The sequence below is a fragment of the Streptomyces sp. A012304 genome (assembly GCF_026008495.1).
Taxonomy (GTDB): Bacteria; Actinomycetota; Actinomycetes; order Streptomycetales; family Streptomycetaceae; genus Streptomyces.
The window spans coordinates 44,538-102,208 of sequence record NZ_BQUN01000041.1; the positions used below are offsets into that span (position 1 = coordinate 44,538).

Consider the following 57,671-nt stretch of genomic DNA (forward strand, 5'->3'; position numbering starts at 1 on the left):
CGGACGGCCTGCGGCTGGTGGGCCGACCCGCGATGGACGACCCACAGCTCGCGAACCGACCGTGGGGGACGGCCCGCAGCGCGCGAACCGTCCCTACCGGGCAGTGCTCAGCGGACCTCGGTGATCTCCGGTCCGCGCTGCAACTGCCCCATGCCGCCGGAGAAACGGGATCCGGCCTCCTCCTGCTGGACCCCCTCGGGGACCATCTGGGCGTCGTTCGGCAGCTTGAGGACGATCGGGTCGCGCGGGGCCATCGGGCCGTCGCCGCGCACCACGACCGTGTCCCGGAAGATCTGCTCCAGCAGACCGGCCGCCTGCGGCTGTACCGCGCCCTGGCCCGAGATCACACCCCGCAGGAACCAGCGCGGACCGTCCACACCGACGAACCGCACGACGTGGAACCCGCCCGTGCCGTCCGGCAACTGCACCGGCACCTGGGCCCGCAGCTCCCAGCCCAGCGGGCCCTCGACCTCGTCGACGATGCCACCCTGCTGGGTGATGCCGGAGCCGATCTCCTCGCGCACCTCGCCCCAGATGCCCTCGCGCTTGGGCGCGGCGAAGGCCTGCAGCTGGATGGCGCTGTCGCGCAGCACCACGGTGGCGGCGACGATCGCGTCGCCCGCGACCTCGACCCGCAGCTCCATGCCGTCGACGCCGGGCACGAAGAGCCCGCCCAGGTCCACGCGGCCCTCACCGGGCTCGCGCACCTCCGAGCTGTCCCAGGGCCCGTCGGGCCGCGGCTCGGGCTCGAGCCTCACACGCTCGCGCGTGCCCTCTTCCTCGTCCGCCTCAGTGTCGACACTGTCGACGACCTGCTCGGCCTCGCCGGCCGCGTCCTCGGCGGCACCCTTCTTCTTGCGACGTCCGAACACGTCACTGTCCTTCCCGGTCGGATACGACCGAAGCGTATCGATTCCCACCCGTCGCGCCGCCTACGGCGGCCTGACCGCTTGTGCCGCCCCCGCCGTCCACCGCCGCGTGGCCACCGGTGGACCCGAAGCCCCCTTCGGCCCGCGCCGAGCCGGGAAGCTCCGCGACCTCCTGGAAGCGGACCCTCTCGACCTGCTGGACGACCAGTTGGGCAATCCGGTCGAAGCGCTCGAACCGCACGGACTCGCGCGGGTCGAGATTCACCACGATCACCTTGATCTCCCCACGGTACCCGGCATCAACCGTCCCCGGGGCATTCACGAGGGCCACACCGCACCGGGCGGCGAGCCCCGAACGAGGGTGCACGAAGGCCGCGTACCCCTCGGGCAGCGCGATGGACACGCCCGTGGGCAGTACGGCCCGCTCCCCCGGCGCCAGTTCGCACGCCTCGGTGGTCCGCAGATCGGCCCCCGCGTCACCGGGGTGCGCGTACACCGGAAGCGGTACGTCCGGGTCGACGCGGCGAATCAGGACGTCCACGGGAAGACGGCTCACGGGTTCACCTCGAAGGCACGGACGCGCCGGACCTGGTCCGGGTCGTCCATGGCGGCCTTGATCTCGTCCTCACGGCCGTGGTGAACGAAGTGCTGGACCTCGACCTCGATGAAGAGGGCGTCCGCGCGGATCGCGACGGGCCCGTCGGGGCCGTCGATCCGCCCGGTGGCGGTCGAGTAGATCTTCCGTCCGGCCACCGCCGTCACCTCGGCCTCCAGATGCAGCGTGGCGCCGACGGGCACCGGCCGCACGAAGTCGGTCTCGAGCCGTCCGGTGACGGCGATCGTCCGCAGCAGCCAGTTCAGTGAGCCGAGCGTCTCGTCGAGCGCGCTGGTCAGGACCCCGCCGTGAGCCAGCCCGGGCGCCCCCTGGTGGGCGGGCTGTACCGTGAACTCGGCGGTGACGCGGACCCCTTCGCCGGCCCGCGCCTCCAGGTGCAGCCCGTGCGGCTGCGCGCCCCCACACCCGAAACACTGTTCGTAGTGGGCACCGAGAAGCTCGCCGGGCGCGGGAGCGTCGGGGTGCCGCACCGGTTTCACGGCGTCGGCCGGAGGCTGAAGAGCTGCGGAAGTACCACTCACAGCCGCAGACCTTACCCGCGCGTCGGCCCTGTCCGGACACCATGCCAAGCTTGATTCCATGCAGCTCTCCGCCACCCCTTACGAAGAACGCCTGACCGCGCCCCGCTCGTGGTGGTTCGTGTCGTTCCTCGTCGGCGTCTCCATGGCCCTGATCCTGCTGCCCTTCGGCACCCTGCCGTCGCTCGGCGGCCTGGTCGGCGGCACCGCCGCGGCTGCTGTCATGGCCAGCTCCTACGGCTCGGTCCGCATCCGCGTCGTGGGCGACTCCCTGATCGCGGGCGAGGCGAAGATCCCGGTCACGGCGCTGGGCGAGGCGGAGATCCTGGACGTCGAGGAGGCGCGCGCCTGGCGCACGTACAAGGCCGACACCCGCGCCTTCCTGCTGCTGCGCGCCTACATCCCCACGGCGGTCCGGGTAGAGGTCACCGACCCGCAGGACCCGACGCCGTACCTGTATCTGTCGACTCGGGAGCCAGCGCGGCTGGCCGAGGCGCTGCGGACGGCACGGGAGAAGGCCCAGCGCGCGCAGGAGGCATAACCGGCGGGAGGCGCAACCGACGACGGCCCCCGCCCTCGATCCCCGAGTTCCCCTCGGTCACCGACTCCGCCTCGTCCCCGAGTCCGTCTCTCAGTCCCCGAGTTCCTCGGGGTTCTTCCCGGGTTCTTCGTGGTGCCCGAGTTCTTTGCGCTTCTCGCCGAGTTCTTCGCGGTTCTCCCCGATGGGCAGCGGGTTCTCCGGTTTCTCCAGCGGTGGCAGCGCGGGCAGCGCGTCCCACGGCACCTGCATTCCGCGCAGGTCGGTCCGGATCTTCGCGGCCAGTTTCTTGGTGTCGCGCCGGTTCATCACCGCGCCCACCGCGGCGCCCACCAGGAACGGCATCAGGTTCGGCAGGTCGCGGACCATGCGCTTCATGATCTGCTGGCGCAACTCGCGTTTCATCTGGCCGCCCAGCGCGGAGTTGAGCGAGCCGGGTTTGTGCACGTCGATGCCGCGCTCGCCCGACCAGGAACGCAGATAGGCGGTACTGCGATCCACGATGTTCCCCGGCGGGCGCACGCCGTACACCTCGTGCAGTTCGGCGATCAGCTTCAGCTCGATCGCGGCCACGCCGGTGATCTCGGCGGCGATCTCGGCCGGCATCGCCGGCGGCACGGGAAGCATGGCCGCCGCGCCGACGCCCGCCCCCACCGTGGAGGTGGCGTTCGCCGCGCCCGCCACGAGCCTGTCGGCGAGCTGCTCCGGCCCGAGGCCGGGGAACTGCCGGCGCAACGTCTGCAGGTCCCGTACGGGGATCCTGGGGGCGATCTCGATGATCCGGTCGGCCAGGTGCGCCAGGCCCGCCCTGGCACGCTCACCGCCCTTGCGGACGCCTTCCCTGGCGCGCTCACCGCCCCAGCGGACGCCCTCTCTGGCGCGGTCACCGCCCTTGCGGGCGCCTTCCCTGGCCAGGTCCACGGCCTTGTCCCGGATCGCGGCCGCCCGTCGCCTGGCGACGGGCGTGCCGCCCGGTGCCGGAGCCGGGAGGTCACCCCGGTCCCCCGTCGCATCGAGCGAGGCCGATCCCGCCGGAACCACGTCCGTGCCGGATGGACCTCGCTCGTCGTCACGCACGCCGTGAGGGCCGTCGGACGGCCCCTTGTCCGCTCCCCGCGGGGGGAAACGGCGCTTCCGAGGAGGGGTCGAGCCAGTCACGGCCGACCCCGCCTCAGTCGCAGTCGCGGCAGATCGGCTGGCCGTTCTTCTCGCGGGCCAGCTGGCTGCGGTGGTGCACCAGGAAGCAGCTCATGCACGTGAACTCGTCCTGCTGCTTGGGAAGTACCCGGACCGCCAGCTCCTCGTTGGAGAGGTCGGCGCCGGGCAGTTCCAGGCCCTCCGCGGCCTCGAACTCGTCGACGTCCACCGCGGAGGCGGACTTGTCGTTCCGCCTGGCCTTCAGCTCTTCAAGGCTGTCGGAGTCGACATCGTCGTCGGTCTTGCGTGGGGTGTCGTAATCGGTTGCCATTTCGCCTCTCCCCCTCTGGGTGTCTGCGGTGTCTCCAGCGCACGTAACGCGTGAGAGGCCGGACTTGTGCCCGCCTCGAGGCGGAGATTTTGCCTCACATCAAGGTCTGTTACTCAATCGACACCCAACCGGACTCCTCACGGGTGATCGTGTTGGATGGCGATCGGGACCGTACACGGTCCGAATGCTGCACTTCAAAGGCGCCTCACCGTGTACTTCCCGTGATCACGACCCCCGAAAACCCGGATTTTCCGGGCTTTCCGCAGGCATCCATGATCACGGAGAGTAGATGGCCGGAAATTCGCCCCTGTGATCGATCACACACGGGAAAGCAGCTTGGGTGGCCTGAAAATTCCGCGCAAAGCGAACAAGCCCGCGTGTGTCGGCGACATGATCTCAGAGAGGCAGAGCGACCCGCATCACGAGCCCCCCTCCCTCGCGCGGCTGGGCCACGATATGGCCGCCGTGCGCCCGGGCCACCGACCGCACGATGGACAGCCCGAGCCCGACACCCTTGTCGCTTCCCGTGCGCTCCGTGCGCAGCCGCCGGAACGGTTCGAAGAGGTTGTCGATCTCGTACGCCGGGACCACCGGTCCGGTGTTCGACACGACGAGGATGGCCTGCCCGTGCTGCAACTCGGTGGTGACCTCGACCCAGCCGTCCTCCGGAACGTTGTAGCGCACCGCGTTCTGCACCAGGTTCAGGGCGATGCGCTCCAGCAGCACGCCGTTGCCCTGGACGATGGCCGAGTCGCGTCTGCCGCGGATCTCCACGCCCTTGGCCTCGGCCTCGCCGTGCACCTGGTCGATGGCCTGCCCGGCGACCTCGGCGAGGTCGACCGGCTTGCGCTCGACGATCTGGTTGTCGCTGCGGGCGAGCAGCAGCAGGCCCTCCACGAGCTGCTCGCTGCGCTCGTTGGTGGCCAGCAGCGTCTTGCCGAGCTGTTGCAGCTCCATCGGCGCGTTCGGGTCCGAGAGGTGCACTTCGAGCAGCGTGCGGTTGATCGCGAGCGGTGTTCTCAGCTCGTGCGAGGCGTTGCCCACGAAGCGCTGCTGGGCGGTGAAGGCGCGCTGCAGCCGCTCCAGCATGTCGTCGAAGGTGTCGGCCAGCTCCTTCAGCTCGTCGTCCGGGCCGTCCAGCTCGATACGGCGGGACAGGTCCGAGCCCGCCACCGCGCGCGCGGTGCGCGTGATCCGGCCGAGCGGGGACAGCACGCGGCCCGCCATCGCGTAGCCGAAGGCGAAGGCGATCACGGCGAGGCCGAGGAGGGCCAGGAGCGAGCGGCTGAGCAGGTCGTCGAGGACGGCCTGGCGCTGATGGTCGATGCAGTCGCTGATCGCCGCGTTGAACTGCGTGAGCGTCAAGCCGCTCGTGTTGTTGATGGCCGGGCAGTTGTCGCTGGCGACACTGATGTCGGTACCGCTCACGATCTTGTACAGCGGTGTGTTGCCCGTGTTCACCGCCTGGGCGGCGAGCAGGTAGATGATCGACAGCAGCAGGATGCCGGCGATCAGGAACATGCCGCCGTACAGCAGGGTGAGCCGTATGCGGATGGTCGGGCGCAGCCACGGGAACGGGGGCTGCGCCCTTCTCGGGTCCCAGGTGGGTTTCGGGGGTGCCTGGGGAGGCGCGGGTGTGGAGGCCACGGGGATCAGATCCGGTAACCGGAGCCGGGCACGGTGACGATCACCGGCGGTTCGCCGAGCTTGCGGCGCAGCGTCATGACGGTCACCCGCACGACGTTGGTGAACGGGTCGGTGTTCTCGTCCCACGCCTTCTCCAGGAGCTGCTCGGCGGAGACGACGGCGCCCTCGCTGCGCATCAGCACCTCCAGGACGGCGAACTCCTTGGGCGCGAGCTGGACCTCCTTGCCGTCGCGGAAGACCTCGCGGCGGTTGGGGTCGAGCTTGATGCCGGCGCGCTCCAGGACGGGCGGCAGGGGCACGCTGGTGCGCCGGCCGAGGGCACGCACGCGTGCGATGAGCTCGCTGAAGGCGAAGGGCTTGGGGAGATAGTCGTCGGCGCCGATCTCCAGGCCTTCGACACGGTCGCTGACGTCGCCGGAGGCCGTCAGCATCAGCACGCGCGTGGGCATGCCGAGTTCGACGATCTTGCGGCAGACGTCGTCGCCGTGCACCAGCGGGAGGTCGCGGTCGAGGACGACCACGTCGTAGTCGTTGACGCCGATGCGTTCCAGGGCGGCCGCACCGTCGTACACGACGTCGACGGCCATGGCCTCCCGGCGCAGTCCGGTGGCCACCGCATCGGCGAGCAGCTGCTCGTCCTCGACGACGAGTACGCGCACGTCGCTGTCCTTCCTGTGTCCACCCGCGTAGTGCTCGGGGCGCACGCGGGCAGGGGTCGTGGTGAGTGTGTTGACCTCCATCCTGCCCTTTTCGGCCATAAGTCGGCGGTAAGGCGGGTGAGGGCGGCATGAAGGACGGGTGTGCAGCCCGGGCATGCGAATTTTTCTCGTCCGGTTGAGGTTTCCGTGGGAGGGAGCGAGGGGAGGACGGCTTTACACCCCGCGATCACGCTCTGCATGGACCACAGCACCATGTGGTACTCAGCGTTCCGCTTTCCGCAGAGTGGGCGTGGGTGTCCGGCACCGTCGCCGCCCGGCCTGGGCAGCGCTGGGCACCCACAGGAGACGTGATCGCCCCTTCCAACTGGCACACCCCCGTGCCATCGACCCACGACCCAGGACGAGGGGGCGCAGCATGGACGCATTCACCGCAGGACTTCTGCAGCGCATAAGGGCGACCGAGTCCGACCTGACGCGGGCTCGCGACGAGGGCGACGACTTCCTCGTCGAGGTGGAGCAGGGCGAGCTCGACGACCTGCGCCGCCTCGCCGCCGAGCACGGTGTGGAGGTCGGCGCGACGAGCGTCTGAGCGGTTCGCGCACGCGACGCGAGGGCCCCGGCGAATCCAGCGCCGGGGCCCTCGTGTGTCCGGGAGCAGACTCAGTCGTGCCAGGCGCCGAAGTCCTCCAGCAACCGCTGGAGGGGCTCGAAGACGCCCGGGGTGGCCGCGATCGCCAGATCGCGTGAGGGGCGCTCTCCGGGGCGTCCACCGGTCAGCGCGCCCGCCTCCCGGGCGATCAGGTCGCCTGCGGCGAGGTCCCAGGGGTGCAGACCGCGCTCGTAGTAGCCGTCGAGACGGCCGGCCGCCACGTCGCACAGGTCGGCCGCGGCCGACCCCGCGCGCCGGATGTCGCGCACCAGCGGAATCAGCCGGGCCGCGACCTCGGCCTGGTGGGTGCGGACCTCGGTGACGTAGTTGAAGCCGGTGGAGACCAGGGCCTGCTCGAGCGGTGCCGTCGGCCGGCAGGCGAGGACGCGCTCGCCCGCCCAGGCACCGGTCGCCCGCGCGCCGCCGCCGCGCACGGCGTGATACGTCTCGCCGCGCATCGGGATCGCGACCACCCCGACGACGGTCTCGCCGTCCTGTTCGGCCGCGATGGAGACGGCCCAGGTGGGCAGCCCGTAGAGGTAGTTCACCGTGCCGTCGAGCGGGTCGATCACCCAGCGCACGCCGCTGCTGCCCTCGCTGGAGGCGCCCTCCTCGCCGAGGAAGCCGTCGTCGGGTCGGTGCTCGGAGATCAGGCCGGTGATCAGCTTCTCCGCGGCGATGTCCATCTCGGTCACCACGTCGATCGGGCTCGACTTGGTGGCGGCGACCGCGAGGTCGGCCGGGCGGCCGTCGCGCAGCAGCTCACCGGCCCGGCGGGCGGCCTCCTGGGCGAGTTCCAGCAGGTCCTTGTGCAGGGGGTCGGTCACGGCGCTCCTCACGCGTAGGGGCTGTCGGCGCCCGCGGCGGCGGGCCGGGGGGCACGGGCGGGGCAGCAGCCGACCGGGCAGAGGTCGTGGCTCGGGCCGAGCGCGCCCAGGGCGCACGGGGTGACGGCCCGGCCGCTCTCGGCCGCGGCGCGCTCCAGGACGAGGTCGCGGACGGCGGCGGCGAAGCGCGGGTCGGCCCCGACGGTGGCGGAACGGCGCACCGGCAGGCCCAGCTCCCCGGCCTTGGCGGTGGCCTCGGTGTCGAGGTCGTAGAGGACCTCCATGTGGTCGGAGACGAAGCCGATGGGCGCCATCACGACGGCCGGGACGCCGGCCGCGTGCCGCTCCTCCAGGTGGTCGCAGATGTCGGGCTCCAGCCACGGGATGTGCGGAGCGCCCGAGCGGGACTGGTAGACGAGTTGCCAGGGGTGGTCGACGCCGGTGCGCTCGCGGACGGCGTCGGCGATCAGTCGCGCCACGTCCAGGTGCTGCCTGACGTACGCCCCGCCGTCGCCGTGGTCCTCCACCGGGCCGGAGGTGTCGGCGGCGGACGTCGGGATGGAGTGGGTCGTGAAGGCGATGTGGGCACCTTCGCGGACGTCCTCGGGGAGGTCGGCCAAGGACCGGACCACGCCGTCGATCATGGGCTCCAGGAAGCCCGGGTGGTTGAAGTAGTGCCGCAGCTTGTCGATCCTCGGCGGCTGAAGCCCCTCGCTCTCCAGGGCGGCCAGCGCGTCGGCGAGGTTCTCACGGTACTGACGGCAGCCGGAGTACGAGGCGTAGGCGCTGGTCGCGAGGACGAGGACGCGGCGGCGGCCGTCGGTGACCATCTCGCGCAGCGTGTCCGTCAGGTACGGGGCCCAGTTGCGGTTGCCCCAGTAGATCGGCAGGTCCAGGCCGTGGTCGGCGAAGTCCTTGCGCAGGGCGTCCAGCAGGGCGCGGTTCTGGTCGTTGATGGGGCTGACCCCGCCGAAGAGGAAGTAGTGCTGACCGACTTCCTTGAGGCGTTCCTTGGGGATGCCGCGCCCACGCGTCACGTTCTCCAGGAACGGGACCACGTCGTCCGGGCCCTCCGGGCCGCCGAAGGAGAGCAGGAGCAAGGCGTCGTAGGGGGTGGCATCGAGCGCGTCTGGCATGTCTCGATCCTGCCACCCGGCACTGACAGCCGGGTAACGGCGGGGTGCCGGACGGACGGGGCGAGGGGAAGCCGCCCGCTCGAAAAGCCACAGGAGTGGTGCGTCAGGGTTCCCGTAAGCTGTATGGGCTGTATTCACGCCTTACCTGAGTTGTCGCGCTCCATGCACGCCCTGCCGAGCCCCTGAAGTGCCGCTTCCTTCGCGCCGTGCCGAGCCGCCACGCACGCGTGACCGGACCCCCGGAGACCTCCGTGCCCAGCCCGTACCGCGCCCTGTTCGCCGCCCCCGGCTCCAAGGCCTTCTCCGCCGCCGGGTTCGTCGGCCGGATGCCGCTGTCGATGATGGGCATCGGCGTGGTCACGATGGTCTCCCAGCTCACCGGGCGCTACGGGCTCGCGGGTGCCCTGACGGCGACCATCGCGCTGGCGGCCGCGGCGATCGGGCCGCAGATCTCGCGCCTGGTGGACCAGTACGGGCAGCGCAGGGTGCTGCGCCCGGCGACCCTGGTCGCGCTGGCCGCGTCGGCCGGGCTGCTGCTGGCCGCGCACTTCGACTGGCCTGAATGGGTGCTGTTCGTGTGCGCCGCCGGCATCGGCTCGGTGCCGAGCCTCGGCGCGATGATCCGGGCCCGCTGGGCGTCCGTGTACCGCGGGACGCCGCAGCTGCACACCGCCTACTCGTTCGAGTCCGTGGTGGACGAGGTGTGTTTCATCTTCGGCCCCATCATGTCCATCGGTCTGTCCACCGCGTGGTTCCCGGAGGCGGGCCCGCTGCTGGCGGCCTGTTTCCTCGCCGTCGGCGTGTTCTGGCTGACCGCGCAACGGGCGACCGAGCCCGCGCCGCACCCGCGTGCGCGGCAGGACGGCGGCACGGCACTGCGCTCGCCGGGTCTCCAGGTCCTGGTGGCCACGTTCGTCGCGACCGGGACGATCTTCGGGGCGGTCGACGTGGTCACCGTGGCCTTCGCCGACGAGCAGGGCCACAAGCGCGCCGCCAGCGTCGTCCTGGCGCTCTACGCGGCCGGTTCCTGCGTCGCGGGCCTGGTGTTCGGCCTGCTGCGCCCGAAGGGGGCGCCGGGCCGCCGCTGGTTGCTGGGCGTGTGCATGATGGCCGTGAGTATGATCCCCCTCCTACTGGTCGGAAACTTGCCGCTTCTGGCCGTGGCGCTCTTCGTCGCGGGTCTCGCCATCGCTCCCACGATGATCACGACGATGTCCCTCATCGAAGAGCACGTACCACGCGCGCAACTGACCGAGGGCATGACCTGGGTGAGCACCGGGCTCGCGGTCGGGGTCGCGCTCGGCTCCTCCTTCGCCGGCTGGGTCATCGACGCGGCCGGTGCGCGGGCCGGGTACGGGGTTCCGGCGATCTCCGGGGCCGTCGCGGTCGCGGTCGGTTTCCTGGGGTACCGCCGGCTCAGCAGGCCGGCGCCGGGTCGTGGAGGCACCGTTGAGCAGCACAGCGAGCGGGAAGAACGGCACGTGGCGTAACTGGGGCGGCACGGTCGCCGCCCGTCCCGCACGGGAGGTCACGCCCGCCTCCGTGGAGGAACTCGCGGCGGCCGTGCGCCGGGCCGCCGAGGACGGTCTGAAGGTCAAGGCGGTCGGCAGCGGCCACTCCTTCACCTCGATCGCCGCGACCGACGGTGTGCTGATACGCCCTCAGCTGCTGACCGGCATACGCACCGTCGACCGCGAGAACATGACCGTCACGGTCGAGGCCGGCACCCCGCTCAAGAGGCTCAACGTGGCTCTCGCGCGCGAGGGCCTGTCGCTCACCAACATGGGCGACATCATGGAGCAGACGGTCTCCGGGGCCACCAGCACCGGCACCCACGGCACGGGCCGCGAGTCGGGCTCCATCGCCGCCCAGATCAAGGCGCTGGAACTGGTCACCGCCGACGGCTCGGTCCTCACTTGTTCCGAGAAGGAGAACCCGGAGGTCTTCGCGGCCGCCCGGATAGGCCTCGGCGCGCTCGGCGTCGTCACCGCGATCACCTTCGCCGTGGAGCCCGCGTTCCTCCTCCACGCGCGCGAGGAGCCGATGCCGTTCGACAAGGTCCTCGCCGACTTCGACGAACTGTGGGCCGAGAACGAGCACTTCGAGTTCTACTGGTTCCCGCACACCGGCAGCACCAACACCAAGCGCAACAACCGCAGCGCCGGGCCCCGCAGGCCGGTGGGACAGCTCGCGGGCTGGTTCGAGGACGAGTTCCTCTCCAACGGCGTCTTCCAGGCGGCCCAGTGGGTCGGCCGGGCGGTGCCCGCGACGATCCCCACGATCGCGCAGGTCTCCAGCAAGGCCCTGTCCGCGCGCACGTACACGGACATCCCTTACAAGGTCTTCACCTCCCCGCGCCGGGTGCGGTTCGTGGAGATGGAGTACGCCGTCCCACGTCAGGCCGTGACCGAGGTGCTGCGCGAACTCAAGGCGATGGTCGAGCGCTCGGGCCTGCGGATCAGCTTCCCCGTGGAGGTGCGCACCGCGCCCGCCGACGACATCACGCTGTCCACCGCCTCCGGCCGCGACAGCGCGTACGTCGCCGTCCACATGGTCAAGGGCACGCCGTACCAGAAGTACTTCACCGCCGCCGAGCGCATCTTCGTCGCACACGAGGGGCGACCGCACTGGGGCAAGGTGCACACGCGCGACGCGGAGTACTTCGCCGGTGTCTACCCGCGCTTCGAGGAGTTCACGGCGCTGCGGGATCGGCTGGACCCCGACCGGCGGTTCCAGAACGACTACTTGCGGAGGGTTCTGGGCCCGTAGCCGACGGCCGCAGCACCGCGCTCGTCGAGCGGGTGAGGGAGAGCACACACAACCGAAAACGGTAGTTCCGCTTCTGGTCATCGCGTGAAGTACGCCACGTTCAAGATCGTGGAAATCGCTTGCAGAGCGGCCAAGTACCGCCCCTTGCCGGAAGTTGGGCGGCGTGCCAATCCACGCACGTGGCCCAAATGGAGTACTGTTGCGAGCCCTGGGCCCGGTCTCCCGCCAGGATGTCCGGAGCCTAGCTGGACCGCCAGGAGGGGGACTTGTTGCTCAGGGTGACGCAGTTGGTCACTTAGCGTGGCGAAGAAGTAACCGTGCCATAACGGCGATCCAGGGCCCGCGCCCGACACGCCGGGCAACTCGGCAAGGTTGTGGCAGGCTGCACCCGGGCAGGCCACACTCGACTAGCGGAAGCAGCGACGCACGTGACGTCGGCAGGCACCACCCGGGAGGTCCCCATGCCCGAACTGCGTGTCGTGGCCGTCTCGAATGACGGCACACGGCTGGTGCTGAAGGCTGCGGACAGCACGGAGTACACGCTTCCGATCGATGAGCGTCTGCGCGCCGCCGTCCGCGGTGACCGTCCCCGCCTCGGCCAGATCGAGATCGAGGTGGAGAGCCATCTCCGCCCCCGAGACATCCAGGCGCGGATACGTGCGGGCGCGACGGCGGAGGAAGTCGCCCAGATGGCCGGCATCCCCGTCGATCGCGTACGCCGCTTCGAGGGTCCCGTACTGGCCGAGCGGGCCTTCATGGCCGAACGGGCCCGCAAGACCCCGGTCCGCCGCCCCGGTGAGAACGCGGGGCCGCAGCTCGGCGAGGCAGTGCAGGAGCGGCTGCTGTTGCGCGGCGCCGAGAAGGACACCGTCCAGTGGGACTCCTGGCGCCGCGACGACGGCACCTGGGAGGTCCTTCTCGTCTACCGGGTCGCGGGCGAACCGCACTCGGCGAGCTGGACCTACGACCCGCCCCGGCGGCTTGTCCAGGCCGTCGACGACGAGGCGCGCTCGCTGATCGGCGAGTCCGACGACCTCGCAGCGCCCGAGCCCAGCTTTCCCTTCGTCCCCCGCATCGCCCGGCTGCCCCGCGAGCGTTCGATGGATCGCGCCCTGGAGCGGCCGAGCCTGCCCGCGCAGGCGTCCGAGCCGGCCGAGGAGAGCGCCGGTGAGCGGGACTCGCTGACCAGCCTGCTGGAGGCGGTGCCGAGCTTCCGCGGCGACCTCGTCGTCCCCGAACGCCCGTCGGAGGAAGTCGAGGAGCCCGCTGAGGAAGCGGCCGCCGAGGAGCCGCCGGCGCCCGCCGCGTCCGCCGGATCCGCCTACGCCGACGTCCTCATGCCGCAGCGCTCCGTCAGCAGCCACCGCGACCGGCTCATCGGCGCCACCGACCGCCAGGCGGAGGCCGACGGCGTCCGGCCGGGCCGCCGCGCGGCAGTGCCGAGCTGGGACGAGATCGTGTTCGGGACCCGGCGCAAGAAGCAGGAGTAGGCCGCCGCGGGGCAACCGGCCCCCGGCGTCCGCCGGTTCGCGGCAATCGGTTCGCACACCGGTTCATACGTACGGGAGGGCCGTGTCCGTTCGGCGCGGCCCTCCCGAACATGTCAGCGCGGAAGGTTCACTGGGGGTCGGGACCGACCGCGACCGGCCGGGACGGGTCCGACGACCACTCCGACCACGAGCCGACGTACAGAGCCGCCGGAATGCCCGCCACGGCCAGCGCCAGCACCTCGTGGGCTCCGGAGACGCCCGAACCGCAGTACACGCCCACCTCGGTGCCGTTGGTGGTGCCGAGCGCCTTGAAGCGGTCGTTGAGGTCCTCGGCGGGCCGGAAACGCCCGTCCGGGCCCACGTTGTCCGTCGTCGGGGCGGAGACGGCGCCCGGGATGTGCCCGCCGACCCGGTCGATCGGCTCGACCTCACCCCGGTAGCGCTCCCCCGCCCGCGCGTCGAGGAGGACGCCCGAACGGGCCAGCGCCGCCGCGCCGTCCGCGTCGAGAAGGCCCGTGGCGCCCGGTACCGGCACGAAGTCGCCCTCGGTGGGCGCCGGAACGTCCACGGACAGCTCTCCCCGCCAGGCGGGCAGCCCGCCGTCGAGGACCCGCACGTCCGGGTGGCCCGTCCAGCGCAGCAGCCACCACGCGCGGGCCGCCGCCCAGCCCTGCCCGCCGTCGTACACGACCACGGGACGGCCCGCCGACACACCCGCCCGGCGCATCGCGGCGCCGAACTCGGCCACGTCCGGGAGCGGGTGCCGGCCGGACGGGCCGGGCGCACCGGCCAGTTCCTCGTCCAGGTCGACGTACACGGCGCCGGGGAGGTGCCCCGACGCGTACGCGGCCCGGCCGTCGAAGGGCGGCTCCCCTGCCGCCTTCGCCACGCTGAGCTGCCAGCGGACGTCGAGCACGACCGGCGGGTTCGGCCCCGTCAGGTCGCTCGCGAGTTCGGATGCGGAGATGATGGCGTCGTCCATGCCCCCATCCTCGCGCACGGGGTGGCCCCGTCGTCCATGTCCGGCTACTCTGCTCGGCCGGGCAGACCCGATCACATGGAGTACGGGACCGGGCACATGCCGTACAGCCGATCGCCATCCGTCGGCCATCGAACGGACCCGGACGAGAGACCGCGGATCGGCGTCCTCCGACCTGGGCCACCCGCGGCCGCGCCCGGAGCGCGCGGTACCGCCGACGGTGCGAGCATCGGCTCGAGGGCTGGAGGGGGAAGCGACGCGGCCACCGCGAGGGGCCGAGGAGAGAGTGACGATGACCGAGGCACGGGAGTCGGCCGGCCCGAACGGCGCAGGACACACTCGGTACGCACCCGGTGCACCCTGTTGGGTGAGTCTGATGGCGCACGGCTTGACCGCGACTCTGGAGTTCTACGGCGAGCTGTTCGGTTGGACTTTCCAACCCGGTCCGCGGCAACTCGGCCCGTACGTACGGGCCGAGCTCGACGGCCATGTGGTGGCCGGTCTCGGCCAACTCCCCCCGGACCGCCATCTCCCCGTCGCCTGGACGCCCTACCTCGCGTCGGAGCACGTCGACGCCACCGCCGAAACGGTGCGCCTGTGCGGGGGCACGATCGGGGTCGGCCCTCTGGACGCCGCCGATGCCGGGCGTCTGGCGATCGGCTCCGACCCCTGCGGCGCCGTCTTCGGTGTCTGGCAGGCGGCGGCCCACCTCGGCACGGACCTCACCGGCGTGCCTGGCACACCCGCCTGGCACGAACTGCTGACCTTCGAGGCGGTCGGCGTCGCCAAGTTCTACGAGACGGTGTTCGGCCACGAGCGGGAGGCCGAGGTCCGCGCCGACGGCGACTACGTGACGCTGCGGGTCGCTGGCCGTCCGGTCGCCGGCATCCGGGGCGTCGGCACCGCGCTGCCCCGGGACCGCGGGCCGCACTGGGTGACGTACTTCCAGGTGTCCGACGTGGACGAGGCACTGGCGCGCGTGGTCGCGCTCGGCGGGCATGTGCTCGGGCCGGCCCGGGACGGCGCGCGCGGCCGCGTGGCCACCGTGGCCGACCCGGAGGGGGCCCGGTTCTCCCTGCTCGGCGGCCGCTGACGCCGCGGCTTCAGGCCTGCTGCACCGGCAGCACGTCCGGGGACAGGGCCGCCGCCCGGGCCGACGCCGCCGTCATACGGCGCCGGTGGTGCCGGCGGCACAGGACCTCGTAGCCGACGGTGTCCGCCTGGTTGACGTCGCCGACGACGACCTGCGCGCCCTCGACGACCATGAAGCCCCCGACCGTGCGGGCGTTGTGCGTGGCGCGGGCGCCGCACCAGCACAGGGCCTCGACCTGGAGCACCTCGACGCGGTCGGCGAGTTCGACCAGCCGCTGCGAGCCGGGGAACAGCTTGGAGCGGAAGTCGGTCGTGATGCCGAAGGCGTAGACGTCGATGTCGAGGTCGTCGACCACGCGCGCGAGCTGGTCGATCTGCTCCTCGGCCAGGAACTGCGCCTCGTCCGCGATCACGTAGTCCGCGCGGCCGCCCCGGGAGAGGTGGTCGACGAGGTAGGCGTACAGGTCCTGTCCGTCCTGGACCTCGACGGCGTCGGTGACCAGGCCGAGGCGGGAGGAGAGCTTGCCCTCGCCCGCGCGGTCGTCCCGGGTGAAGATCATCCCCACGAGGCCGCGCGCGGACCGGTTGTGCTCGATCTGGAGAGCCAGCGTCGACTTCCCGCAGTCCATGGTTCCGGAGAAGAACACCAGCTCGGGCATGGAGAGTTGAGCACCTTTCGGCGGAGGAGGGAGCGAAGAGGACAGAGGCCTTCGGCTTCAGGAGCGTACTTCGAGCAGGGGGACGAGCTGCTCGGCAGGGGTCATCGAGCCGTGGTTGCCGACCATCGACGACTCCTTGGGCTCCCGCTCGGAGGCGATGAGCAGGACGTCGTCCCGGGCGGCCGCGATCACATCACCGAGACGGTCGTACACGCGTTCGTCGATCTGTCCGGGCGGCCCGAACCAGCCCGCGGCGATCGCCTCGTCCCGCGAGGCCACCCAGAACTGTTCGCCGAGCACCTCGCGCCAGCAGGTGAGCACGTCGGTCTCGGCACCGGGCACGGCGTAGACGTGGCGGGCGCGGCCCTCGCCGCCGAGCAGGGCGACCCCGGCGCGCAGCTCCCAGTCCTCGTCGAAGTCGATGCGGTGCAGTTCGTCGAAGGGCACGTCGACCATGCCGTGGTCGGCGGTGACATAGAGCGCGCTGCGCGGCGGGAGCTGTTCGGCCAGGCGCTGGACGAGCCGGTCGACGTACATGAGCTGGCCGCGCCAGGTGTCGGAGTCGAGGCCGTAGCGGTGCCCGGCGCCGTCGAGTTCGGCGTAGTACGTGTAGACCAGGGAGCGGTCGCCGGCCGCGAGCTGCTCGGCCGCGAGGTCCATGCGCTCCTCGCCGGTCAGGCGCCCCAAAAACGTTCCGCCGCTGAGCGCCACCTTGGTCAGCGGGGTGGTCTCGAAGGCGGGCGAGGACACCTGCGCGGCATGCACACCCGCGGCGTCGGCCAGCTGGAAGACCGTGGGGTACGGCTGCCAGGCGCCCGGCGGGGTCCACGGCTGCCAGCGGAGCTGGTTCATCAGTTCGCCGGTGTCGGGGTTGCGCACGGTGTAGCCGGGCAGGCCGTGAGCGCCGGGCGGGAGGCCGGTGCCGACGGAGGCGAGGGAGGTCGCGGTGGTCGCGGGATAGCCGGCGGTGAGCGGGCGTCCGGTGCCGCCGCGCGAGGTGCGGAGGAGACCGTGCAGGTAGGGGGCCTCCTCGGGGTGGGCCTTGATCTGTTCCCAGCCGAGGCCGTCGATGAGGAAGACACAGTTGCGGTCGGCCGGGGTGAGCTCCGGGATCGACGCGGTCATGCCGGGTACGCCCATGCCCGCGGCGAGCGTGGGCAGCAGGTCGGCGAGGGAGCCGGAGCCGTACTCGGGGACGGGTGCGGAGGAGACGGCCAGGGGTTCCGGGGTGTCCCAGGCGGCGGGCTGAGCCATCAGCGGTTCAGATCCGCGGTCGCCTCGGAGAGCGACTGCGCGAAGACGAGCGCCTGGCGCACCGTCTCCGGGCCGTCACCGGCCTCGCTGACGCGCAGGCTGAGGTCGTCCGCCGTCGAGTTGCCCGTGTAGCCGTGGTCGGCGTCGCAGTTGGGGTCGCCGCAGGCGGCCGGCTCCAGGTCGATGCGGGAGACGGCGCCCCAGCCGATGGTCAGCACGACCTCGCGCGGGAGCGTGCCCGGCGCGTAGGACTCCGGGTTGGCGACCACCCGGCTGACCACGACCGACGAGATCCGGCCGAGCTTCACGGACTCGGTGGACGTCGTCGCGTAGGGGGTCGGGGAGGTGGTGTCGGCGGCCTGCTCGTCGGTGTGGCTGACGATGAAGCGGTTGGCGGTCAGGACCAGCACGGTCACATGCCGGCGCACCTCGTTCTGGTCGAAGGTGGTCTCCTGGTGGACCAGGTACGACCGGATGGGCTCGCCGCCCACGGCGGCCTCCACCGCCTCGGCCACGAGGGCCGGGTAGTAGCCGCTGCGCTCGATCGCCGCACGCAGCCCCTGGGTCGTCGTACTGGTCTTGGCCATGGCGCCCATCCTACGGGGACCCACTGACTGCGAGGGACCCGTCACGACGGCTTCAGTACGCCGGGAGCGTGCGCGGGCCGAGGTCGTCGCGGGCGGGTGGGGGCGCGAGGCGTACGGAGGCGCCGAGGACGCTCAGGCCGTGCGGGGCGACGACGACGGGTTCCAGGGTGACCGCGACGACCTCCGGGTGGTCGTCGACCAGCCGGGACACGCGCAGCAGCAGCTCCTCGAGGGCGGGGGTGTCCACGGGCGTGGAGCCGCGCCAGCCGAACAGCAGGGGGGCCGTCCGGATGGAGCGGACCAAGGAGGTCGCTTCACGGTCGGTGACCGGGATCAGGCGGTGCGCCATGTCGCCGAGCAGCTGGGAGGCGGCCCCGGCGAGCCCGAAGGACAGCACGGCTCCGGCGGCCGGGTCGATGACCGCGCGCACGACGGTGTCGACCCCGCGCGGCGCCATCGCCTGGACGACCGGGCGCACCTCCTGCGGTGTGCCGAACAGCTCGGTCAATTCGGCATACGAGCGGCGCAGTTGCTCCTCGTCCGCGAGGTCGAGGCGGACACCGCCCAGGTCGGCGCGGTGTCTGAGGTGGGGGGCGGTGGCCTTGAGGGCGACGGGGTAGCCGAGGGTGTCCGCGGCCCGCGCGGCGTCGTCGGGGGTAGGCGCGGGGATCGCCCGGCGCACCTGGACGCCGTAGCGGCCGAGCAGCTCGCAGGTCTCGTCGGTACCGAGGGTGAGGCCCTGCCCGCGCGCGAGGAGGCCGCCGATCAGCTCGGCGGCGCCCTTCTCGTCGATGTCGTCGTACTCGGGCACCTTGCCGGGGTCGGCGGCCTCGCGCCGCCACTGCGCGTACTTGACGGCCTCGGCGAGGGCGCGGACGGCGCGTTCGGCGGCCGGGTAGGCGGGGATGAGGTGGGCGCCCTCCGCGGGGGCGCCGGCCGCGGGGACGGGCGGTGTGCCGGCCTCCGGTGCCGTGCTCCGCGCGCGGGGTGCGGTGCTCGTGGCCGCCGAGAGGGCCTGGGCGAGGCCGCCGAGCTCGACATGGACCACGAGCACCGGCTTGGCGGGGCCGGAGGCCGCGGCCGAGCGCAGGGCCTCGGCCAGTTCCGCGTCCCCGGGGGAGGTCTCTCCGATGGCCGGGATCGCCGTCACCACCACGGCGTCGCAGGTCTCGTCGGACAGGGCGCGGGCCAGCGCCGCGTGGAAGTCGTCGGCGGACGCCTGTGTGGTCAGGTCCAGTGGTGGCAGGGGGCGCAGCCCCTCGGACAGGCACGCGTCGTAGGTGAGCAGGCCGAGCGACTCGGAGTTGCCGAGGATGGCCACGCGCGGGCCGTGCGGCAGCGGCTGGCGGGCGAGGAGCAGGCCCGCGTCCACGAGCTCGGTGATGGTGTCCACGCGGATCACCCCGGCCTGCCGCAGCAGCGCGGACACCGTCGCGTGCGGCAGCCGCGTCGCCCGTACGGCGTGGCCCTGGGGTGCGGAACCGGCGCCCTGGACCACCACGAGCGGCTTGGCCGCCGCGGTGCGCCGGGCGAGGCGGGTGAACTTGCGGGGGTTGCCGATGGACTCCAGGTACATGAGGGCGACGTCGGTGTCGGGGTCGTCGTACCAGTACTGCAGGACGTCGTTGCCGGAGACGTCGGCGCGGTTGCCGGAGGAGACGAACGTCGACACGCCGGTGACGCCGGTGACGCCTCCGCCGCGCCGGTGCAGCCGGGACAGCAGGGCGACGCCGATGGCGCCGGACTGGGCGAACAGCCCGATCCGGCCGGGGCGTGGCATCTCGGGGGCGAGGGAGGCGTTCAGCCGCACCTCGGGGGAGGTGTTGATGATCCCGAAGGCGTTGGGGCCGATGATCCGCATCCCGTACGCGCGCGCGTGGCGGACGAGTTCGCGCTGGCGCTCGCGGCCGTCGGGGCCGCTCTCGGCGTAGCCGGCGGCGAGCACGACGAGGCCTTGCACGCCGTGTTCGCCGCACTCGGCGACGACCTCGGGCACCCGCTCGGCGGGGACGGCGACGACCGCGACGTCGACGGGTGCGTCGATGTCGCGGATCGAGCGGTGGGCGGGCACGCCGTCGAGTTCCTTGTGGGCCTCGGGGAACGCCCTGTTCACGGCGTACAGCCGGCCCGTGAAGCCGGCCTGCCGGAGGTTGTCGAGGACGCTGCGGCCGACGCCGCCCGGTGTGCGGCCGGCGCCGACGACGGCGACCGAGCCGGGCATCAGCAGCCGCCGTACCGAGTGGGCCTCGGCGCGCTGCTCCCGCGCGCGCTGCACGGCGAGGGAGCGTTCGGTGGGTTCGAGGTCGAACTCCAGGCGGACGACGCCGTCCTCGAAGCTGCGTTTCTGGGTGTACCCGGCGTCCGTGAACACCTTGATCATCTTGGTGTTGGCGGGGAGGACCTCGGCGGCGAACCGGCGGATGCCCCGCTCGCGGGCGACGGCCGCGATGTGCTCCAGGAGCGCGGAGGCCACGCCACGGCCCTGGTGGGCGTCCTGCACGAGGAAGGCGACCTCGGCCTCGTCGGCGGGCGCGGAGGCGGGCAGGCCGTCGGCGCCGATGCGGTCATAGCGTACGGTGGCGATGAACTCGCCGCCGACCGTGGCCGCGAGTCCCACCCGGTCCACAAAGTCGTGGTGCGTGAAGCGGTGGACGTCCTTGGCGGACAGGCGCGGGTAGGGCGCGAAGAAGCGGTAGTACTTCGACTCGTCCGACACCTGCTCGTAGAAGCTGACCAGGCGCTCGGCGTCATCAACGGTGATGGGGCGGATGCGCGCGGTGCCGCCGTCGCGCAGCACCACGTCGGCTTCCCAGTGGGCGGGGTACTCCTGCCGGTCCGGCGCGCTCTGCATGCGCCCCAGAGTACGGCTCGCGTACGACAACGGCGCGAGGCAGTCTGTGTCGGGACGGAACGCCGGATCGAGGCCGCGATCCGGACACCACGGCGGAACGGGACGCAGGACCGTTCCGGGCACGCTTCACGTGTGGAACACTGGTCTAGACAACCCTGAACACTGAAGGGCAGCATCACATGGCTGAGCGCCGCGTCAACGTCGGCTGGGCCGAGGGCCTCCACGCCCGCCCCGCCTCCATCTTCGTCCGAGCCGCCACGGCCGCAGGCGTCCCGGTCACGATCGCCAAGGCCGACGGCAACCCCGTCAACGCGGCCTCCATGCTGGCGGTCCTCGGCCTGGGCGCCCAGGGCGGCGAGGAGATCGTTCTCGCCTCCGACGCCGAGGGTGCGGACGTCGCCCTCGACCGGCTGGCGAAGCTGGTATCCGAGGGGCTCGAGGAGCTTCCCGAGACCGTCTGAGCCGCGCTCGCCGTACGTTCGGAGCCGCGTCGCCCCACCTGGGCGGCGCGGCTCCGCCGTTTCCGGGCGGCGGGGCTCGGCGGTTGTCCGGGCGGTAGGGCTCCGCGCTTTCTGAAACCGGGCGGTGGGGCTCCGCGTTTTGTGGCAGCCGGCGGCGCGGCTCGGCCGTTTCCGGCACCCGGCAGGGGGAAATCGTCGGGAGCGCCGGAAAACGCCGAAGGGCACGCGGATAGCGCACCGCCGGGAAATTCCCGAGGCGCGATAAAAAGGCAGCGGAAATGCACCTCCGCTGAATATCCCCTCTTTGTATACGGCCCCTGTGTTAATGCCGCGGGCCCGACATGTTTACGACGTGTTGCGAAGTCCTCACACGGTCGCCGCCGGAAAAGCGCAGGCGGTGCGCCGAGGCCGAGCGCTCGGTGTGCAGCGCCGTTACCGCCCGCGCGCGCTCGCCGTCGCCGCGCGCCACCGCGTCCACGATCGCGCCGTGCTCCGCCCAGGACTCCACGGGGTTGGCCGGCGCCTCCAGCGTGTACATCCAGGCGATCTTGTGGCGCAGCTGGGTGAGGGTCGAGGTCAGGGCGTGGCTGCCGGAGGCCTGGGCGAGCGTCTCGTGGAACCAGCCGCCCAGGGAGCGCAGATCCTCGCTGTTGCCCCTCCTGGCGCGCTCCTGGCCCAGCCGCACGAGGCCGCGCAGCACCTTCAGGTGTGCCTCGGTGCGCCGCTGGGCGGCCCGGGCGGCCCCGAGCGGCTCCAGGAGCAGGCGCATCTCCAGCAGGTCGGCGGCCTCCTGCTCGGTCGGTTCCGCGACGCACGCGCCCGCGTGCCGCCGGGTGACGACGAAGCCCTCCGCCTCCAGGGTGCGCAGGGCCTCGCGGACGGGGACGCGCGAGACGCCGTAGCGGCGCGCGAGGAGTTCCTCGGTGAGGCGGCTGCCGCGCTCGTAGACACCCGCGACGATGTCGTCCCGGATGGCCGTGCACACCGAGTGCGCCGGAATACGCATGACCGACCTCCGCCTTAATCCCCGTGAAACGTCGACGAATGACGTGTGGTCAGTGACTCTATTGCAATGGGTCGGAATTTCCGATGGCGGGTCGGAATCCATGGATATTTTTTGGACAACGGGAGGCATGAAACGGCGAAAGCCCCGGCCGCGCGGGCCGGGGCTGGACGATCTGTCGCCGTTCGTCGTCGGACGTGCTGCGTCAGACGTTCACGCCGTGCTTGCGGAGGTAGGCGACCGGGTCGATGTCCGAGCCGTACTCCGGGGTCGTACGGGCCTCGAAGTGCAGGTGCGGGCCGGTGACGTTGCCGGTGGCGCCGGAGAGGGCGATCTGCTGGCCCGGGGTGACCTTCTGGCCCACCGAGACGCTGATCGACGACAGGTGGCCGTACTGGGTGTACGTGCCGTCGTTCATCCGGATCACGACCTGGTTGCCGTACGCGCCGCCCCAGCCCGCCTCCACCACGGTGCCGAGACCGACGGCGTGCACGGGGGTGCCGCTGGATGCGTGGAAGTCGATGCCGGTGTGGCTGCCGGAGGACCACAGGGAACCGCCGGACCGGTAGCCGGTGGAGACATAGGAGCCGGTGATCGGCGAGACGAAGGTGTTGAGGCGCTTGCGCTCGGCCTCGCGCGCGGCACGGGCGCGGATCTCGCGCTCCTCCTTGACCTTCGCGGCGGCCAGGGCGGCGGCCTCCTTGCGCGCGGCCTCCTCCTGGGCGGCCTGCTGCTGCGCGGCGGCCTGGTCGTCGATCTGCTCGGCCACGGTGTTGCCGATGGTGACGACGGGGGTGAGCCCGGTCTGCTCGGCGGGGGTCTCCGCGGCGATCGCGGGGCCGGAGGCGGCGGTGCCGATGACGCCGGTGGTGGTGAGCGCCGCGATGCCCGCCGCGCGGGCGGTGCCGCGCTTGATCCTGCTGGGGCGACGGTGTTTCCCGGTGGCGCAGGTGAACGCCATGAAGTTGAGCGGTCCTTTCCTTCCCTCTCGCCTACCGGGTTAGCTGACGGGTTCGGAGCAGGAAGGTCTCCTACGGGCACCCTCGCGGCACGCGCGGGTGTCCGATTCACCCCAGGGACTGCATGATTGGGTCCCCGGCTCCCCTGGCTCGCGCCGTACGGGGACTCGGCGATGACTGTCCGGTGCCGCGGATGCGGCGCGGTGCCCGACGAACAGCCCGGACGACGCTAAACGCGCCCGCTGTCAATCCCCAAACGGAACGCGGCTTTTGTAGCGCATGCCACAGGGCAGACAGGCAACCTCTCCCCCAATTCGGACATCAGGGGGCCCTGGTGGCAGGTTCGTCCACCAGGGCCCCTCACGCGCGCGTGGCGCGGCTGTCCGCTACTCGGCCGGGACGACCTTCACCTCGCCGATACCGAGGGCCTCGACGGGCTCCTTGATCTGCGCGGCGTCCCCGACGAGGACGGTGACCAGCCGGTCCACCGGGAAGGCGCTCACGGCCGCCGCGGTGGCCTCCACGGTGCCGGTCGCGGCGAGCTGCTGGTACAGCGTCGCCTGGTAGTCGTCGGGCAGGTGCTGCTCGACCTGGTCGGCCAGGGTGCTCGCGACGGCCGCGGCGGTCTCGTACTTCAGCGGCGCCACGCCGACCAGGTTCTGCACGGCGACGTCGCGTTCGGCGTCGGTCAGGCCCTCGGCGGCGAGGGTGCGCAGCACCGTCCACAGGTCCCCCAGCGCGGGACCGGTGTTGGGCGTGTCGACGGAGCCGCTGATGGCGAGCATCGCGGCGCCCGAGCCGTCCGGGGCGGAGCGCAGGACCTGCCCGAAGGCGCGCACGCCGTAGGTGTAACCCTTCTCCTCGCGCAGGACGCGGTCCAGGCGGGAGGTGAGCGTGCCGCCGAGGCAGTAGGTGCCGAGGACCTGCGCGGGCCACACGCGCGCGTGCCGGTCGGGGCCGATACGGCCGATCAGCAGCTGCGTCTGGACGGCGCCGGGGCGGTCCACGATGACGACCCGGCCGGCGTCGTCGGCGGTCACCGGCGGGACGGGCCGCGGCTGGACCGCGGAACCCGTCCAGGCGCCCAGGGTGTCGCCGAGCAGCGCGGCCAGGTCGACGCCGGTGAGGTCACCGACCACGACGGCGGTGGCGGTGGCGGGGCGGACGTGCTTCTCGTAGAAGGCGCGGACGGCCGCGGAGTCGATGGTCTCGACCGTCTCCGCGGTGCCCTGGCGCGGACGCGACATCCGCGCGGAGGCCGGGAACAGCTCCTTGTAGAGCTCCTTGGCGGCGCGCCGGGAGGGGTTGGCCAACTCGTGCGGGATCTCGTCCAGGCGGTTGCGGACGAGGCGCTCGACCTCGCTGTCGGCGAACGCGGGCGCCCTGAGGGCGTCGGCGAGCAGGCCGAGGGCCTTGGCGAGGCGGGAGGCGGGCACCTCCAGGCTCAGGCGGACGCCGGGGTGGTCGGCGTGCGCGTCGAGGGTGGCGCCGCAGCGCTCCAGCTCGGCGGCGAACTCCTCCGCCGAGTGCTTGTCGGTGCCCTCGGAGAAGGCCCGCGCCATGATCGTGGCGACGCCGTCCAGGCCGGCCGGCTCGGCGTCCAGGGGGGCGTCGAGGAGGACCTCGACGGCGACGACCTGCTGGCCGGGGCGGTGGCAGTGCAGCACGGTCAGGCCGTTGTCCAGCGTGCCGCGCTCGGGCGCCGGGAACGCCCACGGCTTGGCCTCGCCCGCCCTGGGCTGCGGGTGGAACTCCATCGCGGCGAGCTCGGTCACTGGGCCGCCTCCTCGTTCTCGTCCTGGTCGGCGGGGGTTTCGGGGGCGGTCGGCTCGTAGACGAGCACCGCGCGGTTGTCGGGGCGCAGGCGGGCCTTGGCGACCTCCCGCACCTCCTCGGGCGTGATCTCCAGCACCCGCTGGACGGCGGTGAGGGCGAGCTGCGGGTCACCGAACAGCACAGCGAACCGGCACAGTTCGTCGGCGCGGCCGGCGACCGTGCCGAGACGGTCGAGCCACTCGCGCTCCAACTGGGCCTGCGCGCGTTCCATCTCCTCGGCCGTGGGCCCCTCCTCGGCGAACCGGGCGAGCTCCTCGTCGATGGCGGCCTCGATGACGGGCACCTCGACGTCACCGGACGTCTTCACGTCCAGCCAGCCCAGGGACGGCGCCCCGGCCAGCCGCAGCAGGCCGAAGCCGGCCGCGACGGCCGTACGGTCGCGGCGGACGAGGCGGTTGTACAGGCGGGAGGACTCGCCGCCGCCCAGGACGGTGAGCGCCAGGTCCACCGCGTCGCACGCGCGCGTGCCGTCCTGCGGCAGCCGGTAGGCGGCCATCAGGGCGCGGGCCGGGACCTCCTCCTCGACGACCTCGCGCAGCTGCTCGCCGATGATGTCCGGCAGGGAGCCGTCACGCGGCTCGGGCTTGCCGTCGTGGGAGGGGATGGAGCCGAAGTACTTCTCGATCCAGGCGAGGGTCTGCTCCGGGTCGATGTCGCCGACGACCGACAGGACCGCGTTGTTGGGCGCGTAGTAGGTGCGGAAGAACGCGCGCGCGTCCTCCAGGGTCGCCGCGTCCAGGTCGGCCATGGAGCCGATCGGCGTGTGGTGGTAGGGGTGGCCGTCCGGGTAGGCGAGGGCGGTCAGCTTCTCGAAGGCGGTGCCGTAGGGGACGTTGTCGTACCGCTGCCGGCGTTCGTTCTTCACGACGTCGCGCTGGTTCTCCATGGACTCGTCGTCCAGGGCGGCCAGCAGGGAGCCCATGCGGTCGGCCTCCAGCCAGAGCGCGAGCTCCAGCTGGTGGGCGGGCATGGTCTCGAAGTAGTTGGTGCGCTCGAAGCTGGTGGTGCCGTTCAGCGAGCCGCCGGCGCCCTGGACCAGCTCGAAGTGGCCGTTGCCCTTGACCTGGGCGGAGCCCTGGAACATCAAGTGCTCGAAAAGGTGAGCCAGGCCGGTACGGCCCTTGACTTCGTGGCGCGAGCCGACGTCGTACCAGAGGCACACCGCGGCGACGGGGGTCAGGTGGTCCTCGGAGAGCACCACGCGCAGGCCGTTGGCCAGGCGGTGCTCGGTCGCTGTCAGGCCCCCGGAGCCTGCCTGGGCTGTGGCCGTGTGACCCATGGGCATGTACGTCCCTTCCGATCGCGGACGCGGTCGTCGAAACCGCGGTTTTCCTGCCGGTCCTGCCACTGTATGCAAGCGTGCGGAGCGGCGGCGAAGTTCCCGGACGACGTACGCCGAGAGCGAGATCGCGTAGCCTGCGGGCAGCCATGGCCGAGGTGCCTCGGCGCGCGGGGTGGCCGGCCGAGGCCGGGCCCCGGCCCGCGCTGTCAGTGCCACGGTCCACAATGGTCCGCGTCAGATCCCGTCACACGCTCCGGCAGGAGCCGGCCGAAGGGGACGCGTCCACCCCCTAGGCGAGTGACCAGAAACAGGAGGAGCCGGCAGCGATGGCCCGCCGCAGCACGAAGACCCCGCCGCCCGACGACTCGTACGAGGAGAAGATCCTCGACATCGACGTCGTCGACGAGATGCAGGGCTCCTTCCTCGAGTACGCGTACTCGGTCATCTACTCCCGCGCCCTGCCGGACGCCCGCGACGGGCTGAAGCCCGTCCACCGCCGCATCGTCTACCAGATGAACGAGATGGGGCTGCGGCCCGACCGCGGCTATGTGAAGTGCGCCCGTGTCGTCGGCGAGGTCATGGGCAAGCTGCACCCCCACGGCGACGCGTCGATCTACGACGCCCTGGTGCGCATGGCCCAGCCGTTCTCCATGCGCGTGCCGCTGGTCGACGGTCACGGCAACTTCGGCTCGCTGGGCAACGACGACCCGCCGGCCGCCATGCGGTACACCGAGTGCCGCCAGGCCGCGGCGACGAGCCTGATGACGGAGTCGATCGACGAGGACACCGTCGACTTCGCGCCCAACTACGACGGTCAGGAGCAGGAGCCGGTGGCGCTGCCCGCCGCCTTCCCGAACCTCCTGGTCAACGGCTCCTCGGGCATCGCGGTCGGTATGGCCACCAACATGCCGCCGCACAACCTGGGCGAGGTCATCGCGGCCGCCCGGCACCTGATCCGCCACCCGGGCGCGGACCTGGACGCGCTGATGAAGTACGTCCCGGGCCCGGACCTGCCCACCGGCGGCCGGATCGTCGGCCTCTCCGGGATCAGGGACGCCTACGAGACGGGCCGCGGCACCTTCAAGATCCGCGCCACGGTGTCGGTGGAGACGGTGACGGCCCGCCGGAAGGGCCTGGTCGTCACCGAACTGCCCTTCACCGTCGGCCCCGAGAAGGTCATCGCCAAGATCAAGGACCTGGTCGGTTCCAAGAAGATCCAGGGCATCGCCGACGTCAAGGACCTCACCGACCGGGAGCACGGCCTGCGCCTGGTCATCGAGATCAAGAACGGCTTCGTGCCGGAGGCGGTCCTGGAGCAGCTGTACAAGCTGACGCCGATGGAGGAGTCCTTCGGCATCAACAACGTGGCGCTGGTGGACGGCCAGCCGCTCACGCTGGGCCTGAAGGAGCTCCTGGAGGTCTACCTCGACCACCGCTTCGAGGTCGTGCGCCGCCGCAGCGAGTTCCGCCGGAGCAAGCGTCGTGACCGTCTGCACCTGGTGGAGGGCCTGCTCACGGCTCTCGTCGACATCGACGAGGTCATCCGGCTGATCCGCTCCAGCGAGAACAGCGCGCAGGCCAAGGAACGTTTGATCGAGCGCTTCGGGCTGTCGGAGATCCAGACGCAGTACATCCTCGACACCCCGCTGCGCCGCCTCACCAAGTACGACCGCATCGAGCTGGAGGCGGAGAAGGAGAAGCTCAACGAGGAGATCGCGGAGCTGACCCGGATCCTGGAGTCGGACGCGGAGCTGCGCAAGCTGGTCTCGGGCGAACTGGCCGCGGTGGCCAAGAAGTTCGGCACCGAGCGGCGTACGGTCCTGCTGGAGTCCGCGGGCGCCCCGGCCGCCGCCGTTCCGCTCCAGGTCGCCGACGACCCCTGCCGGGTGCTGCTGTCCTCGACGGGGCTGCTGGCCCGTACGGCGAACGACGAGCCCTTCGCGCAGGACGCGGACGCCAGGCGCACCAAGCACGACGTGATCGTCTCGGCGGTGCCGGCCACCGCGCGTGGCGAGATCGGCGCGGTCACCTCGACGGGCCGTCTGCTGCGGATCAACGTCGTCGACCTGCCGCAGCTCCCGGACACGGCGTCGACGCCGAATCTGTCGGGCGGCGCGCCGCTCGCGGAGTTCGTCTCCCTGGAGGGCGACGAGACGGTGGTCTGCCTGACCACGCTCGACGAGTCCTCCCCGGGCCTGGCGATCGGTACGGAACAGGGCGTGGTCAAGCGGGTCGTGCCCGACTATCCGTCGAACAAGGAGGAGCTGGAGGTCATCACCCTCAAGGAGGGCGACCGGATCGTCGGTGCGGTCGAGCTGCGCACGGGTGAGGAGGACCTGGTCTTCATCACGGACGACGCGCAGCTGCTGCGCTACCAGGCCTCCCAGGTGCGCCCGCAGGGCCGGCCGGCGGGCGGCATGGCCGGCATCAAGCTCACCGAGGGCGCGAAGGTGATCTCGTTCACCGCGGTGGACCCGGCGGTGGACGCGGTGGTCTTCACGGTCGCCGGATCGCGCGGCACGCTGGACGACTCGGTGCAGACGACCGCGAAGCTGACCCCGTTCGACCAGTACCCGCGCAAGGGCCGCGCCACGGGCGGTGTGCGCTGCCAGCGGTTCCTGAAGGGCGAGGACTGTCTCGCCCTGGCCTGGGCGGGCGCCACTCCGGCCAGGGCGGCGCAGAAGAGCGGCCTGCCGGCCGAGCTGCCGGACCTCGACCCGCGCCGTGACGGCTCGGGTGTGTCGCTGGCGAAGACGGTGGCGGTGGTGGCCGGACCGGTCTAGGCACGCTCGTCGGCGTCGATGTCGATGTCCTCATCGTCGTCGATGTCGATGACGGTGGTCTCGTCGATGTCCTCCTCGTCGGCGGCCCCGTCGGCCGTCCCGTCGGCGGTCTCCGCGATGGTCCGGCCGGCGCTCCCGTCCGGCTCCTGGACGTAGCGCAGAACGCCCCACATGCCGTACTCGTCGGCGTGTGGGGCGTCGCTCTTGCACGCCTCCAGCTCCTTGCCGAGAGCGGACGCGTCGATGCCGGAGCCGATGAGGACCAGCTGGGTGCGGCGCTCCTCGGCGGCCGGCCACGGCTCGGGGTAGAAGCGGAGGAAGCGCCCGACGGCATGCACGGCGTACCGGTTGGCGGGGTCGTGCGGGCCGAAGTCGACGTACCCCTTGATCCGGTAGAGGCCCTCGGGCCGGCTGTCGAGGAACGCGATCAGCCGGCGCGGGTCGAGTGGGACCTCGGAGGCGAAGGAGAGGCTGTCGTAGGCGGTATGCAGGTGGTCGCCGTGGCCGTCCGACGGTCCCTCGTCGTGGCGGTGCAGATCGTCGAACGAGAGCTGACCGATCCGCTCCTCGCTCGGCCGGCAGTCGAAGAGGAACTCGGGGTCGACACGGCCGTAGGTGGCAGGAACGACGGCGGCCCGGTCGGTGAGCGAGCGCACCAGCCCCAGGACGCGGTCGGCGTCGGGCGCCCGGTCGAGCTTGTTCACGACCACCAGGTCGGCGAGCGCGAGGTGCCGGTCGATCTCGGGGTGCCTGGCGCGCGTGTCGTCGAACTCGGCGGCGTCGACGACCTCGACGAGCCCGCCGTACACGATCGCGGGATGCTCGCTGGCCAGCACCATCCGGACGAGTTCCTGGGGCTCCGCGAGCCCGCTGGCCTCGATGACGACGACGTCGATGCCGGTGGCGGGCCGGGCGAGCCGTTCCAGGTAGACGTCCAGCTCACTGGCGTCGACGGCGCAGCACAGACAGCCGTTGCCGAGGGAGACGGTGGAGTCGCCGAGCGCGCCGGCCACGGCCATGGCGTCGATCTCGATGGCGCCGAAGTCGTTCACGATCGCGCCGATCCGGCTGCCTCCGCTGCGGTGGAGGAGATGGTTGAGCAGGGTCGTCTTGCCGGAGCCGAGGAATCCGGCGAGAACGACGACCGGGATCTGCTGCGGGGGACGGCTCTGCGTCAACGTGCGACCCTTCTGACACCTACGCGTGCACCGGCTCACGGCCCGGCGCACGCACGAGGACGGAATGCCGGGCCAGGATACGAGCCGGAGATGCACGGCGAAGTGAACGGGCATCTGCCGTCCGACGTCCCGCCCACCGCTTCGGGCGATGCCCGCACAATTCGCCGGCGCCCGGGAACCCGATCCCTCCGGACTGGCACAGCACCCCTGTGACCAGGTACGACGCGAGAACCGTCGATGCCTCGGGCCCTTGTTGCGCGACGTACGCGCGGGTGCATCGGGGCAGGACACGTCCCGACTGGAATTCGCAGCGCGTCAAGTCAGGTTAGGCTCACCTCTGTGAGTACGTGCACGACCGTCTCGCAGGACCTGGGCGAGCCCATGTCCGCGACCGCGCCCACGGCGAGGACCTGGCTGTTGCTGGAACAGCCCGGCCCCTGGGGTGCCAAGGCGCTCGTTTCGAGCCACCTGGACCCCGCGGTGGGCCGCGCCCTGGAGGCAACCGCACAGGGCACCGGCGTCCGCGTGGCGCTCATCCGGCGCCCGGGACGCCACGCGGACTGCGGCACTCCGCCCCTGCGGCGGGTGTACGCGGCCCACACCGTTCCGGGAAAGGTGTGGCTGCGCAGCGCCATGACCAGCGAGCCGCGCCGACTGCTGGACATGGACTTCGCCGCACTCGGCCGGGGCGAGCACCACACCTTCGACACCGCGCTGGGCGGCGGACCGCACACCGGTGATCCGCTCGCGCTCGTGTGCACCAACGGAAAGCGCGACCGCTGCTGCGCCCTCCTCGGCCGCCCCCTCGCCGCCGAACTGGCCGCCTCCGGGGTGGACGGCGTCTGGGAGGTCACCCATCTGGGGGGTCACCGTTTCTCGCCCACCGTGCTCGTCCTGCCGTACGGCTACGCGTACGGCCGCGCCGAGGCGCACACCGTCAAGGAAGTGCTGCACGGCGTCGAGGAGGGGCGGATCGTGACGGAGGGGTGCCGTGGGAGTACGGCCTGGGAGCGGCCCGGCCAGGCGGCGGACCTGGCCGTGCGGGCGGCGATCGGCGAGGACGCCGCCCAGGCGCTCAGCGTGGTCCGTACGGACGTCAGCGTGGTCCCTACGAACGGCGAGGCGCCGCGCTGGGAGGTGACCGTCGCGCACATGGACGGACGCCACTGGCGGGTCGTGGTGGCCCACGGGGCGTCCCAGCCACCCCGCCCGGAGAGCTGCGGGGCGTCGGTCCTCGGTTCACCCGCGCGGATGGACGTGGTCTCGCTGCGCGAGCTGGCGACCGCGGCACTGGCGAGTTGATAAACCCGGTCGTCTTTCCCCACTTCTGTGTGATCTGACGGCTTTGTGGTCGAGCAAGAGATCCGCGCCACACACCCCTACGGCTTGACCGGCCCGCCCACGTACCGTCTTGGGTATGAGTCCCACTCCCCCCGGCCGCCGCCTGCGCCTCGGGATGCCCCGGCGCGTGTTCTCGCAGGTTCTGCTGATGCAACTGGCGATCGCCGCGGGGGTCGTGGTGCTCGCGACCGGGCTGTTCCTCGCCCCGCTCAGCGCTCAGCTCGACGACCAGGCGATGCGCCGCGCGCTCGCCATCGCGCAGACCACGGCGGCGGTGCCGCAGATCGCCGAGGACCTCCGGAGCACGCCCCCGACGGTCGACGGCCCCGTGCAACGGGAGGCGGAACGGATCCGCACGGCGAGCGGCGCCGAGTACGTCGTCGTGATGGACCTGCGCGGCGTGCGCTGGTCGCATCCCGACCGCAAGGAGATCGGCGGTCATGTCTCGACGGACCCCAGCCAGGCCCTGGCCGGCCGGGCCGTCATGGAGATCGACAACGGCACCCTGGGCCGCTCGGCCCGCGGCAAGGTGCCCCTGCGCGACGCCGACGGCACGATCATCGGCGCGGTCTCGGTCGGCATCGAGTACGACAGTGTGCGCGCCCGGCTGATCCACGCGATCCCGGGACTCTTCGCGTACGCCGGCGGCGCGCTCGCCGTGGGCGCCCTGGCCGCCTGGCTGATCTCCCGGCGGGTCCAGCGGCAGACCCGCGACCTGGCCTTCTCCGACATCTCGGCACTGCTCGCGGAGCGCGAGGCGATGCTGCACGGCATCCGGGAGGGCGTCGTCGCCCTGGACCGCGCCGGACGTGTCCGCCTGCTCAACGACGAGGCGCAGCGTCTCCTGGGCATCGGGGACGAGGCGGTGGGCCGGTCGCCCGACGAGGCGCTCGGCGAGGGCCGCACGGCCGATGTGCTGGCCGGCCGGGTGACCGGCACCGACCTGCTGACCGTGCGCGGCCAGCGCGTCCTGGTCACCAACCGCATGCCCACCGACGACGGCGGCGCCGTCGCCACCCTGCGCGACCGCACCGAGCTGGAGCAGCTCGGCCGCGAACTCGACTCCACACGCGGTCTGATCGACGCGCTGCGCGCCCAGGACCACGAACACGCCAACCGTATGCACACCCTGCTCGGGCTGCTGGAACTGGAGATGTACGACGACGCCGTGGAGTTCGTCGGCGAGGTGGTCGGCGACCACCGAGCGACCGCCGAACAGGTGACCGAGAAGATCGAGGACCCGCTGCTCGCCGCCCTGCTGGTGGGCAAGGCGACCGTCGCCGCCGAGCGCGGCGTCGCCCTGTGGGTCTCGGACCGCACCCGGCTCCCCGACCGGCTGGTCGATCCGCGCGGGCTGGTCACGGTCGTCGGCAACCTGGTCGACAACGCGCTCGACGCCGTCGCGGGCACCCCGCACGCGCGCGTGGAGGTCGAACTGCGCACCGAGGGACGCACAGCCGTCCTGCGAGTACGGGACACCGGGCCCGGAATTCCGGCCGAGCAGCGCGAGTTGGTCTTCACCGAGGGCTGGTCCACCAAGAAGCCGCCGGCACACGGCAAGCGCGGCATCGGGCTGTCCCTGGTGCGCCGGCTCGCCGAACGTCAGGGCGGCAGCGCGTCGGTCGGTGAGGCGCACGGCGGCGGCGCCGAGTTCACCGTCGTCCTGCCCGAGGCGCTGGCCGCGCCCGATCTGGAACCCGCGCTGGCCGCCACCGCGCAGAGCGCTGTCGAGGAGGAATCCCGATGATCGAGGTCCTGGTCGTGGACGACGACACCAGGGTCGCCCAGGTCAACGCCGCCTACGTCGAGAAGGTGCCGGGCTTCCACGTCGCCGGCGAGGCGCACAGTGCGGCCGAGGCGCTGCACCAGCTGGAGCTGCTGCCCCGGCTGGACCTGGTCCTGCTGGATCACTACCTGCCCGACGAGACGGGCCTGGAGGTCGTCCAGGAGATGCGCCGCCGCGGTCACCAGACCGACGTGATCATGGTGACGGCCGCGCGGGACGTCTCGACCGTGCAGGCGGCGATGCGCCAGGGCGCCCTGCAGTACCTCGTCAAACCGTTCGCCTTCGCGGGCCTGCGCGCCAAGCTGGAGGCGTACGCGGAGCTGCGCCGCACCCTCGACGGCGGCGGCGAGGCCGAACAGGCCGACGTCGACCGCATCTTCGGCGCGCTGTCCACGCCGTCGGAGCCCGGGCTGCCCAAAGGGCACTCCCCCACCACGGCGGAACTCGTACGCCAGTCCCTGCTGAGCGCCGAGGGCCCTCTGTCGGCCCAGGAGATCGCCGACCGGACCGGGGTGAGCCGCCAGACCGCCCAGCGCTACCTGAAGCTCCTGGAGCGCACGGGACGGGCGCGACTGACCCTGAAATACGGGGACGCGGGCCGCCCGGAACACCGTTACGTGTGGGCGACCCGCGCTTGAGGCGCGGCCCTAAGGGCGGGGGAAGGACCGTGCTCCTCCTGGGATACGTACGCGGCCCGTCGCCGTCTCGATGAACTCCCTGCCGAGACGGGACCCACTCGTCACCTCGGTGGCCCTTGCCCTGAAGACGCCCGTGGAGCCAGCCCTGAAAGTCCCCCGTCGCCTCAATCCTGGAGGACCACCGACGCTTCGCCCCTGGAGGACCTCCGTCGCCCTCGCACCTGGAGGACTCCCGTGACTCCCAGCCCTGCGGGACTCCCGTGACTCCAGCCATGGAAGGCTTCCGGACCCAGCCTTGAAGATCTCTAGACGGCGCCCGCTCCCGTCAGCGACCGCACCTCCGTCTCCGCGTGCTTGGCCTCGTCCGCGACTTCCGTCGAGGTGACCGTGCCGAGCCAGCCCGCGAGGAAGCCGAGCGGGATCGAGACCAGGCCCGGGTTCTGCAAGGGGAAGAGCTGGAAGTCGACGCCGGGGAAGAGCGACTGCGGGGTGCCCGACACGACCGGCGACAGCAGCACGAGCACCAGGGCCGGGACCAGCCCGCCGTACATCGACCACACGGCTCCTCGCGTGGTGAAGCTCCGCCAGAACAGCGAGTACAGCAGGACCGGCAGGTTGGCGGACGCGGCGACGGCGAAGGCCAGGCCCACCAGGAAGGCGACGTTGAGGTCGCGGGCCAGCAGCCCGAGTCCGATCGCGACCGCACCGATACCGACGGCGGCGGCCCGCGCCACCGCGACCTCGCTGTGGGGCTCGGAGCGCCTGCGCCGCAGCGAGGCGTACAGATCGTGGGCCACGGACGCCGAGGAGGCGAGCGTGATCCCGGCGACCACGGCGAGGATCGTGGCGAAGGCGACGGCCGCCACCATCGCGAACAGAACCGTTCCCCCCATGGAGTCGGCTCCGCCGCCCAGGTCGAGGGCCAGGAGCGGAACCGCTGTGTTCCCGGCCGCGTTCGACGCGCGCACGGCGTCCGGGCCGACGATCGCCGCCGCCCCGAAGCCGAGCACGATCGTCATCAGGTAGAAGCCGCCGATCAGCCCGATCGACCAGACGACGGACCGCCGGGCGGCCCGCGCGGTCGGCACCGTGTAGAAGCGGGACAGGATGTGCGGCAGCCCCGCCGTACCCAGCACCAGCGCGAGTCCCAGGCTCATGAAGTCCAACCGTGCGGTCCAGTCGCCGCCGTACTTCAGCCCGGGCGCCAGGAACGCGGCGCCGTGCCCGCTGCGCTCGGCCGCCGTGAGCAGCAGCCGGTCGAAGTCACCGTGGAAGCGCACCAGGACGAGCACGGTGAGCACGATCGTGCCGCCCAGCAGCAGCACCGCCTTGACGATCTGGATCCAGGTGGTGGCCCTCATCCCTCCCAACGACACATAGGTCACCATGAGCGCACCGACACCGATGACGGCCCAGGCCTGGGCCATCTCACCGGTCCTGCCGAGGAGCAGCGCGACCAGGCTGCCCGCGCCCACCATCTGCGCCACCAGATAGAGAACGGACACCGTGACCGAGGAGGTTCCCGCCGCGATCCGCACCGGCCGCTCGCGCATCCGCGCGGCGATCACGTCGGCGAGCGTGAACCGTCCGCAGTTGCGCACGAGTTCCGCCACGAGGAACAGCACCACCAGCCAGGCCACCAGGAAGCCCACCGAGTACAGCAGCCCGTCGTACCCGAAGAGCGCGATGAGCCCGGAGATGCCGAGGAAGGAGGCGGCCGACATGTAGTCGCCCGCGATGGCAAAACCATTCTCCATCGGTGAGAACAGCCGGCCCCCGGCATAGAACTCCTCCGCCGAGCCATGCCGGTTGCGACTCACCCATGTCGTGATCCCGAGGGTGACGGCGATGAACGCGCTGAACAGCAGCAGCGCCACAGTCTGATGGTTGCCGGTCACACCGCACCTCCTCGCGCCTCGCGTGTCAGCTCCTGGGTGTCCCAGCGCAGTTCGAGCGCCGCCCGATCCCTGCGCAGCCGTGCGTGCCGGGAGTACGCCCAGGTGAGGAGGAACGTACTGAGGAACTGCCCGAGCCCCGCGATCAGCGCCACGTTCACCGCGCCGACCACCGGCCGGGCCATGAATCCGGGCGCCGTCGTCGCGGTCACGACGTAGCCGACGTACCAGAGGAAGAAACCCGCGACCGCCGGGATCACGAACCGCCGGTACCGGCTGCGCACCTCTTGGAAGGCCGCGCTGCGCTGCACTTCGAGATAGACCTGAGCCGCCGCCACGGCCCCGTCCTCCCGCCGACCACGTGCGACCGGTACCCCCGACACGGACGCGCCCGGTCCGCCGGACTCCGAGGCGACCGGTCCGCCCGACTCGGCCCAGCCCGAGGCGAACGATTCGTACCACGGATCCTCGTACCGCACGCCCCGGGACGCCTCGACGAACGCCGGTCCGTGCCCCTGCCGATGATCGTCCGCACTTTCGAGACCGCCCCCGCTGCCACCGGCGCGGCCGTTGCTTGACTGCATGCCCAATTTTGGACAGAACGGGTAGATCCCTGACTCTTCTTCCTTCTGCTCTTCACCCCATCAGGTGACCATGGCCCACTCACCCCGGCGGCCGCACCAGCCCCTTCCAGAACGCGTAACGCACCGCCTGGGCTCGGTCCTTGAGTCCGGTCTTGGTGAACATGTTGTTGATGTGGGTCTTCACGGTCGCGGTGGACACATGCAGTTTGCGGGCGATCTCCTGGTTGCTGAGCCCTTCGGCGATCAGGACCAGCACCTGCGTCTCCCGTGTGGTCAGCCCGTCCGGTGCTGCCGCGGACGCCGTCGGCTGGGGCTCGGGCGCTGAGAGGCGCTCCAGCAGTCGTCTCTGCACGCCCGGCGACAGCCCCGCATCACCGGACAGCACACTCTGCACGGCCCGTACGATCGCCTCCCCGTCGGCGTCCTTGGTGAGGTACCCGCGCGCCCCCGCCCTCAGCGCGGGGAACAGGGAGTCGTCGTCCGCGTATGTCGTGAGGACCACGACCTGTGTACCGGGATGCTCCGCCCGGATGCGTCTCGTCGCCTCGACCCCGTCGCAGCGGGGCATCCGCAGATCCATCAGCACCACGTCCGGGGCGAGTTCGGCGACGAGTCTCACCGCCTCGTGCCCGTCCGCCGCGGCGCCCACGACCTCTACCCCCGGCAACAGCCCGAGCAGCATCGCGATGCCTTCCCGGACGACGGTCTGGTCGTCCGCCACCACGACCCGTGCGGGCTTCCTCTCCGCCTCCTCCGTCATACCGGCACCTTCAACGTCACCACAAAGCCTTCCTCCTCCGGCCCCGCGTCGAGCGAACCGCCCAGCAGCTCGGCACGCTCCCGCATCCCCAGCAGACCGTACCCGCCTCCCGCCTCGGCGAATTCACCCGGCGAACCTCCCGAGTCCCGTACCGTCAGGGTCACTTCACTCGGCCCGTACTCCAACCGCAGGCTCACTGTGGCACCGGGGGCGTGCTTGCGTACATTCGTCAGTGCTTCCTGCGCCACTCTGCGCACCGCCTGCGACGCCTCGGCCGACAGTGGTCTGCGGTCTCCCCCTACGGTGACCTCGGCGCCGTCGGCCTTACGGACGAGCTCGGTCAGGAAGTCCTCCAAGGGCGTGATCTCGCCCCGCAGCGCGGAGAGCGCCTGCCGGGTCTCGTCCAGACCGTCACGGGCCATACCGCGCGCCGCCACCACCCGTTCGAGTATCTGCTCGCGATCCGCACCTCTCTCGATCAACAGCCGGGCCGCTTCCAGGTGGACGAGCTGCGCCGAGAGACTGTGGGCCAGGACGTCGTGGATCTCCCGGGCGATCCGGGCCCGCTCCGCGAGCGCGGCCGACTCCGCCTCGGCCGCGCGCGCCGCCCTCTCCTGGGCGAGCAGCCGCTGAGCGCTGCCCCGGGCCTCGGCGTCCAGGCGCAGGGTGTATCCGGCGAGGGCCATGCCGCCCGCGGTGGCGGCCGTTGTCAGCCAGGGGTCGGCGTTGACCACGGCGAACGCGCCGAGCCCCAGCGCCGCCGACGGCAGCGCGGCGGCGGACGGCAGTCGCTCCAACGCCGCGATGGCGCACCCGCACCACAGGACGATGGCCTGGGAACGGAAGTCCATGGCCTGCGCGCCGGCGGCGAGCCCCAGCAGCAGGAGCAGCGGCACGAGCGACGGCCAGAGGCGGTGCACGAGCGTCATCCGGAAGAACGCCCAGGCCAGTCCAGCTGCCAGGAGCACTCCGCCGACCCCGACGACCGTGACCCAGCCATGGACCCGGCTGTCGTGGAAGGCGCTCCACAACAACACGCCGAGCACCAGCAGCCGTACGGCCCAGGCCAGTACGCGCCTGGCCTGCGAGATCCCGGCATGGCCGAGCGCCTCCCGGGAGGGCCAGCGCGTCCAGACGTTCTCCGTCATACGCGCTCCTTCACCGCGGACCGGGGCAGGTGGTCACCGTACGCCGTGGGATGCGAGGGGGCGGGCGGCAGGCAGTGCGCGCGCCGCGCCAGAAGGCCGGAGCGGACGCCGTGTGATGCTGAGGGTCGACCAGCTCGGGCTCGCGAAGGGCCAGGATGCCGGGCAGGACCCACGAGCGCGGGCCCGTTTCCACGCGGCTCGCGCGGAACTGGCGCGCGATCACCAGGCCGGCCACGGCCACGATCAGCAACGCGTTGACAAGCCCGGACATCGCAGCCTCCGTGAGCGGGAAGGGGCTGCCGACAGCGAGTGCCGCCGACGCCTTCGACGCTACGGAAACGCGCGGCTCCGGAGATCGGAGCCGGGGTGGATCATGGGTGGACCTTCAAGGGCTGTGTTCTCCACCCACGGATGGAGAACACCCCGGGCCCTCGGATGGAGAACCGCGCGGCAACCGCCCCAGCGACCAGAAGAGACGACCACCGCCCCACTCCCAGCGCGCTTCGCAGCCTCACTCCCGACCACGCGGCACGCCGCCCGAGCCGAGCGCAGCGCTACGCGTCGATGCGCGACCGGTCCAGCGTCGCCGCAGAGCTGGAGATGAACTCCTTGCGCGGCGCCACGTCGTTGCCCATGAGCAGGTCGAAGACCTGCTCCGCCGCTTCGAGGTCGGAGAGGTTGATGCGGCGCAGGGTGCGGTGGCGCGGGTCCATCGTCGTCTCGGCCAGCTGGTCGGCGTCCATCTCACCGAGACCCTTGTAGCGCTGGATGGAGTCCTTGTACCGGACGCCCTTGCTCTGGTACTCCATGAGCTTGTCGCGCAGCTCGCGGTCCGAGTAGGTGTAGACGTACTTGTCCTGGCCCCTCTTGGGCTGGATGAGCTCGATGCGGTGCAGCGGCGGCACGGCGGCGAAGACCCGGCCGGCCTCGACCATCGGCCGCATGTACCGCTGGAAGAGAGTCAGCAGCAGGCACCGGATGTGGGAGCCGTCCACATCGGCGTCGGTCATCATGATGATCTTGCCGTAGCGGGCCGCGTCGATATCGAAGGTCCGCCCCGAGCCCGCTCCTATGACCTGGATGATCGCGCCGCACTCGGCGTTCTTGAGCATGTCGGTCACGGACGACTTCTGGACGTTGAGGATCTTGCCCCGGATCGGCAGCAGCGCCTGGAACTCGGAGTTCCGGGCGAGCTTCGCGGTGCCGAGCGCCGAGTCGCCCTCGACGATGAACAGCTCGCTTCGGTCGACGTCGTCGCTGCGGCAGTCAGCGAGCTTGGCGGGCAGCGAGGAGGACTCCAGGGCCGTCTTGCGGCGCTGCGCGTCCTTGTGCTGCCGGGCGGCGATACGCGTGCGTGCCGCGGCGACCGCCTTCTCCATGACGACCCGTGCCTGAGCGGCGGCGTCACGCTTGGTGGAGGTCAGGAACGCCTTGAGCTCCTTGGAGATCACGGTGTTCACGATCCGGCGGGCCGCCGAGGTGCCGAGCACCTCCTTGGTCTGCCCCTCGAACTGCGGCTCGGCGAGGCGGACGGTGACCACGGCGGTCAGGCCCTCGAGAGCGTCGTCCTTGACGATGTCGTCCTCGGCGACGCGCAGCAGCTTCTTGGCGCGCAGCACCTCGTTCATCGTCTTGGTGACGGCCTGCTCGAAGCCGGCCACGTGGGTGCCGCCCTTGGGCGTGGCGATGATGTTGACGAACGACCGCAGCGTCGTGTCGTAGCCGGTGCCCCAACGCAGCGCCACGTCGACGCCGAGTTCGCGGGTGACCTCCGTCGGGGTCATCTGGCCGTGGTCGTCGAGGACCGGGACCGTCTCCTTGAAGGTGCCCTGTCCCGTGAAGCGGAGGACATCGCAGACGGGCTTGTCGCTGGCCAGGTACTCGCAGAACTCGCTGATGCCGCCGTCGAAGCGGAAGGACTCCTCGCCCTTGCTGCCGCCCTCGCCGAGGCCGTACTCGTCGCGGACGACGATCGTCAGGCCGGGGACGAGGAACGCGGTCTGGCGAGCGCGCTGGTGCAGGGTCTCCAGGGAGAGCTTGGCGTCCTTGAGGAAGATCTGTCGGTCGGCCCAGTACCGCACGCGCGTGCCGGTGCGGGTCTTGGTGATCTTCTTGGCCTTGCGCAGGCCGCCCTTGGCCTCGAATTTGGCGTCCGGCCCGTCCGCCGCGAAGGCGCCGGGGACACCGCGGCGGAAGCTGATCGCGTGCGTGTGCCCGCTGCGGTCCACCTCGACGTCCAGGCGGGCCGACAGGGCGTTCACCACGGAGGCGCCGACGCCGTGCAGACCGCCGGAGGCGGCGTAGGAGCCGCCGCCGAACTTGCCGCCGGCGTGCAGCTTGGTCATGACGACCTCGACGCCGGACAGGCCGGTCTTCGGCTCGACGTCGACGGGGATGCCCCGGCCGTTGTCGCGGACCTCCACCGAGGCGTCGTCGTGGAGGATCACCTCGATGTGGTCGCAGTAACCACCGAGGGCCTCATCGACGGAGTTGTCGATGATCTCCCACAGGCAGTGCATGAGACCACGGCTGTCGGTCGATCCGATGTACATACCCGGGCGCTTGCGCACGGCCTCGAGGCCCTCGAGGACGAGCAGGTGCCGCGCGGTGTAGTTGGAACCGTCCCGGTCTGCTCCTGCCAGCAGCGCTGTGGACGGCACGGACGTCTCGGCGGTCACGCGGTTCGCTCCTCGCTGAATTTCAGGGTGGGCCCTTCTGGGTAAGGGCGCGGCTTCGGTCGCCGCCAAAAGGGTACCGAGGCCTGGTAGAGCCGTTGTAACGCCACCCTCGTCTGAACTCACAGTAGTCCAGAGTCGCATGAGTGTTCGATCCCTCGATGGAGTGAAGTACATATCACGTTCCCTTCGAGGCATGAACCATTTAGGCTCCGGGCACGTCCTCATGAACAAACCGGCAATCCAGCCGGGGGGACCTAACCATGACCGACAGCGCGAAACCGTACGACACAACAGACACGTAATACGGCACATTCGCCGCCAAACCGGCAGCAGACGGCCGCCTCGAAAGATTTTTTCGAGGAGAAGCCACGAGCGGGAACGTTTTGGGGCTGGTTGGATGTTGACCCTGGTACGACAGCTCGTCGAGCTAGAGAAGAGGCGACGTGACTACTGTTCTGACCCCCGCGAGCCCGCTGACGGCCGCTGACCGCTGCGACCGCTGCGGCGCACAGGCGTACGTGCGCGTCGTCCTGCTCAGCGGCGGAGAACTGCTCTTCTGCGCCCACCACGGCCGCAAGTTCGAGCCGGAACTCAAGAAGATCGCCGCTGAGATACAGGACGAGACGGAGCGGCTGACGGCCGTTCCCGCATCCGCCTCCGACGAAGAGCGCTGACCGTTCGCGTTCCACGACGAGCCAGAACCGGCACAGGCCGGTACGCGGGCGGCCGCCCCTGCTCCCAGGGGCGGCCGCCCGCACTCGTCCCCCGAATCGGGGGCTCAGGCCCTCTCAGGGCCCTTTGCCGCACCCCGGGAGCCCACATTCCAGCCCAGTACCCGCACCAGGTCGGACACGCGCGTGTAGACGCCGGGGTCGCCCGGGCGCCCGCAGCCGCTGCCCCAGGACACGAGCCCGATCAGCCGGCCTCCCGCGACCAGCGGCCCGCCACTGTCGCCCTGGCAGGCGTCGCGGCCACCACGCACCTCCCCGGCGCACACCATCGTCTTCGCCGTGTAGGTGCCGTCGTCGGACGTTGCGGGGTACGCGAGCTCGCAGAGGGTGTCGGGCAGCACATGGACGCGTGCGGCCCGCAGGCTGTGGGCGTAGGAGCCGAATCCGGTGATGTCGCCCCAGCCGTAGACCGCGGCCTCCGTCCCGGCCTTGTATGCCGGATCCCCCGCCGCGGCCATGCCGATGACCGCCGTCCGCGGGAGAGGCTCGGCTAGTTTGAGCACGGCGAAGTCCCCGGACTTGCTGTCCCTGTCATAGCCGGGATTCACCCAGATGCTCGTTACGGAGATCTCCCGCCCCTTGTCACTGAAGAGATCCGTGCGGCCCTCGATGACCTTCAGATCACGTGCGGGAGGCGATCCCAGCACCTCCTTCCCCAGACAGTGGGCCGCGGTGAGCACGGTGTGCGGGCCGACCACCACACCCCCACAGAACTGGCCCGCCCGCATACCTCCGAACCGGTCACGGCTGGACAGTGCGACGGTCCACGGGCTCTGGGAGACGTCGACCGGGACACCGCCCACGACGACACCGCCGGAGGCCGCCGGGGCCGCGGACACCAGCGGTAGTGCGACTGCCGCCGTCGCCAGGACCAACGGCCGGGTCAACGCCCGGGCAAAGGGACGAAGCATGCACGCTCCTCACTCTGGAGTGACCGGTGGACACCCAGAGTGATTCAGCGCACGGCGACGCGCACCCGCGCACCGACAGCGAAGGCCCGGCTCCCGTTTCCGGAAGCCGGGCCTTCGCTGTCGATGTGCAGCGGGTCGACTAGTCGAGGTAGTCGCGCAGCACCTGCGAGCGCGACGGGTGACGCAGCTTCGACATGGTCTTGGACTCGATCTGGCGGATCCGCTCACGGGTGACGCCGTACACCTTGCCGATCTCGTCGAGGGTCTTCGGCTGACCGTCGGTGAGACCGAAGCGCATGGAGACCACACCGGCCTCGCGCTCGGACAGGGTGTCGAGGACGGAGTGCAGCTGCTCCTGCAGGAGCGTGAAGCTGACCGCGTCGGCCGGGACGACGGCCTCGGAGTCCTCGATGAGGTCACCGAACTCGCTGTCGCCGTCCTCACCCAGCGGGGTGTGCAGCGAGATGGGCTCTCGCCCGTACTTCTGGACCTCGATGACCTTCTCCGGGGTCATGTCGAGTTCCTTGGCCAGCTCCTCCGGAGTGGGCTCGCGGCCCAGGTCCTGGAGCATCTGGCGCTGCACGCGCGCGAGCTTGTTGATGACCTCGACCATGTGCACCGGGATACGGATGGTGCGCGCCTGGTCGGCCATCGCGCGGGTGATCGCCTGACGGATCCACCAGGTGGCGTACGTGGAGAACTTGTAGCCCTTGGTGTAGTCGAACTTCTCGACCGCGCGGATCAGACCGAGGTTGCCTTCCTGGATGAGGTCCAGGAAGAGCATGCCGCGGCCGGTGTAGCGCTTGGCCAGCGAGACCACCAGACGGAGGTTGGCCTCCAGCAGGTGGTTCTTGGCGCGGCGGCCGTCCTCGGCGATGATCTCCAGCTCACGCTTGAGCTTCGGCGCGAGCTTGTCGGCGTTGGCCAGCTTGTCCTCGGCGAAAAGACCGGCCTCGATGCGCTTGGCGAGCTCGACCTCCTGCTCGGCGTTGAGCAGCGGGACCTTGCCGATCTGCTTGAGGTAGTCCTTGACCGGGTCGGCGGTGGCACCGGCGGCCGCGACCTGCTGCGCGGGCGCGTCGTCCTCGTCCTCGTCGGAGAGCACGAAGCCGGCGCTTTCGGCGCCCTCCGGCTCGTCGCCGGCCTTGGGAGCCTCTTCCAGCACCTCGTCCTCGAGGAGCTCGACGTCGTCCTTCTTGGCGGTGGTCTTCTTGGCCGCCGTCTTCTTGGCGGGGGCGGCCTTCTTCGCGACCGCCTTCTTGGCGGTCGTCTTCTTGGCAGCCGCCTTCTTGGCGGGGGCGGCTTCCTCGGCGGGGTCGTCGACAGCGGGCGCGGCCGGGGCGGTCGTGGGGGCGGCGGCCTTCCTCGTGGTCACCGTCTTCGCCGCGACCGTCTTGGTGGCGGTGCGCTTGGCCGGACTCTTCGCTGCGACGCTCTTTCGGGTGCGCTTGGGCTCCGCGGCACTGACCATCAGCGTCACACCCTCTTCCTCGAGGATCTGGTTGAGGCTGCGCAGTACGTTCTTCCACTGAGTGGCCGGAATCTGGTCAGCTTCGAAGGCCCGACGCACATCGTCGCCGGCGATCTGCCCCTCAGCCTTTCCCCGCTCAATGAGCGCCATGACAGAGACGGACTCGGCGATCTCCGGCGGGAGCGTACGGGATGTGCTGGCCGACACGAACAACCTCTCGGAACGTTGGAAAACGGCTTCCGGCCCCGTCCACTGCGGACAGGAGCCGACCACCGGCCTGGGGGTGGGCCGACGGCGCGGGCGGGGGCCGGGAAGATGCACAGCGCCTTGTACGGCGTCCGTATTCCCTCCGCGGCTGTCACCTCTTAGGTCATCGCGTTGTTTCCACGAGCGTTACGCCCAATCTTCGTGGCCCGAGTCACACCCCGTAAGCAGCTAAAAACGGTCAGACGCGGGCAGATGCGGTCACTCGCAGTGGCTACCCCGCCTGCCGTGACCTAACCACCTCCTGACGCCGTCGGACCCCGCAGGCCCGGGACGGGTCCTGCGGGGTCCGAGGGGAGGGCGAGGCACCGGTCGAGGGATGTGTCGCAGGGGGGAGAACCCGGCCGGGGCCGCACGCGCGATGCGCCGGTCAGTGCTCGCGCGGCGCCGGGACGACGCGCTCCACCTCGGGATGGACGGTGAGCAGTTGACGCATGGCCGCCTCGGCGCCGGAGCCGTCACCGGCGGCGAGTGCGTCGACGATCCTGCCGTGGTGCGCGAGGGAGGCCTCGTTCGGCCGGTCACAGGCGGTGACCGGGCCGCCGGAGACATGGAGGGCGGCCGATACGATGCCGGAGAGGTGCTCCAGCATGCGGTTGCCCGCGATCTGGATGAGCAGCGAGTGGAACTCCGCGTCGGCTCGTGAGTAGGTGAGCGCGTCGCCCTGGGCCAGGGCGTGTCCCATGATCTCGACCATGTCGCCCAGGCGCTGCTGGACGTCCTCGCGCCCGTGCCCGGCGGCGAGCCTTGCGGCGAGCGGCTCGATCGTCCAGCGCAGCTCGCTGAGCTCGCGCCGCTGGTCGTCGCGCTGCGGTCCGAAGGCCCGCCACTCGATGATGTCCGGGTCGAGAAGGTTCCAGTCGCTCACGGGACGCACGCGCGTGCCCACGTTGGGTCGGGCACTGACCAGGCCCTTGGCCTCCAGGACGCGGAGCGATTCACGGACGACAGTGCGGGAGACCTCGAAGCGCTGGCCGATCTCCTCGGGCACGAGCGGACGGTCGGCACCCAGATCGCCCGAGACGATCATCTGGCCCAGCTGCTGGACGAGTTGGCCGTGCAGTCCGCGGCCGCGGCTGCCCGCCGCACGCCGGCCCACACGGCCCAGCTCGGGGTCCGCGCTCTCCCAGACGGGAGGTCCGACGCGGTCGGCGGCGGGGGCCTCGGCGTAGGGGTAGCGGTCGAGTTCGCCCGGGCCGGCCAGACCGGAGTCGGTGGAGCGGGCGGCGGTCATCATGGTGTGCGCAAGGGTACTCACGCATCCTTTGTCGGCGCCGCTCCCAACTCCCTTGAGGTCTTTGGTGAAAAGCACACGAAAGGGTGATCGCTCACCCCGTCGCAATTGACGCCTTATCGGAAAGAAATGGGCTTTCTCCGGGGAGTTGTGTACATGGCGCCGACGGCCCGGTGACGCACTGTCGTCACCGGACCCTGCTCCGCAGGGCCGTGAGCAGATACGCGCACATCAGGAGGGTGAGCGACAACGCCAGCGCGCCGCCGACGGGTTGGACGATCACGCGTACCACACCGGCCAGATAGCGCTCTCCACCGAAGGGCCACTGCATCAGGAACGTCTCGCGCAACCGCACCGAGATTTCGGCCGCCGTCCGCACGGACGTGTTCTCCACGGCCTTCTGTACGAGGGGTACGACGGCGACGGGGACGGCGACCACCGCCGCGAGGCCGGCCGTGGTGGAGCGGAACACGCCTGCCGCCAGGACGCCGGCCCAGGCACAGCCGACCATGAGCCCGGCCCAACTCGCGCTCAGCTGGAGCCAGTCCGCGGGAACCTTGGCGAACTCCCGACCGTAGACGAGATAGAGCACCTCGGCGTCGCAGCCCACGGTGAGGAAGGCCAGCATCAGCGCGGAGAGCGTGGCGACGAGGAGCTTGGCGGTGAGCAGGCCCAGCCTGCGGGGCACGGTGCCGCGGTCGGCGGCCAGGGCGGGGTGGCGGAATTCGTCGCCGAACGCGAGCGCCCCGAGCAGCCCCGCGCCGAGCGCCGAGGGAGGCAACGGCAGCTCTGCGGGCCACGCGGCCAGCAGCCGTGCCTGCGGGGTGTGGCCGATGCGGGCCAGGAGGAGAGCGGTGACGGCGGAGACGAGCAGCACGGCGGCACTGATGACCATGCCGGTGCTGATACCGGTGGCGCGGCGTAGTTCGTAACGGAGGGGGCGCAGCGGGCTGGGAGCGGGGCGGACGGAGATGGGGGGTGGAAGGGCGGAGAGGGCGTCGAGCGCGGTGGGCGCGGGGATGCCGTCGTAGCCGTTGGTGGAGGGAGGAGCGATCGGGGTGGACGCGGCGTCCTCTGACGGGTGGGGCGAGTCTGCGGGAATTTCGGCGGGCTCGGTGGGCTCGCCGGCGGACCGGGGTCGAGGCTGGGGGGCGGCTGCCGGCTGCGCCTCAGCGGCGGACCGGGCGGCGTCGCGGTCGAGGGAGGTGTCCGGGGTATCCGGGCCTTCCGAGGCCTCCGGGGCCTCCGGGGTGTCCGGGGTGTCCGTCGTGGTGTCGGGGGGTGCCGCGGAGAGTTCCGTCCGCGCCTCGTCATCGACCGGCCGGGAGTCGCCGGGTAGCGGATCGGGCGAGGCGTGCGACGCGGGTGCGGGTCCTTGTCCACCGTCCCGGGTGCGTGGCTCGCCCACGGAGACGGCCATGCGAGCCGCGCTCCCCGTGCGGGTGTCCTCCGCGGCGGTGCCGGTCGCCGCATGCGGCTCGCGGTGGCCGCACGCACTCGCCTCCCGCGGTTCGCCGAGAGCCTGCGCACTCGCGCTGCGCGACTCCCTGGAGGTCTGAGAGATCGCGGAGAGCAGCGCGAGGGACGCCTGCTGCTCGTCGCCGAGCGGGGCCGTGCCCTCCTCGGTGGGTGTCCGGTCCGTCGGGTCGGCTCCCGCTCCGGGCCCCATGTCTCCGACCTCGTCGGCGAGTTGATGGACGAGGACACCGTGCCGGAACGCGGTCTCGCCGACGTGGGCGCAGGTGCTGCCGTACACGGAGAGCCGGTTGCCGTCCTCCTGCACGACTTCGACGGAACGCCGTGCCGTGCGAGCCTCCTTGACGAGCAGGGCGGCGAGGCGGGCGGCATGGGGGCTGCGTACGGCGACCCGGGGGCGCAGCCGGTTGCGGGCGAAGTCCCTGGCCTCCTGGTCGGCGACGAGTCTGCCCTGGTCCAGGCTGACGACCCGGTCGGCGATGCGGACGGCTTCCTTGGGGTCGGACGTGGTCGACAGGACCGTGCCGCCCTGGGCCGCGTGCGCGCGCAGCATGCCGTGCACCCACCGGCTTTCGCGGTCGGAGAGTCCGTCGGTCGGCTCGTCGAGCACGAGGGTGTGCGGGTCGGCGAGGAGGGCGCAGGCCAGGCCGAGACGGCGGTCCATGCCCCGCGAGAGCGTGCCGAGGCGCTCCTCGCTCAGGCTGACCAGGCCCACCACCTCGAGGACTTCGTCAGCCCGGCGGACCGGGACGCCCGCGGCGGCGCAGAGCATGCGCAGATGGCCGCGCACGGTGCGGGCCGGGTGCCCCGGCACATCGCCGAGAAGGACGCCCACCTCGCGCGAGGGATGGGCGATGCGGTGCAGGGGCCGGCCTCTGAAGTAGGTGATGCCACGGCCCTGTTGAAGTTCGAGCATGAGCCTCAGGGCCGTGCTCTTGCCCGCGCCCGGCGCCCCGAGCAGCACGGTGACGCGGCCCGCGCGCGCCTCGAAGGTGACGTCGTCAAGGGCGGGCGGAAGCTCCTTGCGGTGGTCGCTGGTCAGTCCGAAGGCCTGGATCACCCGTAGCAAGATAGCGCGTTATGTCCCATTTTCTGGTATAGCGCGGCTGGCTGTGTGGCCGTGGTCGACAGCGATGAGCCCTGGAGGGCCGCGAGCCGGTTTCCGCTCGGTCGCGGAGGAACCCGAATGGGGTGCGGCACATGTCCGCACCACGCCTCACACCTCGGGCCGCAGCATCGGCGGGTTCAGCAGCGTCGCGCCGCCGGCGCGGAACAGCTGAGCCGGCCGGCCGCCCTGCCGGGTGGTGGTACCGCCCGTGGGGACCAGGAAGCCGGGAGTGCCGGTCACCTTGCGGTGGAAGTTGCGCGGGTCCAGCGCCACGCCCCAGACCGCCTCGTAGACCCGGCGCAGCTCCCCGACGGTGAACTCCGTGGGACAGAACGCGGTCGCCAGCGAGGAGTACTCGATCTTGGAGCGGGCCCGTTCCACTCCGTCCGCGAGGATCTGGGCGTGATCGAAGGCGAGCGGTGCGACCGGTTCGCCGTCCCGGCCGTATCCGCCCTGCTGCAAGAGCTCCTCGACCGGCGCCCAGCGGGCGTTGCTGGCGTCGCCGCCGGCTCTCGGGGCGGGCAGGTCGGGGGCGAGCGCCAAATGCGCGACACTGACCACGCGCATCCTCGGGTCGCGCTTGGGGTCGCCGTACGTCGCGAGCTGCTCCAGGTGGGCGCCGTTGTCCTGGGCCGGGGCGGAGGGGTCGTGGGCGCTCAGTCCGGTCTCCTCGGCCAGTTCACGCGCCGCGGCCTGGGAAAGGTCCTCGTCGGCCCGTACGAAGCCGCCCGGGAGCGCCCAGCGCCCCTGGAACGGCGGTTCGCCCCTGCGCACCGCCAGCGCGCACAGGGCATGGCGGCGCACGGTCAGCACGACCAGGTCCACGGTGACGGCGAAGGGCGGAAAGGCTGACGGGTCGTAGGGCATGCCGCGATCATAGTCGTCTTCCTGACGATAAACACTCCTTTCATTAGCCGCTTCGATGGCTGATCCCCTCCGGTTCGGCACTGCCGTCACCATTCGTCCCCGAGCGTCGGTCGCTGCCACGTCATCCGAGGTCACGCACCCAATTGCAGCCCGTCGGCCGCCTCCTCGACCATGGCCAGTCCGAGCCTGCTGACGCGCACGGAGAAGGGGGCGCCCGCGACCCGCAGCCCGGTGAGGCCGATCTCTCCGAGAGGGGCGCTGGGCAGGGGGCGCAGGGTGACCGTCCCGGCCGGGGCGTCGGGGCGGATGCCGGCCAGGGTGGTCAGCAACAGCACGCCGGCGGCGGCCGCGGTGGCGGCGGGGCGGCAGGCGGCCGGGTGGGGCAGAGGGGCACTGCCTTCCGTGCGCTGCTCCCCCGCGTACATCTCGGGCAGGCGATGGCCGAAGGCTTCGGCCGCCGCCAGTACGCCCCGCAGCAGCGAACCCGCCTCCTTCTCGTAGCCCGAGGCGGCCAGGCCGGCGACCGCGACCGCCGTCTCGTGGACCCGTACGGCGCCGCTGCGGTGGCCGAAGGGGTTGTGGCCCGCCTCCTTCGCGCCCAGCCCGCGCAGTCCCCAGCCCGAGTCCATGACCGGGCTGCCGAGCAGCCGGGCGAGCTGTTCGGTCTGCACCTTGTCGAGCAGGCCGGGAGCGTGCTCGCCGCCGCCCAGCAGTCCGCAGTCGAGGAGGTGGGCGGTGGCAGCGCCGAGGTGCGGCACCAGCCGTCCGTCGGCGGTACGGGCTGCGGCGGGCCGGCCGCCACCGGGATCGTCGATCCAGAAGTCCCGCCGGAACGCGAACCGCGCCGTCCGCGCCCACTCCCTCAGGCCGTCCCCGTCCGGCCTGCCGCAGGCGTCGAGCAGGTCGGCACCGAGCAGGGCCGCGCGGTGCGCGTGGGCCTGGGTCTCACAGCGGACGGGTCCACTGGGCCGGGGATCGCACAGATAGGGACCCTCGCCGACGGCGGCCCGCAGCCAGGTCAGGCAGCGCTCGGCCGTCGGCAGCAGTTCCTCCGTGTCCTGATCGGGCAGCCCCCATCTGCGGGCCTCCGCGAGGAGTACCGGGAAGAGCAGAGTCGCTTCCGTGCCTGTGCACCCCGGCGGCAGATGCGCGCCCGCGTCCCGCCGGGGCCCGGGGATCATGCCGGCCTGCGGTCCCTTGCCCGTGACCTGGGTGCGGGCGAGGGTGCGCAGCGTTCCCGCGGCGAGTCGGGTGCCGAGGGGCAGCGTCATACGGGCGGCGGCAAGTGCCTCCGCCGGGGCCAGTCCGCAGCGCCACGGGGCCCCTGCCGCGAGGTGCGTGTCGGTGGGATGGGCCGGGTCACGCACCAGAAGGGCCTGCAAGTCCTCGACGCTCGTGCTCAGCAACGCGGGGACCCGGGGGTCGTCGCCCGTCGCCCGTGCGGGAGCCAAGGGGCTGGTCGCGACGCGCCCCACCGCCCGGATCGGGCCCACGCCGTCCAGGCGGACTCTCAGTTCCACGCAAGCGCTGCCACCGGGAGGCACGTCCAGGTCCCAGCGCAGGAGTCCCGCGGAGGCCAGAGCGTCGCTGGGCGGGGGGTCGGCGGTGACCGACGCGGTCCCGGTGGCGCACGACCAGCGCAGCCCCGCGTCACGGACGCTGGCGGGCAGTTCCGGGCCGGCGCGCCCGGCCGCGATGGCACCCAGGTCGGCCAGGTCCGTGCCGAGGGCCACCTCCACCGGCAGGCGCAGCGGCCGGGACGCGGCGCTGTGCAGGGTGATCCGCTCGGTTCCGTCCGCGGTGCGGGTCCGCTCGACGACGACCTCGGGGTCCGGCCCGCCGTGGGGGGCGGCGCGCAGGGTGCCGACGAAGCGGGCCCGGTCGGCCGAGGTCATCCGGGCCTGGACCGCGAGCGGCTCCCGTCCGGCCACCCGCAGCTGGCAGCGGGCCAGGATGCGGCGCCCCGCCCGGTAGAAGCCCTCCAGTCCGCGGCCGGTGAGCTGCCCCTGGTCCGTGGAGATGGCCAGGCCCGGCAGGCCGACACAGATCATCGCCGTGTGCACGGGTGGCAGCTCGGTGGGGCGTGCGGTCGCGGGCGGGGCCGGTGCCGCGGCGCCGCGCGGCGTGGGAGGGGCGGGGCGACGCGGAGAGCCGGTGGGCGGCACGGCGGACGCCCCGCCGGCGCCGCTCCCTCGGTCCGGGAAGCGGTGTGAGGTCTCCGCCGCAGGGGCGGGTGGTGCGGTGCGGCGGGTGTCGTCGCCGGGGAACTCGGTTTCGTGGCGTGCGGGCCTGGCCGTCGGCGGCAGGCCGGGCCCCGGCCTGTGGTGCGGCACGAGCCTGTCGGTTGCGGGGCGTGCGTCGGCGGTGGAGGGCGGAGTCGGCTGGTGCATGCGGTGCCTTCGTTCTGCTCTCTGTGCGCCACGGGCACGGTCGGCGCCGGCGGCGGGCTCCGGCAGGGCAGGTGCGCTGCGGCGGCGCGCCGGCTCGGGCGTACCGCCACTCAGGTGAACGGAGCGGGTCTCCCCCAAGTCACGCCCGGCGGCGAGGGCCAACCGTTTGGTGGCAGGGCGGGGAGGACGACCGACTGCGGGTGGCGGACCGTTGCGAGCCGCCCGCCCCGGACCAGTACCGACGCGGGCTCATCCCTCCCCCGTGTTCTCGTGTCCCTCGGAGCGCGTCGCCTCCGAGCAGGTGTCACGGCGCCGGGCCGAGGACCTTGCCGAGCCACGCGTGCGTGGACGAGGTTCGCCCTTTCCCGGAGCGACAGGGCGCGTGGCGCCCTTCATCGGCGGGCGAGGACGGACCGGGTTCGCCTGCGGAGCGTGCTCCCGTGCCACCGCTGCCTGTGGTGTGCGGCGGGCGGTCTCGGCCGAGCGTGTGCGGCGGCGTCGGCGGCCGACCGGCGTCGCCGGTGCCGGATCGGCCTCTGGTGCCGCCCCATTCCCCGACTCGGTACCCGCAGCGGCGGCCGGAACGCCCTGCCGCTCTCCCGCACCGACGTCGTCGACAAGGCTCGCCCGCCGCGACCGGCGGTCGCGTCCCTCACGCTCGCCGCGCAGGCAGCGTCGTACCGTCTCCGGGTCCAGGCCCTCGTTGCAGGCCTGGTGCAGGAGGCGGGCGAAGAGGTAGTCGGGATCCGCGCCCAGGGCCATGGCGAGGGCCTCCCTGGCCTCCAGTTCGTCGCCGCTGGACCAGGCGACCCAGCCGGCCAGTGTCAGAGGTGCCGCCGCGTGTTCGGCGTAGGGCCCGACGCAGCGACGTGCCAGCGCACGCCACAGCCGCAGGGCGGGAGCGGCTTCGTCGCCCTCCATCCATTCGGCGGCGCGGTCACGGGTCACTCGGTCCTGGAGCCCGAGGATCAGAGCGGCGGCTTCGTCGGGGCCGAGCAGCTCGTCGTCACGGTGGTCGGCCGGCAGGGCGCCGGTCATCGGAGGTGCTTCCGCGAAGCGCCGCATGATCCGTCCGGCCAGCTCGACCGTCTCCTCCGCCACGGCCGCGCGGCTCGCGGCGTCGACGATCCTGGGGACCAGCGCCATGCTGGCGGTGTCGAGGGCGGCTTCCTGCTCCGACGCGGCGCCGGTCTCCAGGGGGAGCAGTCGGGCCCTCAGCTCGCGCAGGGTGCCCCGGACCTGGATTCCGGCGTAGGTGGCGGCCGCTGCCACGACGGACGTGCCCGGCAGCCCCATCGGGGCGCCCTCGACCGGGCAGCAGCCCTGGCCGCTGCAGCAGTACGACCAGAAGCGCCCCCCGGAGATGCACAGCGCCTCGATCACGGGGACGTCGAGCCGACCGCACGCGACCCGCAGCAGCTGGGCCAGCGGCTCGAGTCGCTCCATGACCTGGCGGCCCGTCTCGCCCTTGGCGGGTTCCTGGCAGAGGTAGGCGACCATCTGCTCGGGGCGGGCGCCCCTGCGGGTGCTGCCCGTCACAAGCCCGCGCGCGAGTTGCCGGGCCACGGCGTCCCAGTCGTCCGGGTCGGCGGGAATCCCGATCCGCGCCCGGCCGCCGAACCTGCCCCGTCCGCCCCGGTCGTGCAGGGCGACCAGGACGATGCTGTCCTCGGGCCGGTACCCGAGCAGGTAGGGCAGGGCGTCGGCCAGCTCGGCCGGGGTGCGCAGGGTGACCTGGTGCGCGCCGCCGCTTCCCTCGTACGGCGAGGGTCCGTCGTACGGGGTGTGTCCTTCGTAGGACGGCCGGCTGTCGTACGCGTCGTCTCCTGCGGGCTCGGCCTGCGCGTCGCACGGTGGGCGTTGGCCGAGTCCGGTGTCTTCGTCCCGCCTCGAGATATCGCCCTTTTCGAAGTTTTCGAAGGATCCAGTCGTTTCGCTGTGATTCGTCATGCGGAGACGATCTCGCGGATCATCAAATTCCGCTTCGACCTGTGGATAAGTTCGATCAGGGACACGTCATCATGGCCGAAGCCATGCCCTCCGGCGGACCACGACGGCCGGTTTGTCAGTGCCGTCCTGTTGTATGGACGCATGGAGCACACGAGCAACGCGGATCTCCGCGCGGACGCCGACGCCGTCCTCGCCTGTCTCGTCGGCGACCCCACGGGTACGGCCCGGCTGCGCGAGGACCAGTGGCGGGCGATCGAGGCGCTGGTCGCCGAGCGGCGCCGGGCCCTGGTCGTCCAGCGCACGGGCTGGGGCAAGTCCGCGGTGTATTTCGTGGCGACCTCTCTGCTCCGGGCCCGTGGCTGCGGGCCCACCGTGATCGTCTCCCCTCTGCTCGCCCTCATGCGCAACCAGGTGGAGGCGGCGGCCCGGGCCGGCATCCACGCCCGGACGATCAACTCCTCGAACACCGAGGAGTGGGAGACCGTCCGGGCGGAGATCGCGGGGGGAGCGGTCGATGTGCTGCTGGTCAGCCCGGAGCGGCTGAACAATCCGGACTTCCGCGACCAGGTGCTGCCCGAACTGGCCGCCACGACCGGGCTGCTCGTGGTCGACGAGGCCCACTGCATCTCCGACTGGGGCCACGACTTCCGTCCCGACTACCGACGCCTGCGGACCATGCTCACCGACCTCCCGTCGGGCGTCCCGGTGCTCGCGACGACCGCGACCGCCAACGCGCGCGTGACCGCCGACGTCGCCGAACAGCTCGGCACCGGAGGCACCTCCGACGCCCTGGTGCTGCGCGGCCCGCTGGACCGCGAGAGCCTCACGCTGGGCGTGCTGCGACTGCCGGACGCGGCACACCGGATGGCCTGGCTGGCCGACCACCTCGACGAGCTGCCGGGCTCCGGGATCATCTACACGCTCACCGTGGCCGCCGCCGAGGAGGTCACCGGTTTCCTCCGGCAGCGCGGACACACCGTCGCCTCGTACACGGGCCGGACCGAGAACGCCGACCGGCAGCAGGCCGAGGACGATCTCCTCGCCAACAAGGTCAAGGCACTGGTGGCCACGTCCGCCCTCGGCATGGGGTTCGACAAGCCCGACCTCGGTTTCGTCGTGCACCTCGGCTCGCCCTCCTCGCCCATCGCCTACTACCAGCAGGTGGGCCGGGCCGGGCGCGGCGTCGAGCACGCGGAGGTACTCCTGCTGCCGGGCAAGGAGGACGAGGCGATCTGGGAGTATTTCGCCTCACTCGCCTTCCCGTCGGAGGAGCTGGTGCGCCGCACCCTCGACGTTCTCGCGCGCGCGGGCGGCCCGATGTCGCTGCCCGCCCTGGAACCCTTGGTGGAGCTGCGCCGCTCCCGCCTGGAGACCATGCTGAAGGTCCTCGACGTGGACGGGGCGGTCAAACGGGTCAAGGGCGGCTGGATCGCGACCGGACAGCCGTGGATGTACGAGTCCGAGCGCTACGAATGGGTGGCACGACAGCGCAAGGCCGAGCAGGAGGCGATGCGGCAGTACGCGTCGACGACGGAATGCCGCATGGAGTTCCTGCAGCGCCAGCTCGACGACGAGGGCGCCAAGCCCTGCGGACGCTGCGACAACTGCGCGGGCCCCCGCCACACCGCCGAGACGTCCACGACCGCGCTCGACGCCGCGCGCGTCGACCTGGGCCGCGCGGGCGTCGAGGTCGAGCCCCGTCGGATGTGGCCGACAGGCCTGCCGGCCATCGGCGTTGAGCTCAAGGGGCGCATCCCGGCGGGGGAACAGGCGTCGGCCGGGCGGGCATTGGGGCGCCTGTCGGACATCGGCTGGGGCAACCGGCTGCGTCCGCTGCTGGGCCCACAGGCCCCCGACGGGCCGGTGCCGGACGACGTGGCGAAGGCGGTCGTGAGTGTGCTCGCCGACTGGGCCAAGGGGCCCGGCGGTTGGGCCTCCGGAACCCCCGAGGCACCGCCGCGCCCCGTCGGCGTGGTCACCGTCGCCTCCCGTTCTCGACCACGGCTGATCCAGACGCTGGGCGCCCGTATCGCGGAGGTCGGCCGGCTGCCGCTGCTGGGCACCGTGGAGTACGCCGGCGAGGCTCCGCCCCTCTCCCGCAGCAACAGCGCCCAACGCCTCAAGGCGCTCAACGGCGTGCTGGAAGTACCGCCGGCGCTCGCTTCCGCCCTGACGCAGGCGCGGGGGCCCGTTCTCCTCGTGGACGACTACACCGAGACCGGCTGGACTCTCGCGGTCGCGGCCCGGATGCTCCGACGCGAGGGCGCGCAGGGGGTGTTGCCTCTGGTGCTCGCGGTGCAGGGCTGACCGCGCGCAAGGGGGCGCGGAGCACCCCTCAGTACGCGCCCCCGCACCCTGCGGAAGGGGTTCGCCGCGCGTCCCGCACGGGGCATGCGCCGCAAGCCCGTCGAACGCCGCTCCCACAGGAGATGAACTGCGCGTGTACGGCGAGCACACGCGTACCCAGCACATCATTGGGTAGGGATATAAGACACGCACCGCCACATAAGGGTCGGTGGCCCCAATTGCTCGTTGCCGCATCCAAGTTCGACAGCAAGAATTGAGTTCCGCTCCCCGCACGGCTCATCCGTGGTCCGGTAGGGCTTTGCTGCGGTGCGCGCTCCCCCCCGAACCCGACCCGCCCGCTGTGTGGGCCGTAGCCGAAGGGAGGCTCGTGACCTTCGGATTCGCTCCGTCCTCGGCGGCATCGTTGTCGACGTCCGCGTCCGCCGCTTCCGCCAACCGTTTGCTCGAGCCTGCGGAGTGGGCCGCGGCCGGCATACCCCTGCTGCGCAATCCGCGGGAGGTCGTCAGCGGACTGCACGCGCGTCACCGGCCCGGGCCGGCCACCGCCGTCGTGGCCGTCCTCGACCCGGACGAGCGGGTGCGGGCCAGCGCCTCGTTCACCCGCCGTCAGGCGTCGGCCGACGGCTGGCTGTTCCGCAACGCTCTGCTCTCCCAACTGCGCCGGGTCATCCCGCACGACCTTCGGCGCCGCACGCCGATACGCACGGCCGTGCTGCTCTACTGCCGTGACGGCGACGCCCGCTGGACGGAGGAGGACGGCGCCTGGATGTGGGGGCTGCGTGACGCCTGCACCCTGCACGGACTGCGCTGCGGGGCGTACATCACGCTGACCCGGGACGGCTGGCAGGTGCTCGGCGAGGGCCGTGGGGGCCGTCGCCCCAGCGCTGACTCGGCTCCGGAGCCCTTCGCCCTGTCCGAGGCGCCGCCGCTGCCGCGAACCGGCGGTGCCGCCTCGGAGGTCCTGCGCCGCGCGGCCGCCCGCTGAGACAGGGCCGGCTTCACCCCGGCACCGCGGCGGCCGTACCACTGCGGCGTCGTCGTACGGAACGAGGCGTACGGCGAGCAGCGGTACGCACGGCGCGGACCCTCGGTCTCCGACGACGAGCATCGCTCCGACCGGCGGACGGGCGGCTCAGGGCACGCCGAAGCGCGCGCCGAGACCATCCCGTCGTCCGCGCACGCGAAGGCCGACTCCGGAGGTGCCGCTCTGGCGACGCCTCCTCCCCCGTGGCCTCCCGGGTGACCGGTCGCCGGCTCAGACTCCGGCGCCCAGCACCGCGTTGATCCGCTGCGGGTCACCGCAGACGATCAGCAGGGCACCGGCGCGCTGACGTGCCAGGGGCAGCGCGGTGGCGGCGACGGTGTCAGGGCCTCCGTTGACGGCGACCACGACGACGGGACGCACACCGGCGCGGCTCACGACGGCCGCGTCGGCGTAGAAGACGTCGTCCCCCGCGTCGTGCTGCGCCCAGTAGGACGTCTCACCGAAGGACAGCTCGTGGGCGGCCCAGGGGTGCTGCTCACCGGTGGTGATCACCAGCACGTCGCCGGGGGCGCGGCCGGCGTCCAGGAGCAGGTCCACGGCCTCCTCGGCGGCGTCCAGCGCACCCTCCGCCGAGGCGGGGATCAGCTGGATCTGGGGAGTCGCCGCGGCGGGCGCGGAAGCGGCAGGGGCGGCCGGGGCCGTCGGCCCGGGCTTGGGGGCGACGTCACGCGGCGTGCGTTGCACCGGCGGCGTGGGCCGGAGGGGACCAGGACGGCCGGGTCGCGACGGAGCCGCGGGACGGGGACCGGGTACGGGTCGAGGGGTCGGCGCGGTGCGGCCACTGGCCGGAGTGGCGCGGGGACCCTGGGCACTCTCGTGAATCTGAGGCTCCTCGGGAATGAGAGGCATGAGCTGTTATTTATCAAACGGTGGTGCGACTCGCGCCAGTGGGTGGCACATCAGTGCGAGCGGAATCGTCAGAAATCGAAGCCGAGCTGACCCTCGATCTCCGGAACGCTTCCGTCCGCCCAGCTGCG

General features: G+C 71.8%; 47 protein-coding genes, 1 pseudogene and 1 riboswitch (1 of these 49 only partly in view). Of the genes and pseudogenes, 14 read left to right on the plus strand and 34 right to left on the minus strand.

All coding sequences use genetic code 11. The features are described 5' to 3' along the window. Nucleotides 1–107 precede the first annotated feature (107 nt). Genes ALMP_RS10475 through ALMP_RS10485 form a run of 3 tightly spaced genes read right to left on the minus strand, consistent with a single transcriptional unit; the run spans nt 108 to nt 2,006 of the window. Complete coding sequence (locus ALMP_RS10475; protein ID WP_264926140.1) at nt 108–872, minus strand: DUF3710 domain-containing protein; 765 nt, start codon at nt 870–872, stop codon at nt 108–110. 1 nt (nt 873) lies between these two features. Next, nucleotides 874–1,425, minus strand: a complete 552-nt coding sequence (gene dut / locus ALMP_RS10480; RefSeq protein WP_264926142.1) for a dUTP diphosphatase — start codon at nt 1,423–1,425, stop codon at nt 874–876. After that, nucleotides 1,422–2,006 (minus strand): PaaI family thioesterase, encoded by a 585-nt coding sequence (locus tag ALMP_RS10485; protein WP_264926143.1) that lies wholly within the window; start codon nt 2,004–2,006, stop codon nt 1,422–1,424. Before ALMP_RS10485 ends, dut begins: the two co-directional genes overlap by 4 nt. Before the next feature lie 58 nt (nt 2,007–2,064). Here ALMP_RS10485 and ALMP_RS10490 point away from each other — a divergent pair, with 58 nt between their 5' ends. Next, entirely contained in the window at nt 2,065–2,544 is a 480-nt protein-coding gene (locus tag ALMP_RS10490) for a DUF3093 domain-containing protein (protein WP_264926144.1), read from the plus strand. Between the two features lie 90 nt (nt 2,545–2,634). On the opposite strand, the gene ALMP_RS10495 is transcribed toward ALMP_RS10490, so the two are convergent. From ALMP_RS10495 to ALMP_RS10510, 4 genes are all read right to left on the minus strand, one after another. Beyond that, nucleotides 2,635–3,699: a hypothetical protein gene (locus ALMP_RS10495; protein WP_264926146.1), complete on the minus strand. Its 1,065-nt coding sequence runs from the start codon at nt 3,697–3,699 to the stop codon at nt 2,635–2,637. Nucleotides 3,700–3,712: 13 nt separating this feature from the next. Then, nucleotides 3,713–4,009: a DUF4193 domain-containing protein gene (locus ALMP_RS10500; RefSeq protein ID WP_003993510.1), complete on the minus strand. Its 297-nt coding sequence runs from the start codon at nt 4,007–4,009 to the stop codon at nt 3,713–3,715. 396 nt (nt 4,010–4,405) lie between these two features. Then, the gene (locus ALMP_RS10505) at nt 4,406–5,656 is read right to left on the minus strand and encodes a HAMP domain-containing sensor histidine kinase (RefSeq protein WP_264926243.1); all 1,251 of its coding nucleotides are present in this window, start codon (nt 5,654–5,656) and stop codon (nt 4,406–4,408) included. 5 nt (nt 5,657–5,661) lie between these two features. Further along, complete coding sequence (locus tag ALMP_RS10510) at nt 5,662–6,315, minus strand: response regulator transcription factor (RefSeq protein ID WP_003993508.1); 654 nt, start codon at nt 6,313–6,315, stop codon at nt 5,662–5,664. Nucleotides 6,316–6,730: 415 nt separating this feature from the next. Here ALMP_RS10510 and ALMP_RS10515 point away from each other — a divergent pair, with 415 nt between their 5' ends. After that, on the plus strand, nt 6,731–6,904 hold the full coding sequence (locus ALMP_RS10515; RefSeq protein WP_167358903.1) for a hypothetical protein: 174 nt from the start codon (nt 6,731–6,733) through the stop codon (nt 6,902–6,904). Nucleotides 6,905–6,975: 71 nt separating this feature from the next. On the opposite strand, the gene ALMP_RS10520 is transcribed toward ALMP_RS10515, so the two are convergent. After that, nucleotides 6,976–7,791, minus strand: a complete 816-nt coding sequence (locus tag ALMP_RS10520) for an inositol monophosphatase family protein (RefSeq protein ID WP_264926274.1) — start codon at nt 7,789–7,791, stop codon at nt 6,976–6,978. Nucleotides 7,792–7,799: 8 nt separating this feature from the next. Further along, nucleotides 7,800–8,927 (minus strand): ferrochelatase, encoded by a 1,128-nt coding sequence (locus tag ALMP_RS10525; RefSeq protein WP_264926276.1) that lies wholly within the window; start codon nt 8,925–8,927, stop codon nt 7,800–7,802. 251 nt (nt 8,928–9,178) lie between these two features. On the opposite strand from ALMP_RS10525, the gene ALMP_RS10530 reads away from it, so the two are divergent. From ALMP_RS10530 to sepH, 3 genes are all read left to right on the plus strand, one after another. Next, nucleotides 9,179–10,417 carry an MFS transporter gene (locus ALMP_RS10530; RefSeq protein ID WP_264926279.1) on the plus strand — a complete coding sequence of 413 codons (1,239 nt, stop codon included), beginning with the start codon at nt 9,179–9,181 and terminating at the stop codon, nt 10,415–10,417. Next, nucleotides 10,377–11,696: a D-arabinono-1,4-lactone oxidase gene (locus ALMP_RS10535; protein ID WP_264926281.1), complete on the plus strand. Its 1,320-nt coding sequence runs from the start codon at nt 10,377–10,379 to the stop codon at nt 11,694–11,696. The genes ALMP_RS10530 and ALMP_RS10535 overlap by 41 nt, the downstream gene beginning before the upstream one ends. A gap of 461 nt (nt 11,697–12,157) precedes the next feature. Further along, complete coding sequence (gene sepH / locus ALMP_RS10540; RefSeq protein ID WP_264926283.1) at nt 12,158–13,186, plus strand: septation protein SepH; 1,029 nt, start codon at nt 12,158–12,160, stop codon at nt 13,184–13,186. Between the two features lie 127 nt (nt 13,187–13,313). Here the strand turns inward: sepH and ALMP_RS10545 are convergent, their stop codons facing one another. Further along, a complete protein-coding gene (locus ALMP_RS10545) occupies nt 13,314–14,168 on the minus strand; it encodes a sulfurtransferase (protein WP_264926285.1) in 855 nt (284 codons plus the stop codon). A gap of 289 nt (nt 14,169–14,457) precedes the next feature. Here ALMP_RS10545 and ALMP_RS10550 point away from each other — a divergent pair, with 289 nt between their 5' ends. Beyond that, nucleotides 14,458–15,258: a VOC family protein gene (locus tag ALMP_RS10550; protein WP_264926287.1), complete on the plus strand. Its 801-nt coding sequence runs from the start codon at nt 14,458–14,460 to the stop codon at nt 15,256–15,258. Between the two features lie 10 nt (nt 15,259–15,268). On the opposite strand, the gene ALMP_RS10555 is transcribed toward ALMP_RS10550, so the two are convergent. The 4 genes from ALMP_RS10555 to ALMP_RS10570 are packed head-to-tail and all read right to left on the minus strand — an operon-like array spanning nt 15,269 to nt 20,608. Continuing rightward, nucleotides 15,269–15,916 (minus strand): thymidine kinase, encoded by a 648-nt coding sequence (locus tag ALMP_RS10555; RefSeq protein WP_264926289.1) that lies wholly within the window; start codon nt 15,914–15,916, stop codon nt 15,269–15,271. A 57-nt stretch (nt 15,917–15,973) separates the two neighbouring features. Continuing rightward, entirely contained in the window at nt 15,974–17,170 is a 1,197-nt protein-coding gene (locus ALMP_RS10560; RefSeq protein ID WP_264926291.1) for an alkaline phosphatase family protein, read from the minus strand. Then, nucleotides 17,170–17,766: a DUF5998 family protein gene (locus tag ALMP_RS10565; RefSeq protein ID WP_264926400.1), complete on the minus strand. Its 597-nt coding sequence runs from the start codon at nt 17,764–17,766 to the stop codon at nt 17,170–17,172. Before ALMP_RS10565 ends, ALMP_RS10560 begins: the two co-directional genes overlap by 1 nt. Nucleotides 17,767–17,809: 43 nt before the next feature. After that, entirely contained in the window at nt 17,810–20,608 is a 2,799-nt protein-coding gene (locus ALMP_RS10570) for a bifunctional GNAT family N-acetyltransferase/acetate--CoA ligase family protein (RefSeq protein ID WP_264926293.1), read from the minus strand. Between the two features lie 179 nt (nt 20,609–20,787). On the opposite strand from ALMP_RS10570, the gene ALMP_RS10575 reads away from it, so the two are divergent. Continuing rightward, nucleotides 20,788–21,069, plus strand: a complete 282-nt coding sequence (locus ALMP_RS10575) for an HPr family phosphocarrier protein (RefSeq protein ID WP_184565564.1) — start codon at nt 20,788–20,790, stop codon at nt 21,067–21,069. Between the two features lie 322 nt (nt 21,070–21,391). On the opposite strand, the gene ALMP_RS10580 is transcribed toward ALMP_RS10575, so the two are convergent. The 4 genes from ALMP_RS10580 to ALMP_RS10595 all read right to left on the minus strand — a co-directional run bounded on the left by ALMP_RS10580 (nt 21,392) and on the right by ALMP_RS10595 (nt 26,152). After that, entirely contained in the window at nt 21,392–22,075 is a 684-nt protein-coding gene (locus tag ALMP_RS10580) for a GntR family transcriptional regulator (protein WP_264926296.1), read from the minus strand. A 202-nt stretch (nt 22,076–22,277) separates the two neighbouring features. Next, nucleotides 22,278–23,033 (minus strand): M23 family metallopeptidase, encoded by a 756-nt coding sequence (locus ALMP_RS10585; RefSeq protein ID WP_264926298.1) that lies wholly within the window; start codon nt 23,031–23,033, stop codon nt 22,278–22,280. Between the two features lie 13 nt (nt 23,034–23,046). After that, nucleotides 23,047–23,214, minus strand: a riboswitch (cyclic di-AMP (ydaO/yuaA leader). Between the two features lie 203 nt (nt 23,215–23,417). After that, on the minus strand, nt 23,418–24,806 hold the full coding sequence (locus ALMP_RS10590) for a pitrilysin family protein (RefSeq protein WP_264926299.1): 1,389 nt from the start codon (nt 24,804–24,806) through the stop codon (nt 23,418–23,420). Further along, the gene (locus tag ALMP_RS10595) at nt 24,803–26,152 is read right to left on the minus strand and encodes a pitrilysin family protein (protein ID WP_264926300.1); all 1,350 of its coding nucleotides are present in this window, start codon (nt 26,150–26,152) and stop codon (nt 24,803–24,805) included. Before ALMP_RS10595 ends, ALMP_RS10590 begins: the two co-directional genes overlap by 4 nt. A gap of 323 nt (nt 26,153–26,475) precedes the next feature. Here ALMP_RS10595 and ALMP_RS10600 point away from each other — a divergent pair, with 323 nt between their 5' ends. Further along, nucleotides 26,476–28,932 (plus strand): DNA topoisomerase (ATP-hydrolyzing) subunit A, encoded by a 2,457-nt coding sequence (locus ALMP_RS10600; RefSeq protein ID WP_264926302.1) that lies wholly within the window; start codon nt 26,476–26,478, stop codon nt 28,930–28,932. On the opposite strand, the gene ALMP_RS10605 is transcribed toward ALMP_RS10600, so the two are convergent. After that, on the minus strand, nt 28,929–30,110 hold the full coding sequence (locus ALMP_RS10605) for a GTP-binding protein (protein ID WP_264926316.1): 1,182 nt from the start codon (nt 30,108–30,110) through the stop codon (nt 28,929–28,931). The genes ALMP_RS10600 and ALMP_RS10605 overlap by 4 nt on opposite strands. 339 nt (nt 30,111–30,449) lie before the next feature. Between ALMP_RS10605 and ALMP_RS10610 the strand changes: the two genes are divergently transcribed. From ALMP_RS10610 to ALMP_RS10620, 3 genes are all read left to right on the plus strand, one after another. Beyond that, complete coding sequence (locus ALMP_RS10610) at nt 30,450–31,412, plus strand: sucrase ferredoxin (protein WP_264926335.1); 963 nt, start codon at nt 30,450–30,452, stop codon at nt 31,410–31,412. A gap of 115 nt (nt 31,413–31,527) precedes the next feature. Further along, nucleotides 31,528–33,198 carry a sensor histidine kinase gene (locus ALMP_RS10615; RefSeq protein WP_264926337.1) on the plus strand — a complete coding sequence of 557 codons (1,671 nt, stop codon included), beginning with the start codon at nt 31,528–31,530 and terminating at the stop codon, nt 33,196–33,198. Then, complete coding sequence (locus ALMP_RS10620; RefSeq protein ID WP_264926339.1) at nt 33,195–33,875, plus strand: response regulator; 681 nt, start codon at nt 33,195–33,197, stop codon at nt 33,873–33,875. Before ALMP_RS10615 ends, ALMP_RS10620 begins: the two co-directional genes overlap by 4 nt. A 305-nt stretch (nt 33,876–34,180) precedes the next feature. On the opposite strand, the gene ALMP_RS10625 is transcribed toward ALMP_RS10620, so the two are convergent. The 6 genes and pseudogenes from ALMP_RS10625 to ALMP_RS10650 all read right to left on the minus strand — a co-directional run bounded on the left by ALMP_RS10625 (nt 34,181) and on the right by ALMP_RS10650 (nt 40,940). Then, nucleotides 34,181–35,773, minus strand: coding sequence for a cation acetate symporter (locus ALMP_RS10625; RefSeq protein WP_264926341.1), 1,593 nt, complete (start codon nt 35,771–35,773; stop codon nt 34,181–34,183). Continuing rightward, entirely contained in the window at nt 35,770–36,354 is a 585-nt protein-coding gene (locus tag ALMP_RS10630) for a DUF485 domain-containing protein (RefSeq protein ID WP_264926343.1), read from the minus strand. Before ALMP_RS10630 ends, ALMP_RS10625 begins: the two co-directional genes overlap by 4 nt. 79 nt (nt 36,355–36,433) lie before the next feature. Further along, a complete protein-coding gene (locus ALMP_RS10635; protein WP_264926345.1) occupies nt 36,434–37,114 on the minus strand; it encodes a response regulator transcription factor in 681 nt (226 codons plus the stop codon). Beyond that, entirely contained in the window at nt 37,111–38,262 is a 1,152-nt protein-coding gene (locus ALMP_RS10640) for a sensor histidine kinase (protein ID WP_264926347.1), read from the minus strand. The genes ALMP_RS10635 and ALMP_RS10640 overlap by 4 nt, the downstream gene beginning before the upstream one ends. A 100-nt stretch (nt 38,263–38,362) precedes the next feature. Continuing rightward, nucleotides 38,363–38,533 (minus strand): annotated as a pseudogene (locus ALMP_RS10645) (DUF1453 domain-containing protein); the annotation flags it as partial. A 283-nt stretch (nt 38,534–38,816) separates the two neighbouring features. Further along, on the minus strand, nt 38,817–40,940 hold the full coding sequence (locus ALMP_RS10650; RefSeq protein ID WP_264926349.1) for a type IIA DNA topoisomerase subunit B: 2,124 nt from the start codon (nt 40,938–40,940) through the stop codon (nt 38,817–38,819). Between the two features lie 443 nt (nt 40,941–41,383). Here ALMP_RS10650 and ALMP_RS10655 point away from each other — a divergent pair, with 443 nt between their 5' ends. Continuing rightward, nucleotides 41,384–41,614: a hypothetical protein gene (locus ALMP_RS10655; protein WP_189939320.1), complete on the plus strand. Its 231-nt coding sequence runs from the start codon at nt 41,384–41,386 to the stop codon at nt 41,612–41,614. A gap of 104 nt (nt 41,615–41,718) precedes the next feature. On the opposite strand, the gene ALMP_RS10660 is transcribed toward ALMP_RS10655, so the two are convergent. The 7 genes from ALMP_RS10660 to ALMP_RS10690 form a co-directional block, all read right to left on the minus strand. Beyond that, a complete protein-coding gene (locus ALMP_RS10660; RefSeq protein ID WP_264926352.1) occupies nt 41,719–42,582 on the minus strand; it encodes a serine protease in 864 nt (287 codons plus the stop codon). Between the two features lie 139 nt (nt 42,583–42,721). Continuing rightward, the gene (locus ALMP_RS10665) at nt 42,722–44,260 is read right to left on the minus strand and encodes an RNA polymerase sigma factor (protein ID WP_264926354.1); all 1,539 of its coding nucleotides are present in this window, start codon (nt 44,258–44,260) and stop codon (nt 42,722–42,724) included. A gap of 427 nt (nt 44,261–44,687) precedes the next feature. Next, on the minus strand, nt 44,688–45,575 hold the full coding sequence (locus tag ALMP_RS10670) for a FadR/GntR family transcriptional regulator (RefSeq protein WP_264926356.1): 888 nt from the start codon (nt 45,573–45,575) through the stop codon (nt 44,688–44,690). Nucleotides 45,576–45,738: 163 nt separating this feature from the next. Next, nucleotides 45,739–48,096: an ATP-binding cassette domain-containing protein gene (locus ALMP_RS10675; protein WP_264926358.1), complete on the minus strand. Its 2,358-nt coding sequence runs from the start codon at nt 48,094–48,096 to the stop codon at nt 45,739–45,741. A 147-nt stretch (nt 48,097–48,243) separates the two neighbouring features. Beyond that, nucleotides 48,244–49,002: an NUDIX hydrolase gene (locus ALMP_RS10680; protein ID WP_264926360.1), complete on the minus strand. Its 759-nt coding sequence runs from the start codon at nt 49,000–49,002 to the stop codon at nt 48,244–48,246. A 131-nt stretch (nt 49,003–49,133) separates the two neighbouring features. Continuing rightward, nucleotides 49,134–51,053: a glycogen debranching N-terminal domain-containing protein gene (locus tag ALMP_RS10685; protein WP_264926402.1), complete on the minus strand. Its 1,920-nt coding sequence runs from the start codon at nt 51,051–51,053 to the stop codon at nt 49,134–49,136. Nucleotides 51,054–51,641: 588 nt separating this feature from the next. Then, nucleotides 51,642–53,342, minus strand: coding sequence for a DUF4192 domain-containing protein (locus ALMP_RS10690; RefSeq protein WP_264926363.1), 1,701 nt, complete (start codon nt 53,340–53,342; stop codon nt 51,642–51,644). Nucleotides 53,343–53,483: 141 nt separating this feature from the next. On the opposite strand from ALMP_RS10690, the gene ALMP_RS10695 reads away from it, so the two are divergent. Both ALMP_RS10695 and ALMP_RS10700 read left to right on the plus strand, forming a co-directional pair. Further along, complete coding sequence (locus tag ALMP_RS10695; RefSeq protein WP_264926366.1) at nt 53,484–55,649, plus strand: RecQ family ATP-dependent DNA helicase; 2,166 nt, start codon at nt 53,484–53,486, stop codon at nt 55,647–55,649. Nucleotides 55,650–56,016: 367 nt separating this feature from the next. Next, nucleotides 56,017–56,634 (plus strand): hypothetical protein, encoded by a 618-nt coding sequence (locus ALMP_RS10700; RefSeq protein ID WP_264926368.1) that lies wholly within the window; start codon nt 56,017–56,019, stop codon nt 56,632–56,634. Between the two features lie 270 nt (nt 56,635–56,904). Here ALMP_RS10700 and ALMP_RS10705 read toward each other — a convergent pair whose 3' ends face one another. Together ALMP_RS10705 and ALMP_RS10710 are read right to left on the minus strand one after the other, a co-directional pair. Beyond that, nucleotides 56,905–57,543, minus strand: coding sequence for a hypothetical protein (locus tag ALMP_RS10705; RefSeq protein ID WP_264926370.1), 639 nt, complete (start codon nt 57,541–57,543; stop codon nt 56,905–56,907). Nucleotides 57,544–57,611: 68 nt separating this feature from the next. Next, a protein-coding gene (locus tag ALMP_RS10710) for a ribonuclease HII (RefSeq protein ID WP_264926372.1) crosses the window boundary here: on the minus strand, nt 57,612–57,671 show its end. Its footprint extends 642 nt past the window's final position; the window shows 60 of its 702 coding nt (coding positions 643–702); its start codon lies beyond the right edge, outside the window — the gene reads right to left on this strand; it ends in the stop codon at nt 57,612–57,614.

Bases quoted from the DNA above. Each gene is read 5' to 3' on its own strand.
- ALMP_RS10490 (WP_264926144.1), top strand. From the start codon at position 2,065: ATGCAGCTCTCCGCCACCCCTTACGAAGAACGCCTGACCGCGCCCCGC.
- ALMP_RS10500 (WP_003993510.1), bottom strand. From the start codon at position 4,009: ATGGCAACCGATTACGACACCCCACGCAAGACCGACGACGATGTCGAC.
- ALMP_RS10515 (WP_167358903.1), top strand. From the start codon at position 6,731: ATGGACGCATTCACCGCAGGACTTCTGCAGCGCATAAGGGCGACCGAG.
- ALMP_RS10525 (WP_264926276.1), bottom strand. From the start codon at position 8,927: ATGCCAGACGCGCTCGATGCCACCCCCTACGACGCCTTGCTCCTGCTC.
- sepH (WP_264926283.1), top strand. From the start codon at position 12,158: ATGCCCGAACTGCGTGTCGTGGCCGTCTCGAATGACGGCACACGGCTG.
- ALMP_RS10545 (WP_264926285.1), bottom strand. From the start codon at position 14,168: ATGGACGACGCCATCATCTCCGCATCCGAACTCGCGAGCGACCTGACG.
- ALMP_RS10550 (WP_264926287.1), top strand. From the start codon at position 14,458: ATGACCGAGGCACGGGAGTCGGCCGGCCCGAACGGCGCAGGACACACT.
- ALMP_RS10555 (WP_264926289.1), bottom strand. From the start codon at position 15,916: ATGCCCGAGCTGGTGTTCTTCTCCGGAACCATGGACTGCGGGAAGTCG.
- ALMP_RS10560 (WP_264926291.1), bottom strand. From the start codon at position 17,170: ATGGCTCAGCCCGCCGCCTGGGACACCCCGGAACCCCTGGCCGTCTCC.
- ALMP_RS10565 (WP_264926400.1), bottom strand. From the start codon at position 17,766: ATGGGCGCCATGGCCAAGACCAGTACGACGACCCAGGGGCTGCGTGCG.
- ALMP_RS10570 (WP_264926293.1), bottom strand. From the start codon at position 20,608: ATGCAGAGCGCGCCGGACCGGCAGGAGTACCCCGCCCACTGGGAAGCC.
- ALMP_RS10575 (WP_184565564.1), top strand. From the start codon at position 20,788: ATGGCTGAGCGCCGCGTCAACGTCGGCTGGGCCGAGGGCCTCCACGCC.
- ALMP_RS10580 (WP_264926296.1), bottom strand. From the start codon at position 22,075: ATGCGTATTCCGGCGCACTCGGTGTGCACGGCCATCCGGGACGACATC.
- ALMP_RS10585 (WP_264926298.1), bottom strand. From the start codon at position 23,033: ATGGCGTTCACCTGCGCCACCGGGAAACACCGTCGCCCCAGCAGGATC.
- ALMP_RS10595 (WP_264926300.1), bottom strand. From the start codon at position 26,152: ATGCCCATGGGTCACACGGCCACAGCCCAGGCAGGCTCCGGGGGCCTG.
- ALMP_RS10600 (WP_264926302.1), top strand. From the start codon at position 26,476: ATGGCCCGCCGCAGCACGAAGACCCCGCCGCCCGACGACTCGTACGAG.
- ALMP_RS10615 (WP_264926337.1), top strand. From the start codon at position 31,528: ATGAGTCCCACTCCCCCCGGCCGCCGCCTGCGCCTCGGGATGCCCCGG.
- ALMP_RS10620 (WP_264926339.1), top strand. From the start codon at position 33,195: ATGATCGAGGTCCTGGTCGTGGACGACGACACCAGGGTCGCCCAGGTC.
- ALMP_RS10630 (WP_264926343.1), bottom strand. From the start codon at position 36,354: ATGCAGTCAAGCAACGGCCGCGCCGGTGGCAGCGGGGGCGGTCTCGAA.
- ALMP_RS10635 (WP_264926345.1), bottom strand. From the start codon at position 37,114: ATGACGGAGGAGGCGGAGAGGAAGCCCGCACGGGTCGTGGTGGCGGAC.
- ALMP_RS10640 (WP_264926347.1), bottom strand. From the start codon at position 38,262: ATGACGGAGAACGTCTGGACGCGCTGGCCCTCCCGGGAGGCGCTCGGC.
- ALMP_RS10660 (WP_264926352.1), bottom strand. From the start codon at position 42,582: ATGCTTCGTCCCTTTGCCCGGGCGTTGACCCGGCCGTTGGTCCTGGCG.
- ALMP_RS10680 (WP_264926360.1), bottom strand. From the start codon at position 49,002: ATGCCCTACGACCCGTCAGCCTTTCCGCCCTTCGCCGTCACCGTGGAC.
- ALMP_RS10685 (WP_264926402.1), bottom strand. From the start codon at position 51,053: ATGATCTGTGTCGGCCTGCCGGGCCTGGCCATCTCCACGGACCAGGGG.
- ALMP_RS10690 (WP_264926363.1), bottom strand. From the start codon at position 53,342: ATGACGAATCACAGCGAAACGACTGGATCCTTCGAAAACTTCGAAAAG.
- ALMP_RS10695 (WP_264926366.1), top strand. From the start codon at position 53,484: ATGGAGCACACGAGCAACGCGGATCTCCGCGCGGACGCCGACGCCGTC.
- ALMP_RS10705 (WP_264926370.1), bottom strand. From the start codon at position 57,543: ATGCCTCTCATTCCCGAGGAGCCTCAGATTCACGAGAGTGCCCAGGGT.